Annotated in this window: 53 protein-coding genes (1 of these 53 cut by a window edge); 24 read left to right on the forward strand and 29 right to left on the reverse strand. The window is 57.8% G+C overall.

Going from position 1 to position 57,271, the window contains the following annotated elements:
• Window positions 1-19: 19 nt before the first annotated feature.
• From astE to KVG95_RS11345, 7 genes are all read right to left on the reverse strand, one after another.
• Entirely contained in the window at window positions 20-1,030 is a 1,011-nt protein-coding gene (gene astE, locus KVG95_RS11315; protein ID WP_217856519.1) for a succinylglutamate desuccinylase, read from the reverse strand.
• 12 nt (window positions 1,031-1,042) lie between these two features.
• Entirely contained in the window at window positions 1,043-1,333 is a 291-nt protein-coding gene (locus KVG95_RS11320) for a hypothetical protein (RefSeq protein WP_007904718.1), read from the reverse strand.
• 20 nt (window positions 1,334-1,353) lie between these two features.
• The gene (gene astB, locus KVG95_RS11325; protein ID WP_217856520.1) at window positions 1,354-2,700 is read right to left on the reverse strand and encodes an N-succinylarginine dihydrolase; all 1,347 of its coding nucleotides are present in this window, start codon (window positions 2,698-2,700) and stop codon (window positions 1,354-1,356) included.
• Between the two features lie 165 nt (window positions 2,701-2,865).
• Window positions 2,866-4,335, reverse strand: a complete 1,470-nt coding sequence (gene astD / locus KVG95_RS11330) for a succinylglutamate-semialdehyde dehydrogenase (RefSeq protein WP_217856797.1) — start codon at window positions 4,333-4,335, stop codon at window positions 2,866-2,868.
• Window positions 4,332-5,357 (reverse strand): arginine N-succinyltransferase, encoded by a 1,026-nt coding sequence (gene astA / locus KVG95_RS11335; RefSeq protein ID WP_095051595.1) that lies wholly within the window; start codon window positions 5,355-5,357, stop codon window positions 4,332-4,334. The genes astD and astA overlap by 4 nt, the downstream gene beginning before the upstream one ends.
• Before the next feature lie 87 nt (window positions 5,358-5,444).
• Entirely contained in the window at window positions 5,445-6,464 is a 1,020-nt protein-coding gene (aruF, locus tag KVG95_RS11340) for an arginine/ornithine succinyltransferase subunit alpha (protein WP_007904685.1), read from the reverse strand.
• Window positions 6,465-6,689: 225 nt separating this feature from the next.
• Window positions 6,690-7,910 carry an aspartate aminotransferase family protein gene (locus KVG95_RS11345; protein ID WP_217856521.1) on the reverse strand — a complete coding sequence of 407 codons (1,221 nt, stop codon included), beginning with the start codon at window positions 7,908-7,910 and terminating at the stop codon, window positions 6,690-6,692.
• 304 nt (window positions 7,911-8,214) lie between these two features.
• Here KVG95_RS11345 and KVG95_RS11350 point away from each other — a divergent pair, with 304 nt between their 5' ends.
• A complete protein-coding gene (locus KVG95_RS11350; RefSeq protein ID WP_367616745.1) occupies window positions 8,215-13,260 on the forward strand; it encodes a dermonecrotic toxin domain-containing protein in 5,046 nt (1,681 codons plus the stop codon).
• A gap of 23 nt (window positions 13,261-13,283) precedes the next feature.
• Here KVG95_RS11350 and argR read toward each other — a convergent pair whose 3' ends face one another.
• The 6 genes from argR to KVG95_RS11380 all read right to left on the reverse strand — a co-directional run bounded on the left by argR (window position 13,284) and on the right by KVG95_RS11380 (window position 18,665).
• Window positions 13,284-14,264, reverse strand: a complete 981-nt coding sequence (argR, locus tag KVG95_RS11355) for a transcriptional regulator ArgR (RefSeq protein ID WP_217856523.1) — start codon at window positions 14,262-14,264, stop codon at window positions 13,284-13,286.
• 246 nt (window positions 14,265-14,510) lie between these two features.
• Window positions 14,511-15,275, reverse strand: coding sequence for an ABC transporter ATP-binding protein (locus tag KVG95_RS11360; protein WP_007904680.1), 765 nt, complete (start codon window positions 15,273-15,275; stop codon window positions 14,511-14,513).
• Window positions 15,276-15,302: 27 nt separating this feature from the next.
• Entirely contained in the window at window positions 15,303-16,415 is a 1,113-nt protein-coding gene (locus KVG95_RS11365; RefSeq protein WP_217856524.1) for a M14 family metallopeptidase, read from the reverse strand.
• Between the two features lies 1 nt (window position 16,416).
• On the reverse strand, window positions 16,417-17,115 hold the full coding sequence (locus KVG95_RS11370) for an ABC transporter permease (RefSeq protein ID WP_123495817.1): 699 nt from the start codon (window positions 17,113-17,115) through the stop codon (window positions 16,417-16,419).
• A complete protein-coding gene (locus KVG95_RS11375) occupies window positions 17,112-17,801 on the reverse strand; it encodes an ABC transporter permease (protein ID WP_007951063.1) in 690 nt (229 codons plus the stop codon). The genes KVG95_RS11370 and KVG95_RS11375 overlap by 4 nt, the downstream gene beginning before the upstream one ends.
• A 90-nt stretch (window positions 17,802-17,891) precedes the next feature.
• Window positions 17,892-18,665: an ABC transporter substrate-binding protein gene (locus tag KVG95_RS11380; RefSeq protein ID WP_217856525.1), complete on the reverse strand. Its 774-nt coding sequence runs from the start codon at window positions 18,663-18,665 to the stop codon at window positions 17,892-17,894.
• Between the two features lie 36 nt (window positions 18,666-18,701).
• Between KVG95_RS11380 and KVG95_RS11385 the strand changes: the two genes are divergently transcribed.
• Complete coding sequence (locus KVG95_RS11385) at window positions 18,702-18,989, forward strand: hypothetical protein (RefSeq protein ID WP_217856526.1); 288 nt, start codon at window positions 18,702-18,704, stop codon at window positions 18,987-18,989.
• Between the two features lie 397 nt (window positions 18,990-19,386).
• On the opposite strand, the gene acs is transcribed toward KVG95_RS11385, so the two are convergent.
• Entirely contained in the window at window positions 19,387-21,342 is a 1,956-nt protein-coding gene (gene acs, locus KVG95_RS11390) for an acetate--CoA ligase (RefSeq protein WP_217856527.1), read from the reverse strand.
• A gap of 369 nt (window positions 21,343-21,711) precedes the next feature.
• On the opposite strand from acs, the gene KVG95_RS11395 reads away from it, so the two are divergent.
• The 6 genes from KVG95_RS11395 to KVG95_RS11415 all read left to right on the forward strand — a co-directional run bounded on the left by KVG95_RS11395 (window position 21,712) and on the right by KVG95_RS11415 (window position 27,313).
• A complete protein-coding gene (locus KVG95_RS11395) occupies window positions 21,712-21,975 on the forward strand; it encodes a DUF2790 domain-containing protein (RefSeq protein WP_217856528.1) in 264 nt (87 codons plus the stop codon).
• 182 nt (window positions 21,976-22,157) lie between these two features.
• Window positions 22,158-22,469 (forward strand): hypothetical protein, encoded by a 312-nt coding sequence (locus tag KVG95_RS11400; RefSeq protein ID WP_217856529.1) that lies wholly within the window; start codon window positions 22,158-22,160, stop codon window positions 22,467-22,469.
• 671 nt (window positions 22,470-23,140) lie between these two features.
• Window positions 23,141-24,391: a ribonucleotide-diphosphate reductase subunit beta gene (locus KVG95_RS11405; RefSeq protein WP_007934889.1), complete on the forward strand. Its 1,251-nt coding sequence runs from the start codon at window positions 23,141-23,143 to the stop codon at window positions 24,389-24,391.
• 92 nt (window positions 24,392-24,483) lie between these two features.
• Entirely contained in the window at window positions 24,484-25,881 is a 1,398-nt protein-coding gene (dgt, locus tag KVG95_RS11410) for a dGTPase (RefSeq protein WP_217856530.1), read from the forward strand.
• Window positions 25,878-26,453, forward strand: a complete 576-nt coding sequence (locus KVG95_RS30390; RefSeq protein WP_437180793.1) for a primase 1D-like protein — start codon at window positions 25,878-25,880, stop codon at window positions 26,451-26,453. Before dgt ends, KVG95_RS30390 begins: the two co-directional genes overlap by 4 nt.
• 326 nt (window positions 26,454-26,779) lie before the next feature.
• Entirely contained in the window at window positions 26,780-27,313 is a 534-nt protein-coding gene (locus tag KVG95_RS11415; protein WP_217856531.1) for a BRO-N domain-containing protein, read from the forward strand.
• Between the two features lie 136 nt (window positions 27,314-27,449).
• Here KVG95_RS11415 and KVG95_RS11420 read toward each other — a convergent pair whose 3' ends face one another.
• Window positions 27,450-28,547 (reverse strand): HNH endonuclease, encoded by a 1,098-nt coding sequence (locus KVG95_RS11420; RefSeq protein WP_217856532.1) that lies wholly within the window; start codon window positions 28,545-28,547, stop codon window positions 27,450-27,452.
• A gap of 185 nt (window positions 28,548-28,732) precedes the next feature.
• Between KVG95_RS11420 and KVG95_RS11425 the strand changes: the two genes are divergently transcribed.
• Entirely contained in the window at window positions 28,733-29,722 is a 990-nt protein-coding gene (locus KVG95_RS11425) for a hypothetical protein (protein ID WP_217856533.1), read from the forward strand.
• A gap of 3 nt (window positions 29,723-29,725) precedes the next feature.
• Here the strand turns inward: KVG95_RS11425 and KVG95_RS11430 are convergent, their stop codons facing one another.
• Together KVG95_RS11430 and KVG95_RS11435 are read right to left on the reverse strand one after the other, a co-directional pair.
• A complete protein-coding gene (locus KVG95_RS11430; RefSeq protein WP_217856534.1) occupies window positions 29,726-30,916 on the reverse strand; it encodes a hypothetical protein in 1,191 nt (396 codons plus the stop codon).
• Window positions 30,917-31,029: 113 nt separating this feature from the next.
• Complete coding sequence (locus KVG95_RS11435; protein WP_217856535.1) at window positions 31,030-31,848, reverse strand: sulfite exporter TauE/SafE family protein; 819 nt, start codon at window positions 31,846-31,848, stop codon at window positions 31,030-31,032.
• 224 nt (window positions 31,849-32,072) lie between these two features.
• Here KVG95_RS11435 and KVG95_RS11440 point away from each other — a divergent pair, with 224 nt between their 5' ends.
• Entirely contained in the window at window positions 32,073-32,840 is a 768-nt protein-coding gene (locus KVG95_RS11440) for an AraC family transcriptional regulator (RefSeq protein WP_217856536.1), read from the forward strand.
• Window positions 32,841-33,012: 172 nt separating this feature from the next.
• Here KVG95_RS11440 and bglX read toward each other — a convergent pair whose 3' ends face one another.
• Window positions 33,013-35,241 carry a beta-glucosidase BglX gene (gene bglX / locus KVG95_RS11445; protein WP_437180794.1) on the reverse strand — a complete coding sequence of 743 codons (2,229 nt, stop codon included), beginning with the start codon at window positions 35,239-35,241 and terminating at the stop codon, window positions 33,013-33,015.
• Window positions 35,242-35,578: 337 nt separating this feature from the next.
• Here bglX and KVG95_RS11450 point away from each other — a divergent pair, with 337 nt between their 5' ends.
• On the forward strand, window positions 35,579-35,896 hold the full coding sequence (locus tag KVG95_RS11450; protein WP_038979406.1) for a helix-turn-helix domain-containing protein: 318 nt from the start codon (window positions 35,579-35,581) through the stop codon (window positions 35,894-35,896).
• 109 nt (window positions 35,897-36,005) lie between these two features.
• Here the strand turns inward: KVG95_RS11450 and KVG95_RS11455 are convergent, their stop codons facing one another.
• Both KVG95_RS11455 and KVG95_RS11460 read right to left on the reverse strand, forming a co-directional pair.
• Window positions 36,006-37,538: an amidase family protein gene (locus tag KVG95_RS11455; protein WP_217856538.1), complete on the reverse strand. Its 1,533-nt coding sequence runs from the start codon at window positions 37,536-37,538 to the stop codon at window positions 36,006-36,008.
• Window positions 37,539-37,651: 113 nt separating this feature from the next.
• On the reverse strand, window positions 37,652-38,728 hold the full coding sequence (locus KVG95_RS11460; RefSeq protein ID WP_217856539.1) for an MBL fold metallo-hydrolase: 1,077 nt from the start codon (window positions 38,726-38,728) through the stop codon (window positions 37,652-37,654).
• A gap of 215 nt (window positions 38,729-38,943) precedes the next feature.
• Between KVG95_RS11460 and KVG95_RS11465 the strand changes: the two genes are divergently transcribed.
• The gene (locus KVG95_RS11465) at window positions 38,944-39,552 is read left to right on the forward strand and encodes a TetR/AcrR family transcriptional regulator (RefSeq protein WP_217856540.1); all 609 of its coding nucleotides are present in this window, start codon (window positions 38,944-38,946) and stop codon (window positions 39,550-39,552) included.
• Between the two features lie 141 nt (window positions 39,553-39,693).
• Window positions 39,694-40,239: a DUF1003 domain-containing protein gene (locus tag KVG95_RS11470; RefSeq protein ID WP_217856541.1), complete on the forward strand. Its 546-nt coding sequence runs from the start codon at window positions 39,694-39,696 to the stop codon at window positions 40,237-40,239.
• A gap of 6 nt (window positions 40,240-40,245) precedes the next feature.
• Here KVG95_RS11470 and KVG95_RS11475 read toward each other — a convergent pair whose 3' ends face one another.
• Window positions 40,246-41,187, reverse strand: a complete 942-nt coding sequence (locus KVG95_RS11475) for a LysR family transcriptional regulator (protein WP_217856542.1) — start codon at window positions 41,185-41,187, stop codon at window positions 40,246-40,248.
• Between the two features lie 15 nt (window positions 41,188-41,202).
• Between KVG95_RS11475 and KVG95_RS11480 the strand changes: the two genes are divergently transcribed.
• Window positions 41,203-41,910 carry a CTP synthase C-terminal region-related (seleno)protein gene (locus tag KVG95_RS11480; protein WP_217856543.1) on the forward strand — a complete coding sequence of 236 codons (708 nt, stop codon included), beginning with the start codon at window positions 41,203-41,205 and terminating at the stop codon, window positions 41,908-41,910.
• The gene (locus KVG95_RS11485) at window positions 41,907-42,230 is read left to right on the forward strand and encodes an antibiotic biosynthesis monooxygenase family protein (protein WP_217856544.1); all 324 of its coding nucleotides are present in this window, start codon (window positions 41,907-41,909) and stop codon (window positions 42,228-42,230) included. Before KVG95_RS11480 ends, KVG95_RS11485 begins: the two co-directional genes overlap by 4 nt.
• 145 nt (window positions 42,231-42,375) lie before the next feature.
• Here KVG95_RS11485 and KVG95_RS11490 read toward each other — a convergent pair whose 3' ends face one another.
• Window positions 42,376-42,702, reverse strand: a complete 327-nt coding sequence (locus tag KVG95_RS11490; RefSeq protein ID WP_217856545.1) for a DUF2025 family protein — start codon at window positions 42,700-42,702, stop codon at window positions 42,376-42,378.
• Between the two features lie 236 nt (window positions 42,703-42,938).
• On the opposite strand from KVG95_RS11490, the gene KVG95_RS11495 reads away from it, so the two are divergent.
• From KVG95_RS11495 to KVG95_RS11505, 3 genes are all read left to right on the forward strand, one after another.
• Window positions 42,939-44,066 carry a glycerophosphodiester phosphodiesterase gene (locus KVG95_RS11495; protein ID WP_217856546.1) on the forward strand — a complete coding sequence of 376 codons (1,128 nt, stop codon included), beginning with the start codon at window positions 42,939-42,941 and terminating at the stop codon, window positions 44,064-44,066.
• Between the two features lie 179 nt (window positions 44,067-44,245).
• A complete protein-coding gene (locus KVG95_RS11500) occupies window positions 44,246-44,551 on the forward strand; it encodes a PepSY domain-containing protein (RefSeq protein WP_217856547.1) in 306 nt (101 codons plus the stop codon).
• Between the two features lie 158 nt (window positions 44,552-44,709).
• The gene (locus KVG95_RS11505; RefSeq protein ID WP_217856548.1) at window positions 44,710-45,888 is read left to right on the forward strand and encodes a GAF domain-containing sensor histidine kinase; all 1,179 of its coding nucleotides are present in this window, start codon (window positions 44,710-44,712) and stop codon (window positions 45,886-45,888) included.
• Here KVG95_RS11505 and KVG95_RS11510 read toward each other — a convergent pair.
• Window positions 45,885-46,025, reverse strand: coding sequence for a hypothetical protein (locus tag KVG95_RS11510; protein WP_217856809.1), 141 nt, complete (start codon window positions 46,023-46,025; stop codon window positions 45,885-45,887). The two genes, KVG95_RS11505 and KVG95_RS11510, sit on opposite strands and share 4 nt — an antisense overlap.
• A 36-nt stretch (window positions 46,026-46,061) precedes the next feature.
• Window positions 46,062-47,687 carry a methyl-accepting chemotaxis protein gene (locus KVG95_RS11515; RefSeq protein ID WP_217856549.1) on the reverse strand — a complete coding sequence of 542 codons (1,626 nt, stop codon included), beginning with the start codon at window positions 47,685-47,687 and terminating at the stop codon, window positions 46,062-46,064.
• Between the two features lie 274 nt (window positions 47,688-47,961).
• Between KVG95_RS11515 and KVG95_RS11520 the strand changes: the two genes are divergently transcribed.
• On the forward strand, window positions 47,962-48,984 hold the full coding sequence (locus KVG95_RS11520) for a transporter (RefSeq protein WP_007898751.1): 1,023 nt from the start codon (window positions 47,962-47,964) through the stop codon (window positions 48,982-48,984).
• A gap of 300 nt (window positions 48,985-49,284) precedes the next feature.
• Complete coding sequence (locus KVG95_RS11525; protein ID WP_217856550.1) at window positions 49,285-50,901, forward strand: inorganic phosphate transporter; 1,617 nt, start codon at window positions 49,285-49,287, stop codon at window positions 50,899-50,901.
• A 48-nt stretch (window positions 50,902-50,949) separates the two neighbouring features.
• Here the strand turns inward: KVG95_RS11525 and KVG95_RS11530 are convergent, their stop codons facing one another.
• Entirely contained in the window at window positions 50,950-51,387 is a 438-nt protein-coding gene (locus KVG95_RS11530) for a multidrug/biocide efflux PACE transporter (protein WP_217856551.1), read from the reverse strand.
• 89 nt (window positions 51,388-51,476) lie between these two features.
• On the opposite strand from KVG95_RS11530, the gene KVG95_RS11535 reads away from it, so the two are divergent.
• Window positions 51,477-52,331, forward strand: coding sequence for a LysR family transcriptional regulator (locus KVG95_RS11535; protein ID WP_217856552.1), 855 nt, complete (start codon window positions 51,477-51,479; stop codon window positions 52,329-52,331).
• 134 nt (window positions 52,332-52,465) lie between these two features.
• Here the strand turns inward: KVG95_RS11535 and KVG95_RS11540 are convergent, their stop codons facing one another.
• The 4 genes from KVG95_RS11540 to KVG95_RS11555 form a co-directional block, all read right to left on the reverse strand.
• On the reverse strand, window positions 52,466-53,701 hold the full coding sequence (locus KVG95_RS11540) for an RNA polymerase sigma factor (protein ID WP_217856553.1): 1,236 nt from the start codon (window positions 53,699-53,701) through the stop codon (window positions 52,466-52,468).
• Complete coding sequence (locus KVG95_RS11545) at window positions 53,701-54,192, reverse strand: SRPBCC family protein (protein WP_217856554.1); 492 nt, start codon at window positions 54,190-54,192, stop codon at window positions 53,701-53,703. Before KVG95_RS11545 ends, KVG95_RS11540 begins: the two co-directional genes overlap by 1 nt.
• Window positions 54,193-54,218: 26 nt before the next feature.
• Window positions 54,219-54,563 carry a YciI family protein gene (locus KVG95_RS11550; protein WP_052966488.1) on the reverse strand — a complete coding sequence of 115 codons (345 nt, stop codon included), beginning with the start codon at window positions 54,561-54,563 and terminating at the stop codon, window positions 54,219-54,221.
• A 129-nt stretch (window positions 54,564-54,692) separates the two neighbouring features.
• Window positions 54,693-55,118 carry a YybH family protein gene (locus tag KVG95_RS11555; protein ID WP_217856555.1) on the reverse strand — a complete coding sequence of 142 codons (426 nt, stop codon included), beginning with the start codon at window positions 55,116-55,118 and terminating at the stop codon, window positions 54,693-54,695.
• Between the two features lie 140 nt (window positions 55,119-55,258).
• On the opposite strand from KVG95_RS11555, the gene KVG95_RS11560 reads away from it, so the two are divergent.
• From KVG95_RS11560 to aqpZ, 3 genes are all read left to right on the forward strand, one after another.
• Window positions 55,259-55,744: a GNAT family N-acetyltransferase gene (locus KVG95_RS11560; RefSeq protein WP_217856556.1), complete on the forward strand. Its 486-nt coding sequence runs from the start codon at window positions 55,259-55,261 to the stop codon at window positions 55,742-55,744.
• Between the two features lie 18 nt (window positions 55,745-55,762).
• Window positions 55,763-56,368, forward strand: coding sequence for a pyridoxamine 5'-phosphate oxidase family protein (locus KVG95_RS11565; RefSeq protein ID WP_217856557.1), 606 nt, complete (start codon window positions 55,763-55,765; stop codon window positions 56,366-56,368).
• A gap of 279 nt (window positions 56,369-56,647) precedes the next feature.
• Window positions 56,648-57,271: the 5' portion of an aquaporin Z gene (aqpZ, locus tag KVG95_RS11570; RefSeq protein WP_217856558.1), read on the forward strand. 75 nt of this gene lie beyond the right edge of the window; the window shows 624 of its 699 coding nt (coding positions 1-624); the start codon lies at window positions 56,648-56,650; its stop codon lies off the right edge, out of view.

Consider the following 57,271-nt stretch of genomic DNA (forward strand, 5'->3'; position numbering starts at 1 on the left):
CATTTGTTATATGTTGTGCTTAAGCGAGGTTTTCGTCGGTAGTCGGCACGATCAGGATGCCGGCGCGCAGGCCGTTCTTGACCCTGGGGTTCGGGAAGATGATCCGGGCGCCCTTCTCTTCGATGATCCAGCGGGTATTGGCGATATCCTCGGCCAGCACATACCCCACTTTCAACTCCGAAAAGTTTTCGATATCCGCCGGCAGGTTCAGACGGAAGCTATCGCTGTGCTTGATGATTTCCCGTGCGACGCTGAACAACTGCAAGCCATCCAGCCCTTCGTCGGTCATTGGCGGCTCGGTGCCTTCGATGATCTGCTTCAGGCGGGTTTCAAGAAGGTCGACGTTGACCCCGTCGTTCTGCCCGAACGGCCGGGCCTTGCCCAGCTCCAGGGTGAAGGACTCGGCATCGAGCTTGTCGTAGGTGTAGGAGCTGAAGACGATGGAGGGTTTGTTCTGCAGCAGCACCGCTTCCATGCCGGCGGCGCGCAAGCGAGCCAGTTCCTGGCGTGAATGCTGACGACCTTCTTTCCAGGGATACAGGGCGAACTGCTCGATTTTCGAGCCACGGATCGCTGTGTGCAGGTCGTAGTGCAGGCGATTGCGGTCCGGCAGGCTGAAGAAAGTCGCCGCCAGCCGCTCTAGCTCACAAGCGCGTAACGCCTCGGAACCGCTGGTTTGTTCGTGACGGCCGTTGAACAGCCGATTGACGTCCTGCTCGATAAAACGCTCACCGCGGCGGATAGCCTCGGGGTTGCCGAACAGAAACAGAATACGTGCGCGCGGCTTCAAGTCACCGCGGGCGATGTCATGCAACAGACGATCGAGCAGCTCGATCGGCGCTGTTTCGTTGCCATGGATGCCAGCCGAGAGCAGCAGGTCCAGGCCATTGTCGCGGGCTTCAGGTGGCCGGACTTCCAGCGCACCTTCGCTCAACCAGCGCATCCGCACGCCTTCGACAGTCAGTTGAGTCTTCTCCGCCGGTTCGCGGCCGGCGAGGGTCAGTTCAAGCAGTTTGCCGAGGGCGAGCATAGAGCGGTTTCCTTAGTGGTCGTGATTGCAATCCGGGCCGTGTACATGGTCCTCATCATCACCGACGTCGGCCGGTTCCATCTCCAGTTGCAGACTTACCAGATTAGTCGCCAATGGGCGCAGCAGCAGGTTTGCGTATTCAGCGTCACCTTCTTCGACGTCCACGCCGATCAGCAACTGGCCACGGCCGTCCTGCTGGATCCACAGCTCTTTGCCTTGCCACATGACCGCGACGCGGGTGCAGGAAGTTTCCAGTTGCGTGCCGTCGGTGTCTTCAAGGATCAGCTGCAGGGTATCGCTCATGTGTTTTACGCTCTCGACGTTCAATTGATCTGGAATGGATAAACCGCGCCCAGTTTAAGGATTTGCGTCAGTTCATCCAGTGCCGTCCGGCACTCAAGCAGCAATTGCGGGTCCGCGAGATCGTTTTCGGTCATGCGGTCGCGGTAGTGCTTGTCGACCCATTCGGTCAATGTGCCGTACAACGGTGCCGTCATGATAACCCCTTGGTTGACGGCCGCCAGTTCGGTTTCGTTAAGTGCGACACGTAACCGCAGGCAAGCCGGGCCACCGCCGTTCTGCATGCTCTGTTTGAGATCGAAAACTTTTACTTCGCGGATCAGGCTGCCAGAACTGGTCAGGCCTTGCAGGTACTGCCAGACACGCTCGTTGCCACGGCATTCTTCCGGCACGATCAATAGCATGGAGCCGTCAGGACGCGACAGCAGCTGGCTATTGAACAGGTAGGAACGAACGGCGTCTTCCACGGTGACCGCGGAACGCGGTACGCAGATCGACTGAAATTTCCCACCGACTTTTGCGAGTTTGCCGTGCAGTTCAGCGAGCATCTGTTCGGTGTCGAGGAAGGCGTCCTCGTGATAGAACAGCACTTCGCCGTTACCCACTGCGATCACGTCGTTGTGGAACACACCTTGATCGATCACCGAAGGGTTCTGCTGCGCATAGACCACGCCCTCATCGCTCAGACCGTGCAGACGCGCGACGGCCTGGGACGCTTCGAGCGTCTGGCGTGCCGGGTACTTCTGCGGATTCGGGTAACGAGTGTCGAACGCACTGCGACCGAACACGAAAAACTCGACGCCAGCTTCACCGTAGTCACGGCAGAAACGGGTGTGGTTGGCCGCGCCTTCGTCACCGAACTGCGCCACGGCGGGCAAAGCAGCGTGGTGAGCAAAGTGCTTCTGATCGGCGAACATCGCCCCCAGTACGCGGCTGGTGGTCGGGTGTTCGATGCTGCGGTGGTATTTGCAGTTCAGGTTGGCGGCGGTGAAGTGCACGCAACCATCCGCGGTGTCGGCACTCGGGCTGACCGTGGCGGCGTTGGCCACCCACATGCTCGACGCCGAGCAACTGGCAACCAGCAGCGGCATGGCATCTCTAGCGGCGCGCTCGATTACCTGAGCATCGGTACCGCTGAAACCCAGGCGGCGCAGTGCGGCTACGTCCGGACGTTCTTGTGGCGCCAAAACGCCTTGCTGAAAGCCCATCTCCATCAGCGCTTTCATCTTCGCCAAGCCTTGCAGCGCGGCTTCCTTCGGGTTCGAAGACTGCTGGCTGTTGCTCTGGGACGCGACGTTGCCGTAAGACAGGCCGCCGTAGTTATGGGTCGGCCCCACTAGACCGTCAAAATTGACTTCATAGGATTTCATCAGCGAGGCTCCACGAGAATCTGTTGTTATAGGCATCAGTAACTAACTGTTCAGTGCGACCAAGTCGCGACCATCGCGGGCAAGCCCGCTTCCACAGGTTCGGAGGTGTTCACAAATTTTGTGTTCCTCTCAATCACTGTGGAGCGGGCTTGCCCGCGATTGGCGTTAAGCCATCTTCACGCCAGGCGTCAAAGCAGCAGGCAACACCAAGTTCGGGGTTTCCAGCGAGGCTACCGGGTACGCGCAGTAATCTGCGGCGTAGTAGGCACTGGCGCGATGGTTACCCGATGCGCCGACACCGCCGAATGGCGCGCTGCTCGCCGCACCGGTCAGCTGCTTGTTCCAGTTGACGATACCGGCGCGGCTTTCCAGCCAGAACTGCTGATAACGCGCTTCGGAATCCGACAGCAGACCGGCCGCCAGGCCGTAGTCGGTGTCGTTGGCTTCAGCGATCGCCGCTTCAAAATCAGCGTAGCGGATCACTTGCAGCAGCGGACCAAACAGTTCTTCGTCCGGGCGATCGGCAACTGCCGTCACGTCCAGAATGCCCGGGGTCAACAAGGCTGCCTGAGCCTGAGGCTGAGTCATTTCCAACAGCGCCACGGCGCCGTTGGCCAGCAGATGTTCTTGCGCATCCATCAGCGCTTTCGCAGCGCCGAGGGAAATCACCGAGCCCATGAACGGCGCCGGTTGCTGATCGAACGCACCGACTTCAATCGTCGAGCTGACCGCCACCAGACGCGCCAGCAGCGTATCGCCCCAGGCGCCTTGCGGCACCAGCAAGCGGCGGGCACAGGTGCAACGCTGACCGGCAGAAATGAATGCCGACTGAATGATGGTGTAAACGGCGGCATCGAGGTCCGCAACCTGATCCACCACCAATGGATTGTTGCCGCCCATTTCCAACGCGAGGATCTTGTCTGGACGACCGGCAAACTGCTGGTGCAAGTGATTGCCGGTACGGCTGGAACCGGTGAAGAACAGACCGTCGATGCCCGGGTTCGCCGCCAGGGCGATACCGGTTTCGCGAGCGCCTTGCAGCAGGTTCAGCACGCCAGCCGGCAGACCGGCTTCGATCCAGCACTTGACCGTAAGCTCGGCAACTTTCGGGGTCAGCTCACTCGGCTTGAACAGCACACTGTTACCGGCCAGCAGCGCTGGCACGATGTGACCGTTCGGCAAATGGCCGGGGAAATTGTAAGGGCCGAACACCGCCACCACACCATGGGGTTTGTGGCGCAACACCGCAGTGGCGTCGCCCAGCGGGCCGCTCTTCTCGCCGGTACGTTCGCGGTAGCTTTGCACCGAGATGGCAATCTTGTTGACCATGCTGGTGACTTCAGTCGCCGCTTCCCACAGGGGTTTGCCGGTTTCTTCACCGATGGTGCGAGCCAGTTCGTCGGCGTGATTCTTCAGCGCAGCGGCAAAGGCTTCCAGCACACTGATGCGCTCTTCCAGGGTACGGCGGGCCCAGCCTGGGAACGCCTGACGCGCAGCTTGCACAGCCGACTCGACCTGACCGGTCGTGGCGCCTTCGCCGGTCCACAGCACTTGCTGGGTCACCGGGTTTACCGATTGAAAGGTTTCACCCTGGCCAGCCAGCCATTCACCGGCGATGTATAGCGAATTCATTATTTCGACTCCCGAGCAGCGGACAACGGAACGGCGCGCACTTGATCGCCGGCGTTGAGTTGAAGACGTTTGGCGGTCAGCGGATCGACCACCAAAGTGCCGGCGGCGAAGCGTGCTGGTGCGGCAGTGATCCGGCAGTCTTCACGCTTGCGGTTATGAATCAGGAACGGCGTGGCATCGTCACCCGGAGTGCCGATGGCCAGCACCAGCGCCTGGCTGTCGCGTACTGCGCGAATCTTGGTGGTTTCGCATTCCACCGCAGGGCCGGCATCGAAGATGTCGACGTAGCCTTGGTAGCTGAAGCCTTCGCTCTTGAGCATCGACAGCGCCGGCTCGGTGTCCGGGTGAACCTGGCCGATCACGTTGCGCGCATCTGGCGACAGGAAGCAGGTGTACAGCGGGAATTTCGGCATCAGTTCGGCGATGAACGCCTTGTTGCCCACACCGGTGAGGTAATCGGCCTGGCTGAATTCCATCTTGAAGAAATGCCGACCCAGGCTTTCCCAGAACGGCGAACGCCCGGCGTCATCGGACACACCGCGCATTTCGGCGATGATTTTGTTGCCGAACAGTTGCGGGAACTCGGCGATGAACAGCATCCGCGCCTTGGCCAGCATGCGGCCGTTGAGGCCAGTGCGGAAATCGGCGTGCAGGAACAACGAGCACAACTCGGAATTGCCGGTCAGGTCGTTGGCCAGGAACAGCGTCGGAATTTCGCGGTAGATGTTCAGCTCTTGCGAGGCGCTGACGGTCAGGCCGACCCGGAAGTTGTACCAAGGCTCACGCAGGCCGACGGCGCCGGCAATGGCGGAAATACCCACCACGCGGCCGTTGTCGTCTTCGAGCACGAACAGGTAATCCGCATCGCCCCGCCCGGCTTCGCCGCGGAAGGTCTTCTCGGCCCAGCCGACCCGATGGGCCAGACGCTCTTCGTTGGCCGGCAAGGTGGTCAGGCCGGTGCCGGTGCTGCGGGCCAGGTCGATCAGAGCGGGTAAATCGCTGCTGCGTACGGGACGAACGATCATGCTATCTCCTCAAACGGGCCGCTGACGCCACCCGTGAAACTCGCTGCTTTACTAAGCATTCATTCTTTATAGGCATAGCAGCAGGCGTTAAACCGCCACCAGGCGCACGCTGGCACCTTCGCCGACGCCCAAGGCTTCGGCCGCTTCCAGATCCAGGGTCACGGGTTTGCCCGGCGCGTAATCGAGCTCAAGCAAAACAGCGCGGTAATCCTGCAGTTGGGCGTTGGCCACCAGGTACTGACGACCGGCACCTTTGACCGGCTCGCCGATTTTCACCGGGACTACACGGCTCTGGGCGATCGAACGGATCCCCGAGACGCGGGCGTGCAGAGTCGGGCCACCGTCGAAAATGTCGATGTAGTGGTCGGTCTCGAAGCCTTCGCGCATCAGGATGTCGAAAGTGATCTGCGCCCGTGGGTGCACCTGGCCCATCGCCTCTTGAGCGGAGTCCGGCAGCAACGGCACGTAGATCGGGTAATGCGGCATCAGCTCGGCCAGGAACGTGCGGCTTTTCAGACCACACAGACGCTCGGCAGCGGCGTAGTTGAGGTCGAAGAAGTTGCGACCGATGGCATCCCAGAACGGCGAGTCGCCATTTTCGTCGCTGTAACCGACGATCTCGGTCACCACCGAATCGGCAAAGCGTTCCGGGTGGCTGGCCACGAACAACAGGCGACCACGGGAATTGAGCTCCGCCCAAGGCGAACCCACCAACTCCGGCTTCACGTAGAAACTGGTCAGCAAGCTGTTGCCAGTCAGGTCGTGGCACTGGGAGAGCACGTGGATCTTGTTGTGAATCTTCAGCTCGCGGGAGGCATGCACGAAAGTTTCGTTACGGAAGCTGTAGAACGGCTCGGAGTAACCGGCCGAGGCAACGATGGCCGAACAGCCGACCAGCTTGCCGGTGGCCGTGTCTTCGAGGACGAAGAAATAGCTCTCTTCACCGTTGAAGCTGACTTCGGCGGCGAACGAAGCTTCGCTTGCGGCGATCTTGTCGCTCAGGCGTTCAACGTCATCCGGCAAGGAAGTGACACCAATCGGGCTGTCCGCAGCCAGACGCTGTACCTCGCCCAGATCAGCCATTTGCGCGGGGCGCATCACCAGCATGGTGTCACTCCTTTCTCATTTAACACTTTTAGGAAAAATAACCGGGCTGTCATTGAAGACACTCGGACTAATGTGGGAGCGGGCTTGCTCGCGAAAGCGGTGGGTTAGTCGACATCATTGCTGTCTGACCCACCGCTTTCGCGAGCAAGCCCGCTCCCACATTGAATCTGGCCCAGCATAAAAATTGGGTTCGACGCCTGAACAGTTCAGGCGTCGAAGGGACTATCAGGCTTGCGTCAGCTTCGCCGCGGCGCGCTCGAAACGGTCCAGACCGGCATCGATATCGGCGTCTTCAACCACCAGGCTTGGCGCGAAACGAATCACGTCCGGGCCGGCTTGCAGAATCATCAGGCCTTCACGCTCGGCGGCGTTGAAGATGTCTTTGGCCTTGCCTTTCCAGGCATCGTTCAGCACGCAACCGAGCAGCAGGCCCAGACCGCGGACTTCAGTGAAGAGGCCGTACTTCTCGCCGATCTGCTCAAGACGGGTCTTGAACTTGTCGTGCTTGGCATTGACGCCGTTCAGCACTTCAGGCGTGTTGATCACATCGATCACCGCTTCAGCGACAGCACACGCCAGCGGGTTGCCGCCGTACGTGGTGCCGTGGGTGCCGACGACCAGGTGTTTGGCCAGGTCTTCGGTGGTCAGCATCGCTGCAATCGGGAAACCGCCGCCCAGGCTCTTGGCGCTGGTCAGGATGTCCGGGGTCACGCCGTAATGCTGATAGGCGAACAGCTTGCCGCTGCGGCCCATGCCGGTCTGAACTTCGTCGAAAACCAGCAGCGCGTTGTGCGCGTCGCACAGTTCACGAGCACCTTGCAGGTAAGACAGCTCGGCCGGCAGTACGCCGCCTTCGCCCTGGATCGGTTCCAGAACCACCGCGCACGTCTTGTCGGAAACAGCGGCTTTCAGCGCGGCCAGGTCGTTGTAAGGCACGTGGGTGATGCCAGTGATCTTCGGACCGAAGCCGTCGGAGTACTTCGACTGGCCACCGACGTTCACGGTGAACAGGGTACGGCCGTGGAAGCTGTTGAGCGCGGCAATGATTTCGTACTTCTCGGTACCGAAACGGTCATGGGCCACGCGACGGGCCAGCTTGAAGGCGGCCTCGTTGGCTTCGGCGCCAGAGTTGCAGAAGAACACACGCTCGGCAAACGTGGCGTCGACCAGCTTGTGGGCCAGGCGCAAGGCCGGCTCATTGGTGAACACGTTGGACACGTGCCATAGCTTGTTCGCCTGCTCGGTCAATGCAGCGACCAGCGCCGGGTGCGCATGGCCCAATACGTTAACGGCAATCCCGCCGGCGAAGTCGATCAGCTCGCGGCCAGACTGGTCCCAAACACGGGAACCGGCACCACGCACAGGAATGAAAGCGGCTGGCGCGTAGTTGGGAACCATTACCTGGTCAAAATCGGCGCGTTCTACCGCAGCGTGCTCAACGGACATCGGAGTCTCCTGAAGAGGAACACTCGCCTGAAACTGGCGAGCGATGAGGGGATTGTAAGGACAGTTTTCAGCCCGGCCTTGCCGCCAAGCGACAACTTCTTATAGCGCAAACACAGGTTTGGCCCGGGTTTATGGCAATGCGACAAATAGCGTCGCAAAGGCGCAGTTTAAACTGCCTGCAGGGTTTGCGGCAGGTTGCGAGGATCTTACTCATCCGGATTTTGCGGTGGCGGTATATATGTACCGCACGTCGCTGGCGCTCATGGTGTTTTCTGAAGCCTTCTTAACGCCAACGGCAACCTTCATGAGCCTTATTAACGAAAATCCGGACGCTATCGATCTCGATCCGATGCCACCCTTCAGCAGGGACACCCATTACCAGCATCTGGTGAGCGTCATCCCCCACTGGCTGACGCAGGCGACTCCGCAAAAGCGTGAAGCCTTGAGCAAGGCCAAGCCTCGCCTGCCGACCGGCCTCAACAACGCGTCCCGCAGCCAGCACGCCGAATTACGCACACTCAATGCCTTGCACTGGCAAACGCAGAATCGCGTCGATCAGTCCCTGGCCAAGGTAAAAAATGCCAACGACTTTGCCGAACCGTTGCTGGTTGCAGCGCTGAAGGAGCGCTTCGGTCTGGAGCTGGACGTCCACCAAACCTTTTTGCGTCTTTATATTCTCGCCCATATCCCGTGGCTTCGACTGAAGTCGGGTGCGGCGCGCATCTGGACGGTGTCGCTGCTGGACGCCGCGCTGCACAATTTCGAAAGCAGCGAAACCGAGGACGACGCCTTCGAGCCCGCCTCGACCTACATCAGCGCCCCTTCCTCTGCAGGGCATTTCAATGAACTGCCGCACGTCCTGCTAAAAATGCCCATCACGGCATTCACACAGCTGTGCCGGGAACTGGATATTGGCGAACACTACAAAACGTACCTCGAAGAAAACCTGGGCATTAGCAACCCGGTGGTCGCGGCGACCCTGCAACCCAGCATCCGCGACAGCCAGAAAACGGCCCTCAACACCGCCCTGCAAATGGCCTACATGCAAAACCAGCTTGGCGGCGATGTCCATCGCCTGATCCTTGGCTTACTCGACGGCCTGCAACATCTACGTCTGCGCGGACAGGCATGGGGCTGTCATGAACTGACTATCATGAACGCACGCCTGACTGGCATCGTGCTGTTTTCCCCGGATCTGGAACGTGCGCCTGAAGTGGCCCGAGTGGTGGCCTATATCCCCGACGACCCCGAACACCCGATCAAGGAATATGCCTCCTCCGGCGCATTCGCCCAGGAGTTGACCCAGCGCTTGCGCAGTCCTGACTATCAACAGTTCTTCAGCCGCTTTATCGATCATGAGGATCGCGGGCACTTCTTCGCTCAGTTAAACGACCGACTTGTCCCCATTACCTGGCAACCGGTTCAACCTGGCGACCCACGCCCCACCTGGAGAGAAAAACCAAGCCAGCGCGCCAACCTGCAAATGACGGCGACGCCGATCAAAGGCGATCTGTGGGTCCATCTCTACCAACGCAAACTCGACAAGATCCTCAACGATGCCCGAGTCATCGCGGTATCCACGGCGACGGTCGATCAGAAAGCTCGCTGGGCATTATGGGACTCCTTCACGGAAATCGCTTCGGCACTGCTAAACATCGCAGCCTTTGTCGCCCTGCCATTCGTGCCATTCCTCGGCGAGCTGATGCTGGCTTACATGGCGTACCAGTTACTCGACGAAACCTTCGAAAGCATTGTCGACTGGGCAGAAGGTCAGACGAGCGAAGCCTTCGAGCATTTCATGGGCGTGGTTGAATCGGCCGTGCAACTGGGCACCTTTGCTGTCGGCGGCGTCGTGGCAGCGGCCGAGTTTCGCGCCGTGTTGCCGCGCGAAATCGTTCAGTTCATCGACCGGTTCCATTCGGTCAAAACGCCCCAAGGCGAAAGCCGCTACTGGAAGCCGGATCTGAGCATTTATGAACAGCCCGGCACCCTTCCTCAGGCTGCCAGCCCCGATGAACTCGGGCTGTACCGCCACGACGGTAAAACCCTGTTGTCACTGGATAACAAACCCTACGCCGTCAGCCAGGACTCCGAGACTGGTGAGCACCGCATCGATCACCCGAGCCGTCCTGAAGCCTATAAGCCCGCACTCAAACACAATGGCGCCGGAGCCTGGCAGACCGAAATCGACCAGCCGTTGAGCTGGGATCAAGCTACCGTGCTGCGCCGCCTCGGCCCTGACATGGAGCGATTCGCACCCTCGATGCGTGAGCGAATGCTGCAGATCAGCGGCTGCCACGAGAATGCCTTGCGCAAGATGCATGTGAATTCCAGTCAGACGCCTGCGCTGCTCGCCGATACACTGAAGCGTTTCATGATCGATCAGGACATCCAGACCTTCATCGAGCTGATCGGCAGCGAGCAACCGACCGACTACCTGAAAGCCGACCTCGTCACGCAACTGGAACTGCTCTGCGACAACAGCTACTGGCCTGCTGACAAAGGACTGCGCCTGGTCGACAGCAAAGCACAAACCCTCTGGGAACGCGGAGCCGATGGCCAACCCATGGTCCAGATCAATCAGGCGCACCTCAGCAACGGCGACCTGATCAAAACGCTATTGCTGAACTTGGGAGAAACCGAAACCAGAACGCTGATGGGCGAACATTTCGGCACGCCCTCCCCCAGCTTGAGCACCCGCGCCCGCACGTTGCGCCGGACCTTGGCAACGCTCGCCGAGAGCAAGCGAGAAACCCTGTTCGACAATCGATACCGCCGACTCGATCGCGCTACCTCTGGGCTCACGCAAAAACTCATCGACGCCGAACACGGTTTGCCGAGCAGCGTGGCAGAAGCACTGCTGCAAACCGCCAGCGATAAAGAGCTGCAACAACTGGGGCGCGGTATCTTGCCCGAACGCCTCGAACAACTCACCCGTGAAGCCCAATTACAAGTCAGGATCACCCGGGCTTACGAAGGCCTGGAGATTCCCTCAAGCGCCAACAACCCCGACACCGATCGACTGGCCCTGCACACCCTGAAACGACTGCCGGGCTGGTCAGGGCAGATACGCCTGGAAATCCGCGAATACGCCCATGGTGGACGCCTGCTCGACAGTGTCGGCAATGCCGATGCGCCAATCCGCAAAGTGCTCGTTCTAAATGCGGATGGCAGTTATCAGGCGTTTGACGATGCCGGTCTTGAGCTCAGCGGCGCGAGCACGTTCTATCTGGATCTATTGCAGGCGCTACCGGACAGCGAGCGCTCGGCACTCGGCATCCACATTGGCGAAGGTGAAAAACTCAAACGGCTGATTCGCACCCATGCCCTGAATCGCGAGGAACTGCACTCAGTCCTGACGCAACACCCAATCCTGAAGCCCACCTACGATCCGACCGTCATGCGTTTGCTCGGTGGCACGGATGGCTATCATCGCGCAAGGTTCGGTACGCCAACTCTACAGGCCTACGCCCATGACCTTTTCCCGCAATTGTCACGCGAGGAACTGCAAACCTTTGTCGAACGCTTGCAACAGCACCCGAACGGCCCACGAGCAGAGCTGACCCGGCTCATCGCCGAACGCGCCCGACTCAGCAATGCCCTGCAACTCTGGCGTAACGAAATCCCACTGTTCATGCCGGATACCCAGATCAGAATCACCCCTGAACAATTCAGCATTCAGCAGCGAAATCGCCGATTACTGGCAGACGAATTACTCGATTGCTGGCGACAACAAGCCACACCGCTCCATGGTGAGGCCCCTCTGGTCGAATTCCGTTTTTCCCAACCAATACTGGGTGAATTTCCGGTACTCGGCGAGGGCTTCAGTCACGTGACAAGCCTGTCGCTGGACGGCCATAGCGCCACACGCGGGATGCATGATTTTTTGCGAGGATACTCAGGCTTGCGTCGCCTCGCCTTGCGCGGCTTCAGGCTGAATCACCTTCCGCAAGCCATTGTGCAATCGCCGAACCTCACCGAACTGATTCTCAGCGACTGCGCCATCACCCTCACACCAGAGAGCCACGCCACCCTGTCAGCGCTGAACAAACTGGTGGTTCTGGATCTGTACAAAAACCCGCTGGGGTTCAACCCCACTGTCGAGAACATGCCGCAGCTAAGCTACATCGACGTATCGGACACCGGCATTTCCGGCCTCCCTCCCGGTTTGCTGACGCGCCCACACCTTCGAACTGCCCTGCTCAATGACAATCACATCCAGGAACTGCCCACCGCGCTTTTCGATCTCCCCACTGCCACCAGCGAGGGCGTCGACCTGGGCGGTAACCCGCTTTCGGCCGCCACTCGCGAACGCATAAAAATCCATTTCGGCCGTACGCGTCAGGACTTCGCCGTGTTTGCCGAACAGGCTGATATCAATCGGGTGCAGGCGCTGTACCCAGGCATGGACCAGGAAGAAGCCAGTGAGTTTATCTATCTGCAGCCTGGGACATTGGCCGACGGCAAAATGGCGATCACACGCCTGGAAACCGAATTCAACACCCTCAACAACGACCTGTCAGCCTGGACAGCAGACGTACCGGCGGTGCACCCGGTGAGCGGAGCCCCTTTCACCGCGCAAGAGTTGCTCAGCGAACATTCGATCAGGGATGAATTCAAACGGATTGTGGAACTTTGCTGGCGCCGGCAAACCGATCTGGACGATTTCAATCAGCAACTTCAACCCACCTACGAGCTGAGCCTGCCCACCATTATTATCGGTAACTTGCCGGCGCTGCGGGCCGACTTCAGTCACGTCTCGCTGCTGTATTTACACAGCGTTGATGGACTGACCTCAGGGGCCGAGCGTTTTCTGGAGAGCTTTCCCCGTCTCAAGGGGCTGACCATTCGTAACTACCGGCAGCAGAATTTCCCCGAGCCGATTTCCAGGATGGGCGATTTGACCGCATTGTCGATGACCGATTGCCAACTCACCCTGACGGCGCAAAGTGCACTGGAACTGGCACAGATGGAGCGGCTTGATTATCTGGACCTGAGCGACAACCCGCTGGGTGCCACGCCAGACGTGAGCCAGATGCCTCGTCTCACGACCCTGTTGCTGAACAACACCGGCATCACTGAATTGCCGCCGGGCCTGTTGCGACTCAAATCCCTGGACACCGTGGATCTGAGTGAAAACGCGATCACCCACATACCCGCCGATATTCTGGAATTGCCGCGGGACGTCAGTGAGAGCATCAATCTGAGGGGCAATCCACTGTCAGAGGAAAGCGTACAAACGCTGATCAATTATTTCAGGCAGACAGGTTTCGATTTCGGAGTCGATGAGGTCATTGATCAAGCGGAAATGGAGGTGTCGTCGTCCGAAGGCTCTGACGTCGATGAGTGATCGACGCCAGACTTAACGACGGATCAACCGCGTTCCGACGGCACCGATGACAACTCGAACGGACTGCTGCTGCGCCGCTGGTTGCGATCTTCCCGCGGCGTGGCGCCGAAGAAGTTGCGGTAGGCGCTGGAAAAATGCGGCCCCGAAGAGAAGCCACACGACAGGCCGATCTGGATGATCGACTTGCTGGTTTGCATCAACATCTGCCGGGCCTTGTTCAGGCGCAATTCCAGGTAGTACTGGCTCGGCACACGGTTGAGGTATTGCTTGAAGATCCGCTCCAGTTGCCGACGCGATACGCACACATGCTGGGCGATTTCGTCGGTGGTCAGCGGCTCTTCGATGTTGGCTTCCATCAGCAACACCGCTTGGGTGAGCTTCGGATGACTGGACCCCAAACGGTTCTGCAACGGAATGCGTTGGCGCTCGCCGCCTTCACGGATGCGTTCGACAACCAGTTCTTCCGACACCGCACCAGCCAGTTCAGCGCCGTGATCACGGGCCAGCACTGCCAGCAGCAAATCGAGTACCGACATGCCTCCGCATGCGGTGAGGCGATCGCGATCCCAGTCAAACAGATGACTGGTAGCAATCACTTTCGGGAAACGCTCGGCGAAATCGTCCTGCCAGCGCCAATGCACGGCAGCGCGGTAACCGTCGAGCAAACCCAACTGCGCCAACGGGTAAACACCAGCAGACAAACCGCCAATCACACACCCGGCTCGCACCAGTTGTTTCAGCCCACTGCTGAGCGCTGGCGCAAGTGAGGTCGGTGGCTCGTCAGCGAGCAGGAACAGTTTCTGGAAGTTTTCGAGCTTGCCGACCCAGGGCTCACCCGGCAATTGCCAGGCACCTTCGGTCGGCGGTTCGGCCTGCAAAAACGACAGTTCGTAAACAACGTCCGGGTGCACACGCTGGGCAACACGCAAGGCCTCCTCAGCCAGCGCAAGCGTCAGAGCTTTAGTGCTGGGCCAAATCAGGAAACCAATTCGATGGGCAGTCATGGCGGGCAATCCGAAACGAAAACAGTGATGAAGGCATGGGCCAATGCTAGCCCGTAAATGAACGCAAATCTCAAAACTAATAGCGATCACCTGTGGGAGCGGGCTTGCTCGCGAAGGCGGTGGTTCAGATAGCAACGATGTTGACTGATACACCGCTTTCGCGAGCAAGCCCGCTCCCACAGGGAATTGGGGCCAGCCTTTAGGTTGCGAAGCATGCACTATACCGGTGCGCAACGGGAGTTCGGTTTACTTCAGGCTGCCCGAGAGGAATTGTTGCAAACGCTCAGACTGCGGATTGACCAGCACTTCGCGCGGGTTGCCGCTTTCTTCGACGACGCCTTTGTGCAGGAACACCAACTGGTTCGACACTTCACGGGCAAAGCCCATTTCGTGCGTCACCACCACCATGGTCCGGCCTTCCTGCGCCAGGGCCTGCATGACTTTCAGCACGTCACCGACCAATTCAGGGTCCAGAGCCGAAGTCGGTTCGTCGAACAGCATCACCTCAGGTTCCATCGCCAGCGCACGGGCAATCGCCACACGCTGCTGCTCACCGCCGGACATGTGGCCAGGGTAAGCGTCTTTGCGATGAGCAACACCGACCTTGTTCAGGTAGTGCTCGGCCTTTTCGCGGGCTTCGGTCTTGGACATGCCGAGCACGTGGACCGGCGCTTCCATGATGTTTTCCATCGCGGTCATGTGCGACCACAGGTTGAAATGCTGGAACACCATCGACAGGCGCGAACGCATGCGTTGCAGCTGTTTCGGGTCGGCGGCTTTCAGCGCGCCGTCCTTGTTGGCGACCAGTTTCAGCTCTTCATTGTTGAGCAGAATCTTGCCCGCGTGCGGCTGCTCGAGCAGGTTGATGCAGCGCAGGAAAGTACTTTTGCCGGAGCCACTGGAGCCGATGATGCTGATCACATCGCCAGCCGCCGCTTTCAGGGACACGCCCTTGAGCACTTCGTGACTGCCATAGCGTTTATGCAGGTCTTGGACTTCAAGTTTGTACATGCGGTCGGTTCTCACAAAAACAGTCAGTCAGTCGTTGAGCAAGCGCCCGTGACGCAGCGCATCGCGCCCCGCCACCTTGGCCAGCCAGAAACCGGGTTGGGCATAACGCAGCCGTTCAATGGCAAACAGCACCCCGGACGTACCAGCACACACCGTGCTGACCCGATCCGATAACGGATCGATCACTTCAAAAATCTCATCGCCCGCTTCAACCCACTCACCGGGTTTACGCAGGAAACTCACCACGCCAGGATGCGGCGCGAACAGCAATTCTGTGCCTTCGAACGGCATGCCTTCGCAAGCCTCTTGCGCAGGCTTTGGCCACTCACCGCTGATCAAGCCCTGTTCAGCGAGGAACGCCAGAATGCCTTCGGCGTAAGCCTGCGCCTCTGGGCGACCGGTATCGGATTGGCCGCCCAACTCGATGGTCGTCGCCAAGCAGGCCAGTGGAATCTGAGCGTCCGGAAATAGACGCGACAGACGCAGCCATGGCAGCGAACACGCTTCATCAAAGGAGCTGCCGCCGGAATCTTCCGCCAGCAGGCCGACCTTGACGTTCAAGTGTGCAGCCAGTGAACGCCAATGCGGCCAGTGTTGCGGCAAGGCATACATGTGCAGCGCCGCTTCGCAATCGCAGTGCAAATCCAGCACCACGTCGGCATTGCAGGCATGGCTGAGCAAAATGCGCTGCATGCCTTGCAACTGACTCGCGGCAGGCGGCAATGCAGCCAGCACATCGCTCATGGTTTCACGGATCAAACGGATATTGGCGTGAGGATCGTCACCCAGGTGCCCTTGGAGCTCAGCGGCAACCGGCTCGCTCAGTTCGACGAAATCCCGGTTGAAGTTCTTGCCGCTGCCGGCTTCGAAACGCCCTTGATGGTTACCCTGAAGCAGTTGACCGAGGCCCAGTGGATTGGCCACCGGTACCAGTTCAATCACACCGTTCAGCAAGCCTTGGGCTTCGAGTTCGGTCAGGCGCTTTTTCAGCTCCCAGGCGGTGCGCATTCCCGGCAGTTCATCGGCGTGCAGGCTGGCCTGAATGTAGGCCTTGCGCTCGCCAGCGCCGAAGCGGAACACCGAAATCCGGCGTTCGCTGCCCAGGTGGCTCCACGGCAAAGCATGATCGATGCGTTCCATATCAGTGCTTCCGCGGGGCCAGATAGCCCAGCCAGCGGTGCTCGGCCATTTTGAACAGGCGCACCAAAATGAACGTCAGGCACAGGTAGAACACGCCGGCGGTGATGTAGGCTTCGAACGGCAAGTAGAACTGAGCGTTGACCGTGCGCGCGGCACCGGTGATGTCGATCAGGGTCACGATGGACGCCAGACTGGTGGTCTGCAGCATCATGATCACTTCGTTGCTGTATTGCGGCAGTGCCCGGCGCAGGGCCGATGGCAGCAGAATCCGCTTGTACATTTTGACCCGCGACATGCCCATAGCCTTGGCCGCTTCGATCTCGCCGTTCGGCGTGGCGCGCAGGCTGCCGGCGATGATTTCAGCGGTGTAAGCGCTGGTGTTGATGGCGAAGGCCAGGCACGCACAGAACGTGGCGCTGGACAGCCATGGCCAAAGGAAGCTTTCACGTACCGCTTCGAATTGCGCCAGACCGTAGTAGATCAAAAACAGCTGCACCAGCATCGGCGTGCCGCGGATCACGTAGGTGAACAGCCAGGCACTCATGTTGACGACCGGCTGCTTGGAGACGCGCATCAGCCCCAGCGGCAATGCCGCCAACAGACCGAAGAACAGCGACAGCGCGAGCAATTTCAAGGTGGTCACCAGGCCGCCGAAGTACAGCGGCAAGGCCTCCCAAATGACGTTGTAGTCGAAGATCATAGATCAGCCGCCCTTACGCCTACCGAGTAGCGCTTCTCAAGGTGACGCAATGCCAGCAACGAGACGCTGGTAATCACCAGGTACATCGCCGCCACTGCGAGGAAGAAGGTGAAAGGCTCGCGGGTAGCGTCTGCCGCCTGCTTGGCCTTGAACATCATGTCTTGCAGACCGACCACCGAAATCAGCGCGGTCGCCTTGGTCAATACCAGCCAGTTGTTGGTGAAACCCGGAATCGCCAGACGAATCATCTGCGGCACCAACACCCGGAAGAACACCTGAAAACTGCTCATGCCGTACGCCATGCCGGCCTCTGCCTGCCCCTTCGGGATTGCCATGAAGGCGCCACGGAAGGTTTCCGACAGGTACGCACCGAAGATGAAGCCCAGGGTGCCAATACCGGCGGCCAACGGGTTCAGGTCGATGTAGTCGTCATAGCCGAGCATCGGCGCGACGCGGTTGAGCAGGTCCTGGCCGCCGTAGAAAATCAGCAGGATCAGCACCAGATCGGGAATACCGCGGATCACCGTGGAATACAGGTCGCCCAGCCAGGCCAGCCAGCGCACCGGCGACAGACGCAGCGCAACGCCGATCAGCCCCAGAACGATGGCCAGGGCCATGGACGACAAGGCGAGCTGAAGCGTCAGCCATGCGCCATCGAGGATGACAGCCCCGTAGCCTTTCAACATGATTCAGGTCCTCGAAAGTTGGGATGAAAAAATGGCGCAAACCTCAGAGATCCTGCTGCTTGCGCCATTTCGGACTTGTTGCGGGGACGATTACTTGCCGTAGATATCGAAGGCGAAGTACTTGTCCTGGATTTGCTTGTATTTGCCGTTCTCGCGAATAGCCGCGATCGCGGTGTTGATCTTCTCTTTCAGCGCGTCGCCCTTGCGAACCGCGATACCTACGCCGTCACCGAAGTATTTGACGTCGGTGAAGGCCGGGCCAACGAAGGCGAAACCCTTGCCAGCGTCGGTTTTCAGGAAACCGTCATCCAGCAAGGTCGCGTCTGCCACGGTGCCGTCGAGGCGACCGGCGGCCACGTCGAGGTAGATTTCGTTCTGCGAACCGTAAGGCTTGATCTCGGCACCCAGTGGGGCCAGGACTTCGCGGGCGAAACGCTCGTGGATCGAACCACGTTGCACGCCGATGTTCTTGCCCTTCAACTCAGCCAGGTTTTCGCTGACCTGAGTGCCGGCCTTCATGACCAGGCGAGCCGGGGTGTTGTAGTACTTGTTGGTGAAGTCCACGGACTTCTTGCGGTCTTCAGTGATCGACATGGACGACAGGATCGCGTCGATCTTGCGCACTTTAAGTGCCGGGATCAGGCCGTCGAACTCTTGCTCGACCCATACGCACTTGACCTTCATCTCTTCGCACAGGGCGTTACCGATGTCGTAGTCGAAACCCACGATGCTGCCGTCCGGCGCCTTGGAGGCGAACGGAGGGTAAGCTGCTTCGATACCGATTTTTACAGGCTTGTCATCGGCGAAGGTCGGCAGGGACAGCACGGACAGTGCCAGGGCGCCAAGCAGCACAAGTTTCTTCATCTTGGGACTCCATCGGTAAAGGGCAAAAACGGCAGAGTGAGCGACAGCCCAATATGCGAATGGGTTAAACAGCTAAGCGGTGCTGCGTCCTGGGATGCATGCGCTGAATTCAACATTGAGTTCAACACCGGCAACGACGAGCGAGTGATCGGCATTCTAACGACAGGCCCGAAGCCGATATTTCTTCAATGCGACAACAAATTACAGATGCACCGAGAAAGCCGCTTGAACGCGTTGACAGCCTTGCAATTTCATGCAAGAGCAAAAGACAGTGAACCGACCTATATTGCAAATTGCGGGCCTATTATTGGCAAACCCTTCTAATCCAGCAAGCGCAGCGTTGTGTCTTATTTTTCATGGCCGATTGAGAGGCCCTGAGACTGGGCTTTGCGTTTCCCAATGCCTCGTATCGGAGCGTGCGGTTACACATTCAGTTACTTGAAGGGTGATGGGTAACAGTGGGACAGCGCCTACAGGCGAACCGATAAATATTGGTTCGGGTTTATTTATGTGGCGCCTGTCAGACCGCCTTCGCGAGCAAGCCCGCTCCCACATTTGATCTCCAGTGAACACAGATTTTGTGCGCAACTCAGGTTCAATGTGGGAGCGGGCTTGCTCGCGAAGAGGCCCGAACAGCCACCACCACCCCCAACCTGATCACCATAAAAAAACCCCACCAAACTCAACGTCTGGCGGGGCTTCGATGACTCAAGAACCGCTGTTAAGCGACGTTCATGGTCTTGTGCGTATCAATCAAATGCTGCACCACACCCGGATCGGCCAAGGTCGAAATATCCCCCAACCCATCGTATTCGGCCGTAGCAATCTTGCGCAGAATCCGGCGCATGATCTTGCCCGAACGGGTTTTCGGCAGCCCCGGCGCCCACTGAATCACATCCGGCGAAGCAATTGGGCCGATCTCTTTACGCACCCAGTTTTTCAGCTCCAGACGCAGTTGCTCGCTCGGCTCTTCGCCAGCGATCAACGTGACATAGACATAGATGCCCTGCCCCTTGATGTCGTGCGGCACACCGACCACCGCCGCTTCGGCGACTTTCGGGTGAGCGACCATCGCGCTTTCGATCTCGGCGGTACCCATGCGGTGACCGGAAACGTTGAGCACGTCATCCACACGCCCGGTGATCCAGTAGTAACCGTCCTCGTCACGACGCGCACCGTCACCGGTGAAGTACATGCCACGGAAGGTCTTGAAGTAAGTGTCGACGAAGCGGTCATGGTCGCCATACAGCGTGCGCGCCTGGCCTGGCCACGAATCGAGAATCACCAGGTTGCCCTCGGCCACGCCTTCGATGATGTTACCGAGGTTGTCCACCAGCGCTGGCACCACCCCGAAGAACGGACGTGACGCCGAACCCGGCTTGAGCGCGTGAGCGCCCGGCAGCGGGCTCATCATGTTGCCGCCGGTCTCAGTCTGCCACCAGGTATCGACGATCGGGCAACGGGATTGACCGACGTTCTTGTAGTACCAATCCCACGCTTCCGGGTTGATCGGCTCACCGACCGAACCCAACAGACGCAGGCTGCTGCCATCGGCGCCTTCTACAGCGGCGGTGCCCGACGCCATCATCGCGCGAATCGCGGTAGGTGCTGTGTAGAGGATGTTGACCTTGTGCTTGTCGACGATCTTCGCCACCCGGGTGATGTCCGGATAGTTCGGCACGCCTTCGAACAGCAGCGTGGTCGCGCCATTGGCCAATGGGCCATAGACGATATAAGTGTGGCCGGTGACCCAACCGACGTCGGCGGTGCACCAGTAGATTTCGCCCGGACGGTAGTCGAACACACGCTCGTGGGTCATCGCCGCATACAGCAGGTAACCGCCGGTGGTGTGCTGTACGCCCTTCGGCTTGCCGGTGGAACCGGAGGTATAAAGGATGAACAGCGCTTCTTCGGCGCCCATCTCTTTCGGCGCGCACACACTGCCCGCCACTTTCATCAGGTCTTCGTACCAGATGTCGCGATGCTGGTTCCACTTGATGTCGCCACCGGTGCGCTTGCACACGATGACTTTCTGAATGCTGCTGGTTTCAGGATTGGTCAGCGCGTCGTCGACGTTGGTCTTCAGCGGAATTTTCTTGCCGGCACGAATGCCTTCGTCAGCGGTGATCACCACTTTGGATTTGCAGTCGATGATCCGGCCAGCCAGGGCTTCCGGCGAGAAACCACCGAACACTACCGAGTGAATCGCGCCGATCCGGGTGCAGGCCAGCATGGCGACCACGGCTTCGGGGATCATCGGCATATAGATTGTCACCACGTCGCCGCGGTGCACATCCTGGCCGCGCAAGGCGTTGGCGAACTTGCAGACTTGTTCGTGCAGCTCGCGATAGGTGATGTTGCGGCTTTCGGCAGGGTCATCCCCTTCCCAAATAATCGCGATTTGATCGCCGCGCTCGGCCAGATGACGGTCGAGGCAGTTGTAGGAAACGTTCAGCGTGCCGTCGGCGAACCATTTGATATCGACATGGTGATCGTCGAAGGACGTCTGCTTCACCGTGGTGAAAGGCTTGATCCAGTCGAGGCGCTTGGCTTGTTCGCGCCAGAAGCCGTCCGGGTTGACGACCGACTGCTGGTACATGGCCTTATAGGTGGCCTCGTCAGTCAGCGTGTTGGCTGCTACCTCGGGACGAACGGGATACAAAGAAGCCGCACTCATCTTTCTTACCTCGGTGGAATAGTTGTTTTTGTATGGCCCCAGTTGTAGCCGGGCCGGGCCTATAGAACCATTCGACGATGGTAGTAACAAGCCCCTACAAAATGTGGCTATACCGCGACAAGGCGCTCAAACCCGGCTGTTTTAGGCTTCTTGGGGGATTGTTACCGAATTTGCCAAAGGTGTTTATCAAAAGCACGGCTATATGCACGCCACCCCCAGGCCTAAAATCAGCCTCGCCAACACGGCAACGCGATTAACCCAGTTGCAGCCCCCACAAAGGCAGTTAATCCAAGACTCTTTATTAAAGCTCCACACGCAATCCCAAAAAGATTGCGTGCCCCCCTTCGACTTCAGAAAGGTAAATTTGAAATGAAAGCTTTATTGGTTCTGGCCCTCAGCAGTCTGTGCGCAACCGCCATGGCGGATGAGGTCTCGACTGATGTCGCACAGCAACAACCCGCCATTGAGGAATACACCTACTCCACCCATCTGGACATCGCCAAAGTTATATCGATGAGCGAAATCCCGAACGTCTGCGAAGTGGTTCCAGCCAAAATGGAATACGACGACTCCAAAGGTCAGCGGCACATTCTGCGCTACAGCGTCATGGGCAACGGCTGCTCTAACGGCTGATCCACCCCCTTCTATCTCCCAAGGCTCGACCCATCCTTTTTAAAGACAGATGAAGCGCCGGGCCCTATATCGACAAACACGATTGTTTTAAGCGTTTATTTGCGCTTTTTAATCAAAATAGTTGGCGTAGGATGAATTCCACACCCAAGGCACAAAACGCCAACGAACCTGGAGCCACTACCATGAAAACCAAACTGATCCTCGCCCTGACCCTTTCCGTCCTGGCCGCTAACACCTTCGCCGCCGATGGCTACGACCGCACTGGCTCGTCTACTTTCACTGAAGCGGCTGTCGCTTCTGATGGTTACGACCACACTGGTTCGGCTTCTTTCGCTTCTGATGGTTTTGATCGCACTGGCGCTGCCAAGGTGGCTGCTGATGGTTTTGATCACACTGGCGCCGCCAAAGTCGCCGCTGATGGCTTCGATCACACTGGCGCTGCCAAGCTCGCTGCCGATGGTGCTGACCACGTAGGTGCAGCTCGTTTCAGCTGAAAACTGAATGCGACCTCACAGCCCGACTTCGGTCGGGCTTAGTTGTGTCTTAAGTGGTCAAAAATCGACCAAAACCACTACATGTAGTAAAAAGTGCCGTTTCTGGTTGTTTTTTGAGCAACCTATTTCAAGAACATTTTCAACCAAAAACTGCAAACAATCCCGCCCACAAAAACCTTCCCCTCTCCTGAAAGCCCCGTCCCACCTGGGTTGCAACACAACAGCAGACCCTAACGGCGCCAACACCCAGCCCTCACCGTCAAAAACCAGCCAAAACAGACGAAAAAAAAACTTCCTCCGCCAAAGCCCTGTAAACCCTCGCTCCAACCTGAAAACGCCCCTCGCCGACCGCTCCGAGTGCCATTTCGCCGCACCACGGGGCTGAAAATTTCCTTATAATGCGCACTTAAACGGGCCTGCAATATTCCCTTACAGGGGTGAAAAGCCAGTCTGAAGCCCACGCAGAAGCGACTCATGTTTTTTGCGCCCATCAGCGGCTTCGGAACACCCGTACAAAATTCTGTTTGTTGCCTGCTTACCGCCGCAAAAAACGGTACTGCTGCAAAAAACGATTTCCTTTAGATCCAACGCGGCCAGAAACGGCTGTGTGAAAAACCAACCTATCAGTTTTCACACGGGCAATCTGGCCCTCACGCAGGAGACGACACGTCATGCTGAGCTGGGACGAATTCGACAAAGAAGATGACGGCGAAGTCGCTGTAAAAGGCGCCAACGCCGGCCACGCTTCTGAAGCCAACATGGACCGCCTCGACAGCGCCGGTGGTGCCGCCGCTCAAGAGGCCCGCGCCGTGACCGCGACGGACTCCGCCGCAATCGCCCGCGCCAAGGCTGCCTTGGACTCCCTCGACGTAGCCGAAGGCCTCGCCGAACTGGAAGGCGCCTCTGCCCGTGTAGCTGTCGATGAAAAGCGCATGATCAACTGCCGCGCCGACCTCAACCAGCTCGTCCCATTCAAATACGACTGGGCATGGCAGAAGTACCTGGACGGCTGCGCAAACCACTGGATGCCGCAAGAAGTCAACATGACCGCCGACATCGCCCTCTGGAAAAACCCGGAAGGCCTGACCGACGACGAGCGCCGCATCGTGATGCGCAACCTCGGCTTCTTCTCCACCGCCGACTCCCTGGTTGCCAACAATCTGGTCCTGGCCGTGTACCGCCTGATCACCAACCCGGAATGCCGCCAGTACATCCTGCGCCAGGCGTTCGAAGAGGCGATCCACACCCACGCCTACCAGTACTGCATCGAATCGTTGGCCATGGATGAAGGCGAGATCTTCAACATGTACCACGAGATCCCATCGGTCGCGAAAAAAGCCACCTGGGGCCTGAAATACACCCGTTCGATCTCCGATCCGAAGTTCGAAACCGGCACCGTCGAAACCGACAAAGAATTGCTGCGCAACCTGATCGCCTACTACTGCGTTCTGGAAGGCATCTTCTTCTACTGCGGCTTCACCCAAATCCTCTCCATGGGCCGCCGCAACAAAATGACCGGCGTCGCCGAGCAGTTCCAATACATCCTGCGCGACGAATCCATGCACCTGAACTTCGGCATCGACGTGATCAACCAGATCAAAATCGAAAACCCGCATTTGTGGGATGCTGAAATGAAGGAAGAGGCTTCGCAGATGATTCTGCAGGGCACTCAGTTGGAGATCGAATACGCTCGTGACACCATGCCTCGTGGGGTGTTGGGCATGAATGCGGCGATGATGGAGGATTACCTGAAGTTTATTGCTAACCGTCGGTTGTCACAGATTGGTTTGAAGGAAGAGTATCCAGGGACTACGAACCCGTTCCCTTGGATGAGCGAGATTATGGACTTGAAGAAAGAGAAGAATTTTTTTGAGACGCGGGTTATTGAGTATCAGACTGGTGGGGCGTTGAGCTGGGATTGATTTTTTCAGCGAAACTCTAAAACGCTTTACCTAGGCATGGATGTTGGGTAATGAAAACCCCGCACTGCGGGGTTTTTTATAAGGAGATACACATGAAGTACGGAACAATAATTAGTACAGAACGACTTCGCCCAACCACAACGATCAGAGAGCACGACCTAACAACAGAAACGGAAAGCGACAAAGCACGAGTTTTATTTTCAGCTCCATTTAGACGTCTTCAGAAAAAAGCTCAGGTATTCCCTTTAGAGTCAAACGCAGCAGTTCGAAGCCGCCTGACTCACTCTTTGGAAGTAGCAGCAGTTGGCCGACAGATAGCACAAAAAATCGCGAAAGAACTAGTTCACAGAACTGAAATAGCTGACTCGGATCCACTTGTAAATATAGTCGAGTGTGCTTGCCTTTTACACGACATTGGCAATCCACCTTTTGGGCACTTTGGTGAAGCCGCTATTTCTAGCTGGTTCAAAAATAATGGGGCAGAGTCGAAGTCGTTTGAGCTACACAGAAAAAATTTTACTCCGTACTATTTAGACTTTGAGAATTTTGATGGCAACGCCCAAGGACTTAGAATCATTACTAAGCTCCAAGGAGAGGATCAATACGGGCTAAACCTCACATGCTCGACCATTGCCGCCTATTTGAAATATCCCCACTCTGAAAGCACTCGCGAAGCAGGCAAGAACAATTTTCACAAAAAACCTGGTTACTTCCTTACCGAAGACGATTCTATAAAAGCAACATGGGACAAGCTAGAAATCCCACATCACGTAAGAAGCCCATTGACCTTCATAATGGAGGCAGCGGATGATATTGCTTACTGCTTAAGTGACATTGAAGATGGAATTGAAAAAAACATAATAACCTTGGACCAGGTATTAATAGAAATAGGTAACGCGCTGGATAGCGACGCCCAAATTCATTGGCAAGAAATGGTTTTGAAAGCAGAACAGTACAAAAACATAATTAACAAATTTATCTACATCAGAACCAATCTAATCAACAGAGCTACAACCATCGCAAAAGAATCATTTATTGAGAACTCCGCTGCTATTTTCTCAGGCAACTTCCACGAAACGCTCATTACAAAAAGCTCACTCGAATATAAAATACTCAAGGCCGCTAGAGGCTTCGTAGCGCTAAAGGTATATACATCGAGAGAAGCAGAAGTAATAGAACTCTCAGGAAACAGCATAATAACAGGCTTATTAGACAAGCTTTCACCATTATTAGAGCTAGACACTGAAAGCTTCCAAATAGTGTTGAATAAAGATACTGACGGAATCAAAGAGAACGGACTTCAAATTCATTCCCGACTAATAAACCTGCTACCTTCTCAATGCAAAAAGTCATACAAGCACGAAGCCAGCATCAAACCAGATATGGAATGGATATACAGAGTTCATCTGATAATCGACTACTTGTCAGGAATGACTGATGACTTTGCGTTAGAAATGTATCAAAAACTCATGGGCATTCGGACAACATGACAATAGAGGCATCCCACCCATTCATCCTAATAAGGGACTTGGCATCAACTCTGAATGACGATGCCGAGTTCGAGTTCAGCATTTATGAATATGAACCCCAGTCTATTCTGGACCATCGTGAAACAATCCGCATCACAGCTTGCTATTTAACCGAAGACATCATCAATAGAATTATAAATAAACTCCCCGAAAACAAAGAACTTGCAATACACTCATCAGTTCGCATTAATAAAAAACTATTTCACATACCAATGATAGACTTCGCGACGTCCGAGCGCGAAATATCAGAAAAACTGGACGTTATTAGACAGATACTGCCGCGAGAAATATTCAACGAATTATCTTTCTTTAACTCCGGAAGATCATGCCACGCTTACAGCTTGAAGCTTATTAAGCATAGCGATTGGGTGAGCTTTATGGGACGCCTCCTACTCATCTCAAAACCAAATGAAAATCAAATAATTGACACGCGATGGATTGGTCATCGACTACTTGCCGGGTATAGCAGCTTACGATGGAGCAACAATAGCGCCCAGTATCTAGCGCTTCCAAAAAAAATCAAGCTCGTTTAACACACTGAATTTCCGTTTAATTGAAGGTCGCTACTCATAGAATTCTCCGACAAAAATTTGAGAAGGTATCACCTGTAAAAAATAAAAATTTAAGACTAGTTTATTTGCAGGTGCCTAAGAAACGCCCAACGTAGAATCTAACTTCCTCACATAAAACGCGTGCTGATATCAGCGATATATGCGCAAGCCTGTGAGAAAGAAACGGTTTGTTGGGATTTCTTACGTCCTCTACGTCGGGCTCCGGCTCTCTTCAAATTCATACGTAGAGGTAATAGGTATGCTCACAGAAACTACACCCCGCTGCCCCCCCGCTGTGGAGATCGGCCATGTCTGAGCCCTTCATCCCAACAATCTTCACCCGCCAACACCTCCCCCTCCATGCCCTACTCTTGGAAAATCAACCATGGTTCTGCGCCCGCGATCTGGGTCGCTTAATGGGCGTCCATCTGAATGATCGCGTGGTCAGCAAACTGGATGAGGATCAACGGCATACATTGCTGATTGACTACCACGGCCAACCAGAGAAGCGGTTGATGCTCAGCGAATCCGGTGTATATGCGTTGCTGGTGTATCACTATGCGCCGGGGAATCGGTTGTTACGTGAGTGGTTGACTCATCAGGTAGTACCGGCCTTGCGCGATGCTAAGCAGTCGAAAAACGTGGATCGGCCAATGTTGAGTTTGTTGGATTGGCCGGAGATGTCGTTGAGTCTGTTGCATTGGCAGGATGAAGGTTGGATTCGGCTGCGGGACATGCCTTATCTGTTGCTCAATCGCACACGTCGGCGGGTCCCGGTGGTTAAGCCTTGGTGGCGGAAGGTTGTGGAGGTTTTTCAGTCTTCGAAGCATTCGGTGGGTTAGAACGTATTTGTAGAATCGCTTTAGCGATGCCCGGTCTTTTCTGTAGGAGTTTTCGTAGGCAATCGTAATGGCCACTCAGTATCGCCGAGGGTTTTCACCCCTCGGCGATGTTATGAGCGTAAAGAAGAAAGCTCAATCAACCTTCAATTGCTTCCAACCGTAGCTTCAGACTCTCATTCACCAACGCTCCGTGCACTCCAGAATGAATTTCCCGATGGCAACTTGGGCACACAGCCCCCACATAGCGTGGGTGATCTAACCCACCATCTGAGAGCCGGTTTACGTGATGTGGCTCTAAGTAGGGTGTGCCATCCTTTTTCATAAAAGGAGCCGGCATCTTACAGCTCTCGCATTCCCCCTGAGCACGCATCAGTACATAGTGGGCAACCTTTCGGCTGCGCTGATAGATCTTACGCGGAGCGGATTGCCCTAACTCATCACTGCAAGGCTTACATGCAGCCAGCGCAGCCAATCTCGCAGCAGCCAGAGAGTCGGGAAGGTCATCCTTATCCTCATCCTCTTCTTCAGCCTCAATCATTCCACGAGGAATACCCACAGGAACTAACCGAAAAACAATCGCCGTCCGCGCCTGACCACTCACATCCGGCTGGGTCCGGTTAAACATATCGGCGCACGAAAACTCGCCCTCGTAAGCGTAGCCATTACCTTTGCCGAGGGACTTAAACAAGTGCAGCGCTCGGCCAACCTCGGCATGCTCAGCAATGGCTCGGTTGCCTCGGATCAAAGTCATCGGCCCGCGTTGCCCTTCACCGGTATAGAAGTAGGCGCCGTCTTCCCAATGGTCGGCGTACCCGTATTGCTCACCGCTATCGCCCGTGAACAAAAAAATCACAGGGTAGGTAGCGGACGCTGCAATGCCGCTTTGCAGGCTCCCACCGAACGGTCCATTGATCTCAGTTTTTCGGTCGTAAACAGCCCCCGGCGTGAACTGCAACACCGGCTCGCCGTCCCCACGCGGTAACTCCACAATAGTGAAGCCTCGCTTCTCTAGGTAACTGTTGGTCGGGTGCCCACCGGAGAATTCGCCTACGGCAATGCCGGTAGCCAGAGAGACGATTTTCTTCGCCGGATACAGTTCACCACCCGCGTGAACGGCGTAACGGTGAGCTAAGTTATTTTCCCAGCCCTGCCACTCGCGCTTACTCCGAAATTTACGATCAAACTCCAGCATTGCTTTGTCTATTCGTTCCTTCGAAACCGATTTGATCGCCACGAGTGCTGCCCTTTATCGACAATTGCTGTAGGAAAATTCCTACCACCGCCAAAGTACCAAAGGGTTTCAATACGTAACAGGGCGAAGAGCCATTATTTCTAAGCGCTATTGCTCAATAGCGCGTGCGCCATAACTCACTACCCGCTATTAATACCTTCCTCACCTCTCACGGACCCGAGCCCGCCATGAAATTCGACCTCGCCTACTGCCTCAGCCTCGACGACAAACTGTCGATCTATGACGTGCGCGATTTGAATTTCGACGAGACGATGGAGTTCGATTCCGCCAAGGAGCACTTCCAGTGCCCCTACGATGCTTGCCGTTCGGCGTTTGATACGACCAATGTGTTGGGGACGTTCAACGCCAAGAATGTGAATTACGTGCGCACGCCGCACTTCAAGAACATTCCCAGCACGCGGCATGTCGAGGGTTGTCCTTATGTCAGTCTGAAAACGCCGGCGTCGGGCCTGGAGGCGGACGGTGCGGAATCGGATGACAGTCGGGAGGAGCATTTTCCGTCGGAGTTGTTGCTGACTCGGCGTGAGTATGTGCGTAAGCCCTCCAGCCCGGCGGTGGCGGCGGATGTTATGCGCGATGAGCCGCGAGTGCCTTCAGCGACCAGTAACGTCGAGCATCCGAGCCGGGAGTCGGCGCCGGACAAGACCAGTGTCTTCGCCCATCCGGTGGAGTGTTTTGTGTCGAACTTCGAGGACAAGGAGTTGCTCAAGCGCATGCCGCTGAAGATTGGCGAGCACACGGCGCCTTATGGGTCGTTCTTCAAGAAGATCGAATACCTGCAGGACAACAAGGGGTTGATTTACTGGGGAAAAATCAAGGAGATCAAGGATTACACCCAGAGCTTTCGCATCGATTTCGAACAGAAGGTCTGGTTCAAGCAACCGGACGAGGCGAAGAAGAAGCCTTACTCGGTGAATGTTTACCTGAGCAAGAAGCTGATCGACAACTACCGCAAGCGCAAAGCGTTTCTGGAAGAGATCAAGCATGCCGTCGACAGTGAGGCGCAGTTGTATTGCTTCTTTTATGGGGTAACGCCGGAGTTGAAGCAGGTGCCGAGCAAGAAAAACCCCGAACAGACGTTCGGGGTGTTTAGCGCGAATATTGAGAATCTGGATCACTTCATTATTCGTGAAGCGCCGGGGTTGGCGGCGGGCTAGGAATTAGTTCTGAGGCAGTTGGAGTTTGACCGCGCCGGGATGTTGCTTGACCACGGCGTACGGCAGCACTGACCAACCCGGATCATCGCAATTGCGTTGCACGCGGGCGAAGTACGGTCCCAGGTACAGGCCTTTGGCGGTGAAGTGCCAGTTGGAATAACCCCAAACACTTTCGTCGGTGTAGTCGCAGTCATTCTCGTCCGTCGGTTTCTGCATTTCGCCGGGGTACAGTGTGGTGAATTGTTTGATCAGCCACGGCACGAACACTTCGCGCTGATAGGTGAATCGCGCGTTGCTCTCTTCCTCGGTCAAGGATGTGTCGCCCGCGCTGTCGCGATCGGCGTGCAGCAGTGGCTTGCCTTTGCCAACCCACAGCACGTCGTCCAGCGACAGGCTATGACCGGTGTGAACGTCGAGGTTGATCGGTGAATCGCCAAAATCCGGGTGAGCGCCGCCGCAGCTGTAGCTGGTGGCGATGCTCAGGCTGACCACATCGGGCGATAGGAATTGGGGGCTGACACCTTGGTCGAACTCGGCATATTGCCCACCTTGCAGCAAACAGCCGTGATAGCTGATGACTTCGCTCCAGAGCCGCTCCAACAATTGCTGATTGACCCGCTGCTGGTCGGCTTTCGGGTAGCCGGACTCGATGCTGAACATGGAGAGAGTGGACTCGGGCTGCGTCCACCATTGCAGGTCGTAGCCCATGAAGGACTCTTTCTTGCCCGGTTTGAGCTTCAAGCCTTGCAGGCGAAGATATTCATAAGGATCGCTTTTCGGGAGCGCGGCGATGAAGGGCAAGGCGTCCGCCGCCGGTGCCGGCAGCTTGGCCTCGGTCAACTGCATTTGCAGGATTTTACCCTTGGGGCTTTTCCATTCGCCCTGCCAGCCGTTGGCCGTTTCTTGCAGCTTCAGGGTCGGCAGGGGTTTGTCGTCGCCGTAGCGGTTGTTGCCTTCGGTTAGCGTCAGGGTCTCTTCTTGCAGCGAACCGCTCAGCTCCAGGTCGCGATGGTACTTTTCATAGAAGTAGCGGCCGGTCACTTCGTCAGGCTGAAAGAGGTTCATTTCCAGCACGATTGGCATCTTGCCCAGCGTGCCGGTGAACACTCGTCTCCCATCCTCGGCATGAGCAGTGGAACACAGCATGAGTAACAACGCGGCGACTGGCGCCAGACGTAACAATCCTTTGAGCATTAATCGATCCCTGAATGAGTCGGAAGCAGCGCCGGCAGGTTGAAGGCGGCGCAGGTTGAACGAGGACGGATTATGGCGAGGTTGCAGGAGGGAATCGAGCTTCATTGCGCACTTCACTTCATCGCCATACTGAGCATCACCACCACCAGCAAACCAATATAAACCCGCGCATGCACCCGATCCGGTATCCGCCCGATCCACGGCGTGGCCAGCCGAATCCCTACCAGCGACCCAGCCGTCAGCACCAAAAACGCCAGCACATCCACATAACCGATAAACCACGGCCCCAGATCAAACTCGGTAAACCCCGCCATCGCCATGTAAGTCAGCGTCCCGGCCACCGCAACCGGCAGACTCAACGGATTGGCCATGGACGTTGCCCGAGACATGCTCAGCCCACAACGCCGCAATAACGGCACGGTCATGACGCTGCCGCCCACGCCGAGAAACGTGGCGATGGTGCCGATGCCTACACCGCCGCCAGACACTTCTGCCCTGCCCAATCGCCGTGGGATTACGGCGTCGGACTGTGTAAGAAAACCGCGTCGGAACAAGCAGTCCAGTATCGTCACGCCGAGGTAGGCGATGAAGGCAAAACGGATCAGCTCGCCACTCGCCCACATTGCAGCAACGGCTCCGACGATCGCGCCCAGGCCGATGAACCCGCCCAACGGCCACACGTAACGGCGAATGAGATTACCGGCGCGTTGATGTTTTGCGGTGGCGATCAGGGCGTTGACGATCATCACGCAGGTCGAGGTGGCCACGGCGATGTGCATCGCCGATTGGCTGACGGGATCGTCGGCGCCGTGACTGGCCGTGAGCATGCGGTACAGCAAGGGCACGACGACGAATCCGCCGCCGAAGCCGAACAGCACGGCGGTGACGCCGGTCATGCAGCCGAAGAGTGCCAGCAAGAGGTAGAAGAACATCGCGCATCGTCCGTTGGTTGAGAGTGAAAGAACAATCCATGTGGGAGCGGGCTTGCTCGCGAAGACGGCGGCACAGTCAACATTGATTTCGCCTGACACACCGCTTTCGCGAGCAAGCCCGCTCCCACATGGATTGCTCTTAACTTACTGGTATTAGGGCTTGGCCTGCTTCAGCAAGTAAGCCAATAATGTTTGCGTTTACGCCAACTGCTGGATGCCGCTCGATGCGCAATGTTTCGATTGATCTGCTGGACGATACGCCACGGGCGGTGGTGGCTATCGGTACGGATTACCCCGACGGTCGTCTATTGCCGCGCCATACCCACCGGCGGGCGCAGTTGTTGTACGGTGCCACCGGGGTGATGCAGGTGAGCACGCATGACGGCAATTGGGTGGTGCCGCCGCAGCGGGCGGTGTGGATTCCGCCGGGGGTGGCGCACGAGGTGTTGATGCTGGGGGTGAGCACGCGCAGTTTGTACATCGAACCGGGGGCGGTTGATTTGGGCAACCGCTGCCAGGTGATCAGTGTTTCGCCGTTGATGCGGCATTTGTTGATGGAGGCGGTGGAGGTTGCGCTGGAGTACGACGAGGCTGGGCGCGATGGTGCGCTGATCGACTTGCTGCTGCATGAATTGGCCCGTAGCGCTCACCTGCCGTTGCACATTCCGTTGCCCATGGATTCGCGGCTGCTTGGGTTGTGTCAGACGTTTCTCCAGCATCCGAACACTCATCAATCGCCGCAGCAATGGGCCGATCAGTTGCATATCAGTTTGCGTACTTTCAATCGTTTGTTCCGCCAGCAGACTGGCCTGAGTTTCAGCCAATGGCGGCAGCGGGCCTGTGTGGTGCTGGCCTTGGCGCGGCTGGCGGTGGGCACGCCGGTGACGCGGATTGCGCTGGATTTTGGTTATGACAGCCCGGCGGCGTTCTCGACGATGTTTCGTCGTGTGCTGGGGCAGGCACCGTCCGTTTGGTTGGAAGGGGTGAAATAGAGAGGGCACAGTCGCCAATGTCAGCCGGTCAAGCGCAATTCATGTGGGAGCGGGCTTGCTCGCGAAGACGGCGGCACAGTCAACATTGATGTTGCCTGATACACCGCTTTCGCGAGCAAGCCCGCTCCCACAGGTTCTGCGCTTGGCACTTCATTTTCTTTACTGATCGGTCTTAGCCACTGCCTTGTTCTGACAGCAACTCAAAACTCTGCTCCTTCACATCCTGGGAATCCAGACCGATCTGCACCCGGAACTCGCCCGGCTCGGCGGCGTATTCCAACTGGCTGTTGAAGAACTTCAAGTCGTTCTCATTGATGCTGAAATGGACCGCTTTCTCCTCTCCGGCCTTGAGCATGATTTTTTGAAAGTTCTTCAGTTCTTTGACCGGACGGCTGACGGAGCCAACGACATCGCGGATGTACAGTTGAACCACCGTTTCGCCATCGCGCTGGCCGATGTTCTTCACCATGATGCTGGCGACGAGATTGTCGGTCTTGCTCAGCGTGGTCGAAGACAGGGCCATGTCGGTCAGGCTGAAATCGGTATAACTCAGCCCATAGCCGAAGGGATAAAGCGGACCGTGGGATTGATCGAAATATTGAGACGTGTAGTTGCGAAGCGCACCTGCTATGTAGGGGCGACCGGTGTTCAAGTGACTGTAGTAATTCGGGATCTGCCCCACGGAGCGCGGAAAGGTGATGGGTAATTTGCCAGACGGGTTGTAGTCCCCGAACAACACATCGGCAACGGCGTTGCCTCCTTCGGAGCCGCTGTACCAGGTTTCCAGAATCGCATCGGCCTGCTTCTGCTCCTTGCCGATGGACAGCGGTCGGCCATTCATCAATACCAGTACCAGCGGCTTGCCGGTGGCTTTAAGCGCGGTGATCAATTCACTCTGGCGCCCAGGCAGATCAAGGCTGGTTCGACTGGCCGCTTCATGAGACATACTGCGGGGCTCGCCCACCACCGCAATCACAACATCGGCCTGCTGTGCAGCCTTCACCGCTTCGTCAATCATTTCAGCTGCCGGACGAGGGTCGTTCGCGATTTCGGACACTCCCTGGTATTCCAGGTATTTAACGACCTCCTGATCCTCCTCGAGATTGGCGCCTCGGGCATAGATCAGTGAGCCTTGGCTCATCGCGTTTTTCAGCCCGTCGTAGATCGTCACCGATTGCGCGGGCACGCCGCTTGCGGACCAACTGCCCATGATGTCGACGGTACTTTTTGCCAACGGGCCTATGAGTGCGATCACGCCCTCTTTTTTTAACGGCAAGAGCGAATTTTCATTCTTCAGCAGCACCAATGTCTTGCGCGCGACCTCACGGGCCTGCGTTCTGTGCAGACGGTATTCGGCGTTGTTATCAGCGGGGTCTTCACTGGCAACGCCGATGCGCCGGTAAGGGTCTTCGAACAGCCCCATGTCGTACTTGGCCCCCAGCACTTCCCGCACCGCGTTATCAATATTGCTCTGGGAAATAGCGCCTGACTCAAGCAGCCCCGATAGCTCCGGCCCATAGGAGAAATCGTTCATGCTCATATCAACGCCAGCCCTGATCGCGAGCCTGGCCGCTTCGCGGTGATTCTTCGCAACACCATGCTGAACCAGATCGTTTATCCCGTTATGGTCGCTGATGACCAGTCCCTTGAAGCCCCATGCTTTGCGCAACAGGTCTTGCATCAACCAGGCATTGGAAGCGGCTGGCACGCCATTTATCGAGTTAAGCGCCACCATCATCGCCCCCGCGCCACCCTCAATTGCCGAACGATAAGGTGGCAGGTAATCCTGGTGCATTCTGGCCAGGCCCATGTCGACGCTGTTGTAGTCGCGCCCACCCTCTACAGCCCCATACAACGCAAAGTGTTTGGCGCTGGCCATGATGCTGTCGGGTGCATTCGGGCTTGTGCCCTGGTAGGCCTGAACCATCGCTTTGGCAATGCGCGAAACCAGGTAGGTGTCTTCGCCAAAGCCTTCGGAGGTGCGTCCCCAACGAGGATCCCGGGCGATATCTATCATCGGGGCGAAGGTCATATCGATACCGTCCGCACTGGCTTCTTTTGCCGCTATGCGACCGCTTAACTCGATAGCGCCAATATCCCAGCTGGAGGCCAATGCCAGGCCAATGGGGAAAATGGTTCGATGGCCGTGTATCACGTCCCAGCCAAAAAACATCGGTATTTTCAGGCGACTTTGTTGAGCCGCGTCCTGCATGGGTCGGTTTACGTAACGGCTTACAGAGCCGTAGGTAGCACCGATTCGCCCGGCGGCGATCTCTTCGCGTATTTTTTCGGGCGTCATCTTTTCATCAATAGCGATCAGCCGCAGTTGGCCGATTTTTTCCTCCAGTGTCATCTGATTTATCAGGTTGCTGACAAAGGCCTCTTTACTTAACGATGCCATATCAGCCACGACAGGCAGGCTTGTAAAACCGATCAGGGCACAAAGCAGACGTAGTCTTTTCATGATTCCCTTCCCTGCATAACGCTGTGACGCACTGCGTCATAAACGCCACCTTTCCCTGTATTGAAAATCAGAAAGCTGACGTTCAATCATTGCTGCTACGGGGTTGAAAGCCTTGAGCTTTCAGGGTCCCGCATAGAAACAGCGTAGTCGCTCCCAAGCTCCTGCCTGACTGAAAAGTGTAATCAATCAAAAAAATGAGTTTGATCCTGGATCAAAACAACTGTACAAAAACACAGTACATTTTGAATCAGCACTCTCGAGCCCGGAGAACACCATGGCCACTCTTGCGATGAAAATCACCCTGGAACGTATCGCCCTCTTCCAGTTCACCCCCGCCCACTGTGCCCAGGCCCGAGCGATGCTGGGCTGGAGTGTTGAAGAATTGTCCGAGGAGTCCGGGGTTTCCGTTGACGCCATTCAGCGTTTCGAGGCTGAACGCGATGTGCTGGACGTCACCCGGCTGGCGTTGGCGTATCGGTTTGAGTCGCAAGGTCTGGTGTTCTTCCCGGGGTTTGCACCTGGCAGAGGGATGAACGTGAGAGGGTCGACACCGGATCCGGTGGGGCGGGCGGATTATGCGATGGTTGAGTGAGTGAAGTTATCGATTGAAGGGTTTGCGCAGGATCACGCAAAAGGAATCATCCTGAGCATGACATACCGGACCAGTGACACCGCAAACTCACTGGCCCGGTTACATCCCTTTACTGCTGTTTAAACGCCGGATCCTGGCGTTCTAACGAAGCCTGTTCATAGCTGTAAGCCAGCGCCAACAATTTAGGTTCACTCCAGCGCGGGCCGTAAAAGAACACAGAGGTGGGCAGGTCGCCATTCATGCCCGACGGGAGTGTGATCGCTGGGTAGCCAGCTGCTGCGGCACTGAATTGCGAGTATCCGTCGGCATCGGCGATCAAGGCGTCCAGATTGTGCTCGGACAGTTGCTCATCGATGGCGCCCTTGAAGTCGGCCGTGAACGCCGCGAACAGTTCAGTCGCCTGTTCGTGGGTCATGTCCAGTTCGTTGATTTCTTTGAGCATCTGCTGACCGTAACCTTCGGGGCCAGGATTGAGTTCGTTGAAGTCGATCAATGCTTGAAGCGTTTGGATCGGCAGCCCGGAGCGGCTGGTCAGGTACTCGGGCAGTTCATGTTTCATGCCCGCCATGAGCGCGTTGAAGTAACCGTCAATGTTCGGCAACCGGACTTTTAATGGCACTAAGGTAGCGCCTTGCTCTTCCAGTGTGGCCAGAGCCATCAGGAACTGAAAATCAGGACGAAGCACGGTGCCGTTCGGCCCTGTGTACTCGACCGGATAACCGATTCGCTTGCCGCTCAATGCGTCTGTGGCGAGCAATGCGGTGTAATCGATACCCACCGGTGCGTCGCCGGTTACGGCGTCCGAGGCATCGACACCTTGCAGGGCGTTGAACATGAGCGCGGCGTCACGAACGGTGCGCGTCATGGTGCCGGGAGTGTCTTGCAGGCGTGTGATCGGAATGATGCCGGAACGGCTGAACAGCCCCAGCGTCGGCTTGACACCCACCACGCCGTTGGCCGAGGCCGGACAGGTGATCGAGCCATTGGTTTCGGTGGCAATGGCCAGTGGTGCGAACCCGGCGGCTACGCCTGCGGCCGAACCGGAACTGGAACCGCACATTTCGGCGCCCAGTACGTGGGGATTTTTCCCTTGGCCGCCTCGACCACTCCAGCCATGGGGCAAGCCCATTTGCCGAACGTAAGCCCATTCGCTCATGTTGGTTTTGCCGAGAATAACCGCGCCTGCGTCGCGAAGCTGTTTGACGACAAACGCATCGTTTGCCGCTGGTTGGCCGATCATGGCCAATGAACCCGCGCTCGTTTGCATTGTGTCTGCGGTATCGACGTTGTCTTTAAGCAGAACCGGAATCCCGTGAAGCGGACCGCGAATTTTTCCATCCTCACGTTCTTTGTCCAATGCCGTCGCAATCTCGATGGCCTGGGGATTGAGTTCCATGATCGCGTTGATCGCCGGCCCTTGCTTGTCCAGTGCCTCGATACGCGCCTGCAAGTGCTTCACCAATGCTACAGAGGTGAGTTCGTTACGCTCCATCTGTGCAGTGAGTTCGCTGACACTCGCGTATTCGAGCGCGTTGACCGCGGTTGATGTTGCAGCGCTGCCATCCGCATAAGCGGAACCCGCGACCGAAAGCAGAATGGCCTGCGCCAGCGCTGTCATGCGTTTTTTGAAACAGTCCTTCATGTAAAGCGTCCTTGTTATGGCTAACCACGAGTGAGTCATTTCACTCGCCGCACAGCCTACCGAAGCCGTAGGAAACGACTGTCAGCAACAAGGATCGGGCGCTGTACGAAAGTTCATCCAGACTTGTAGCCGCTACAAGCCAAGTGCCCTTTTTCCTTCATCGTACTTTCCAGATCCAGCCACCAGGTGCGCCCACGCTGCGGATGCATCACATTGAACGCCTCGCCCATCTGCGGCGTGGTGATCGACACGCTCCGCTCCCAGGCCAACGCCAAAATACGATCGAAGGGTTCGTACCAGGCGTGCATCGACAGGTCGAAGGTGCCGTTGTGGATTGGCAGCAACCAGCGCCCCTTAAGGTCTATGTGCGCTTGCAGGGTTTGCTCCGGCTGCATGTGAACGTGCGGCCATTCGACGTTGTAGGCGCCGGTTTCCATGAGCGTGAGGTCGAACGGACCGTACTGTTCACCGATGCGTTTGAAGCCGTCGAAGTAGCCGCTGTCGCCACTGAAGAAGATCCGCGTGTCGCCGTCGATCATCACCCACGACGCCCAAAGCGTGCTGTTGGCGTCGAACAGCCCGCGACCGGAAAAGTGCTGCGAAGGGGTGGCGACGAATCGAAGGCCATCGACCTCGGTACCCTGCCACCAATCCAGTTGCCGTACTTTGCTGGCATCGACACCCCACTTGATCAGGGTGTCGCCCACACCCAGCGGTGTAAGGAAGTATCGGGCTTTGTCCGCCAGTTTGAGGACGGCCTGATAATCGAGGTGGTCGTAGTGATCGTGGGACAGGATCACCGCTTCAATCGGCGGCAGTTCTTCGAGGCCGATCGGCGGCTGGTGGAAACGCTTCGGGCCGGCCCATTGCACCGGAGAAGCGCGTTCGGCGAAAACCGGGTCGGTGATCCAGAATTTGTCCCGCAGCTTCAGCAATACGGTGGAATGACCAAGGCGATAGACGCTGTGGTTGGGTGCAGCGATCAACGCAGCCTGGGTCAGGGTTTGCACCGGGACCGGGGCGGACGGACGGCTGTCGCCTGGTTTATGGAAGATCATGTTCCATATGATGCGCAAGGTTTTGCGAACACCTTGGCGCTGCACCGGCACATGGTTTCGGTACTGCCCTTGAGCCTGTCGTGAAGCTTCAGGCGTTGAGGCGTTATCCGCTGGAGAAGTTGAAGTGGCCATGACTGAGTGACTCCAGAAAAACCGCACGATTGACGATTTTCCGTTTGGGACGATAAATGGCCAAGGCACGCACGCATCAGCCGCAGATTCTATTTTTTACTGGGCAGGATTAACAAAACATTACACTGCACAGTGTAGTTCCAAGGTTGCATCAAAGCTGATCACAAGTAAACTACCAAGTGTAGTTACCCACTTCTTCCTGCCTAAGCGTATTTATGACAGCTCCACAGCGCCTCACTGACCGTAAACGCGAAGCCATCATCCAGGCGGCGATTGCCGAATTTCGTGCCAACGGTTTCGACATCACCAGCATGGACAAAATCGCCGCCACCGCTGGCGTGTCGAAGCGCACCGTGTACAACCACTTCCCGAGCAAGGAAGAGTTGTTCGCCGAAATCCTCAATCAATTGTGGGCGCGGGTAACGGCTGAACAGGAAGCGGCCTATCGCCCTGACTTGCCCCTGCGCGATCAGTTGCGCTTGATGTTGCAGGCAAAACTGCAGATGCTGGCCGATGACAATTTTCTCGACCTGGCGCGGGTGGCGATCGCCGCCACCATCCATTCTCCCGAGCGTGCGCAGAACATGGTCACCCGAATGAGTGAACGCGAAGAAGGCCTGACCGTGTGGATTCGCGCTGCCCAGGCCGATGGCCTATTGAAACCGGTCGCACCCGAGTTCGCCGCGCAACAGGTCCAGGGATTGCTCAAGTCCTTTGCCTTCTGGCCGCAGATATCCATGGGCCAGCCAGGCTTGTCGCCCGAGATGCAGCACACCGTTGTGGAGTCGGCGCTAGACATGTTCCTGGCCTGTTATGAGCTCTGAGTCGAGCTGCAAAAAATGACACTGTCCGCGGCTTTATCGCTGACCGATCGCTCTGAGTAGAAACACCGAGATGTGTTTCAGAATGAAACTGGTGCTGGAGCTATAGTGAGCCTCAGTCCCAGCGGCCATGCAGAGAGCACCATGAGCACCCCGACCCGCGAAACCCAAACCGAAACCACCGGCCCCGTCGATCACCTGCGCTTCCATCGCCCTCACGCTCATCTGGCACCTACTTTCGGCACTGACCGTTTTGCCTTGCGCGCCGAGGCCTTTGCGCGGTTCTTCGGCACGCCGACGTTTCTCGGCGCCCAGACCTTGATTGTGGTGGTCTGGATATGCCTGAACCTGTCCGGCGTGACTGATTTCGATATGTACCCGTTCATCCTGCTCAACCTGGCGTTCAGCCTGCAAGCGGCCTATGCCGCACCGCTGATTCTGCTGGCCCAGACGCGTCAGGCGGCGCGGGACAAAGCCCAGTCAGACGCCGATGCGCGCCATCGTGAAGCCTTGGCCGTGGCCAACAGCGATCGTCAGGCCCAGGCCGCGCGACACACCGCGCAACTGTTGGAACTGCTGGAGCAAAACACCCGGCTCACCGAAATCACCAAGACCCTGACCGAACGCATCGAAAGCCTGACGTCGGAAATGCATCAACACTTCGTAGGCAAAGAGCCGCCGAAGGCGTGATCCGACTCAAGGCAACTTCAGCGCCCGCCCCAACTCATCGAACAACGTCACCACCGAGCGCAATGCGCGGCAGTCTGGTCGAGTGAGCAACCACAGCGCCGTGTCGTAACCGTGCAAGGACTCGGTCAACGGTTGCAGTCCATCACCGATGAGGAAGTCCGGCAATGCCGCGACACCCAGCCCGGCCCGTACCAACTCGGTCACCGATAACATGCTGTTGCAGCGATAGCTCGGTATCACGCCAGGCAATTGTTGACGTCGCCAGGCGACGGTGGGGTGATCGGCTAGGAATTCGTCGGGAGCGATCCAGGTCAATGCAGCCAGGTCGTGGGAATCAACCGATTGCAGATAGGCCGCGCTGGCACAGACCCGGTAGGAAATATCCGCCAGTCGCCGGCCAACCAAATGCTCGGGTGGTGTGCGGGTCAGCCGCAAGGCAATGTCGGCGTCGCGACGGCTGAGGTTGGCGAAGTCATTTGAGGTGCAGAGTTCAATGGTCAGCGCCGGGTAAGACGGCATGAACCGCGCCAGCGCCGGCAACAATAAACTTTGCAGGACCGAATCGGTGCAGGTCAGGCGCACGGTGCCGCTGATGACTTCACCGCCCTGCTCCACGCCAATGCGCGCCGCCTCCAGCGCTTGTTCGGCGCGTTCAGCCTGCTCGGCCAGGGTCTGCGCCAGCGTGGTCGGCAGGTAACCGGCGCGGCTCTTTTCGAACAGTTGCTGGCCCAACGCGGCTTCCAGACGGCGGACGGCGCGAAACACCGTCGAGACGTCGACTTTCAACAACGCCGAGGCCCGGGCCAGAGAGCCGCCGCGCACCAGGGCGAGGATCAGGGACAGGTCCGGGTAGTCGAGTCGATAGTGCGTCGGTGCATTGATCACTTGGAATAACGCCAATATTGATTGCGTGAACGCCAATCTATAGTGGGTGCCAGGAATCAACAAGCGTCGAGATCACTCATGGAAACCAGCGCCATCCGCATCGCCCTGATCGGCGATTACGACCCACAGGTCATCGCCCACCAAGCCATTCCCGTTGCCCTCGGCATGGCCGCCGAGCACTCAGGCAAGGACATACAGTTTCAATGGTTGGCCACCGACACCATCAACGCCGATACGCCACTGAATGATTTCGATGGTTTCTGGTGCGTGCCCGCCAGCCCTTATCGCGACATGAACGGTGCGTTACGGGCGATCGGTTTTGCCCGCGAGCAGCAGCGACCTTTCCTCGGCACTTGCGGCGGTTTTCAGCACGCGGTACTCGAATTCGCCCGCAATGTTCTAGGCTGGGAGGATGCCGAACACGGCGAGACATCGCCCGAGGCGACGCGAGCATTACTCACGCCGCTGACCTGTTCGCTGGTGGAAGCCGTCGACAGCATTCATTTGGTTGAAGGCTCGTTGATCGCCAAGGCGTACGAAAACGCTGAAATTCGCGAGGGATATCGCTGCCGTTATGGTGTGAATCCTGAGTTTGAACGGGAGTTACTGAAACAACAGTTGCACGCGGTTGGCCACGATTCGGCGGGGGATCTGCGGGCGGTGGAGCTAAACGATCATCCGTTCTTCGTCGCCACGTTGTTCCAACCGGAACGCGCCGCGCTCAAGGGTATTCTGCCGCCGTTGGTCCGTGCGTTGATCGAGGCTTGTGCGAGGCAACAATCATGATCGCCCAGACACCGGCAACGCCTTACTACGCAGTGATTTTCACCTCACTGCGCACCGACGGCGATCACGGTTACGAGCAGGCCGCCGAACGCATGGTGGAACTGGCCCGGGAGCAACCCGGCTTCCTTGGCGTGGAATCGGCCCGGGGTGCGGATGGGCTTGGGATTACGGTGTCCTACTGGGATAGCGAGGCGGCGATCCTGGCCTGGAAACACCATCCCGAGCACAGCGCGATTCGCGAGCGCGGGCGATCGACCTGGTATTCGGCGTGTCATACGCGGGTATGTAAGGTTGAGCGGGCGTATTTGTTTGAGCAGTGATTGCTGCGGTGTTTTTTAAATCGCCTTCGCGAGCAAGCCCGCTCCCACATTTGATCTCGGTCGTTCACAGATTTTGTGTACGCATAAGATCCACTGTGGGAGCGGGCTTGTTCGCGAAGAGGCCCGACTGGACACCGCAAAAACATCAACCCAGCACCAAACTCCTCACCGCCGTAATCTGCGGCACTTCCCGCCGGTTCATGTACACCCGCAACGGTTCGGTGATGTTGATCCGGTCGTCGATGTTCTGGTCCAGCAGCAACTGGATCAGCTCGCGCTTAAGCGTCATGGTCTGCTCGGGGCCTGGTGCCCAGACGAATTCACTGGTGGGGATGATGCCGTCATCAGCCACGTCCATGCCGAACGAGTCTTCGCTGAAACGAACGATGTATTGGCCGGTCTTGCGATTGAGGCCGACGAAGCCTTTGAGTTGGTCGGCGGCCTGGCAAATGAGCTGGGAAGTGATGCGCATGATAAACCTCACAAAAGGTCGTAAAGGACCGGTGATCGATGGTTTACACGCAGGGCAAGCGAACGGGTTTCCCTCTGCCGGGGAAATTGCCGGGGCCAAGAGTACTGCAAAGAGCCGCACAAAAGCGCTGAAAAAAAATGCTTTAAATACGTTTATGTCGGTCTGGCGATAGCGCAAGCGGCGCTCAGTTGTTAAAAGATAGGTCTTTGAAAATCCATCGCAAAAGGACTTCGACCATGCCTGTCACCTTCACCAAGAGCGCCCTGCTGCTGAGCTTGATGCTCGGACTCGGCCAGGCACAGGCCGCCAACGAGCCAAGCCCCACCGCAGTGGCGACCCGTCTGGGCATTCCGCACCCGGCGGTGATCGCCCACCGTGGTGCGTCTTTCGATGCACCGGAATCCACCGCCGCGGCCTACAAACTGGCCCGCGATCTGGGCGCCGACTACCTGGAGATGGACCTGCAACGCAGCAAGGACGGCGTGTTGTTCGCCCTGCACGACAACAACCTGCAACGCACCACCGACGTCGCTACCAAGTTCCCTGAACGCAAGGACAGCCTGGCCAACGAATTCACTATCGCCGAGCTCAAAACCCTGGATGCCGGCAGCTGGTTCAACAGCGCTTACCCGGATCGCGCGCGTCCGTCTTATACAGGTCTGAAGATCCTGACCCTGGACGAAATCATCGACATCGCCCAGGGCAACCCGCTGCACAAGCCTGGTCTGTACATCGAAACCAAAGAGCCAAAGCAGTTTCCCGGCATCGAGCGTGACCTCAAGGATAAATTGCAGGACCGCGGCTGGCTGAGCCCGACCGGCTCAAAACTGGCGAAGAGCAATCTGGCGGTCGGCCAGGGCAAAGGCAAAGTAGTGCTGCAAACCTTTGAGAAGAGCAGCCTCGAATTGCTTGAGAAAGAAATGCCGCAAGTGCCGAAAATCCTGCTGCTGTGGGTGGGCGAAGGCAGCATCGAGCCGAAATCCAAAGTGACGTTCGCCGAGTCCGGTGACAAGGACAAAGCGACCTACTACGCCAGGCAGGAGCCAAAAGACAAAGCCGAATTCCAGCAATGGGTCGAGTACGCCAAGGCCCAGGGCGCTATCGGTACCGGCCCTTCAGCCGCACTGACCAAGGGTGGCGATCAGAGCTATTCGGACCTGGTGAAACCGTGGATGAACCAGTACACCCACGATCAGGGCCTGCTGGTGCACGTCTACACCATCGACGATGCGGTGGACTATCAGAAAGTGGCGGAGGCCGGTGTCGATGGCATCTTCACCAACCGCGCCAGCGAACTGCTGAATTTCTATAAGCGTCCGGCGGCGGCGAGCGTTGCGCAGTTGTTGCAGAACAACGGTTACTGATTCGAGACCGTGGCGCCTGTTTCGCGGGCAAGCCACGCTCCCACAAGGTCTGCGCAAAACCTGTGGGAGCGCGGCTTGCCCGCGAAGCTTTAGTTTGGCGCCACGGGCAATTAAGGGTGAATTAAGTTGCACGAGCTAACCTGATCCCACTTAAACAGCTCATCCAAGGAAAGAACTTCATGAAAACCTTAACTGCCCTGTTCACCGCTGCTGCCCTGACCCTCACTGCTGGCCTGGCCCAGGCTGACGTTCGCGTCGACCAGATCCCTGAGTTGGTCAAGAGCGGCAAGATCAAACCACTGGAAGAACTGAACCAGGCGGCCTTGAAGTTGCACCCGGGTGCCACGATTACCGACACCGACCTGGATAACCACTTCAACGGCTACGAATATGAAGTTGAACTGCGTATGGCTGACGGCACCGAGTGGGACGTGGACTTCGATGCCACTACCGGCAAGGTTCTGAGCGACAAACAAGACACGTGATTCAACAGCAAAAAGCCGCACGACTTTCGGGTCGTGCGGCTTTTTTGCGTTCGGCGTCAGGCAGTTTGCTGAAGTGACGAACGAAGCCGCGACAATTCGCGCAAGCCCGCTAGAATCCCTCAAAACCATTTGGCATGTTGAAGCAGAGAACCAAGGATATGGGGCAAACAGCGGCAGCAGACATCACCACAATCAGCCGGATCAGTGCGGTGCCGGCGATTCTTCAGGTGATCAGTGAGCTGACCGGCTTGCGGTTCGCGGCGGTGACCCGTGTTACCGAAGAGGCTTGGACTGCCTGCGCGGTGCTCGATCGACTGGATTTCGGTTTGCAGGTGGGCGATGAATTGGACCTGGTCTCCACCCTGTGCAACGAAATCCGCCAGGGCCACCATTCGGTGGTGATCGACAAGGCCAGTGAAGATCCACTCTATCGCGACCATCAAACGCCCCACACCTATCAATTCGAAAGCTACATTGCCGTCCCGATATTGCGCACCGACGGGCGCTTTTTCGGCACTATTTGTGCCCTTGATCCCAATCCGGCACCGCTCAAATCCAGCACGATCCAGAGCACCATGGAGTCGTTCGCCCGGATGCTCGCGCTACAGATCGAAGCTGACGAAAACCTGCAACGGACCGAAGCGGCGCGGATCAAGGAACGCCAAACCGCCGAACTGCGCGAACAGTTCATCGCCGTGCTCGGCCATGACCTGCGCAACCCCCTGTTCGCCATCAGCGCCGGCGCCGAAATGCTCCTGCGCAAAGTCTCTGACCCGGCGAATGAACAACGGGCCAGACACATCCTCACCAGCGCCCGGCGTGCGACCAAACTGGTGGACGATGTGCTGGACTTCGCGCGGGGGTCACTGGGCCGAGGCATTCCGGTGAATATCGAGCCTTGCCCGGATCTGGGGGATGCGTTGCGGCACGTGATTTCCGAGATCCAGAGCATTCACCCAAAACGCATCATTCAGTCGTCGATTGGCGACCTGAGCAATGTTCATTGCGATCGCGAACGGGTCGCGCAATTGCTATCCAATCTGGTGGCGAACGCCGTTGTCCACGGAGACCCCAACGGCCCGATCGAGGTCAGTGCGCAGATCAAGGAAGGACACTTTGTATTGAGCGTAAGAAACCAAGGGCTGATTGCCGAAGATGCGCTGCCGCATCTGTTCCAGCCCTACTCGAAACCAGCCAGCGCAACACCGCAGGCCGGCCTCGGGTTGGGGTTGTACATTGCCAGTCAGATTGCGCAGTCCCATGGCGGGAAGCTGGAGGTGGTATCGACCGAGCAACAGGGCACGACATTTACCTTCAACTTGCCCTCACGGACTTAAGCGGCGGTGCTGACCACCGAACCCGACGTACTGCCACCCTCATCCTGCAACGCCTGTAACAACGCCGCCGTCACCGTCTGCAACGAAGCCGACGTGGCATCGACGGGCGCGGCACGGACTTGAGAGTGACTGTGCACCGATTCGGTATCTGAACCGATACACAGCCCATTTCACTAAGCGCTCAATCGCGCCGTCACTTCATTCAACTGCCCCGACAAGCCATGCAGATTGTGGCTGGCCGCTTCGGTGCGCTGTACGTTGTCCAGGTTAGTACTGGCGATGCTGGTGATTTCGGTGAGGTTGCGCGAGATGTCTTCAGCCACTGAAGTCTGCTCTTCAGCGGCAGTGGCGATCTGGCGGTTCATGTCGCGAATGGCCTCCACGGCATGGGTGATGCGCTCGAGCATGGCGCCGGCCTGAGTCACTTGCTCGACACTTTCTTCGCTGCGCGATTGACCGCTTTCGATTGCCTGGGCCGCGTCCACCGCACCGGTTTGCACGGTTTGAATGATCTGGTTGATCTCTATGATCGACGCTGCCGTGCGCTGGGCCAGGCTGCGCACCTCATCGGCGACCACCGCAAAACCACGCCCGGCTTCTCCGGCACGGGCCGCTTCGATTGCGGCGTTGAGCGCCAGCAGGTTGGTCTGTTCGGCGATGCCGCGAATCACTTCCAGCACTTTACCGATGCGTCCACTGTCAGCTTCCAGACGACGGATGACCGTGGCGGTGTTGGCGATTTCGCCGCGCATTTGGGTAATGGTGTGAATGGTGCCCTGCATGACTTTTTCGCCCTGCTGAGCGGACTGGTCGGCATCGTCGGCCGCACGTGCCGCGTCGGCTGCGTGACGCGCGACTTCTTGCGCGGTGGCGGACATTTCGTTCATCGCCGTGGCCACCTGATCGGTGCGGTTGAATTGCTCGTTGGTGCCGCTGGCCATGAGGCCGGCAATCGAGTTCAGCTCGCCGCTGGCGCTGTCCAGGTCCGTCGCGCTGCGCTGCAAACGGCTGAAGGTTTCGGCGAGGAAATCGCGCAAGGTGTTGGCGGCCTTGGCCAGGTTGCCCAACTCGTCCTGACGGCTGCTGGCCACGCGCTCGGCGAAGCGCCCCTGGCTGAGTTGTGCCACATAGTCGATCAGTTTACGGATCGGCTCCACCAGGTTGCGGTTGACCAGCCACAGACTCAACAGGCCAATCAGCAGACCCGACACTAACATCACGATGATCCCCAACAACACCGTCTGATCGGCGCTGGCACTGATCAATGCCGACTGCTCGGTGCCCTGCTTGCGCAGTTCGCTGACCAGTTCACTCATCTGCTCGCTGGCAGCACGGTCCACGCCTTTGACCGCGTTGTCGCCAGCCGTTGGATCAGCACCGGCTGCCACGTAGGCATCACGGCCCTTTTGATAGGCCGTACCTAATACACGATGCTCTTCACGCAAGCGTTCGATGCGGGTCTTGAGTTGCGGCTCGATGCCCTTCTGCCCGGCCAGTTCACCGAGGATGCCCTGCACGTCGCGTTGGCGGTCCTCGAACTGCTTCCAGTATTTGTCCAGGTCCGCTGGTTGCTTACCGCGCAGCAGGACGTTTTTCCATTCCTGGACCTGCACCTTGAATTGCAAGTTGGCTTCATCGATCAATTGCGACGCGTGCAATGGACCTTCGATCAGGTTCGCGTAGCTCTGAACGCCACTGGACAGAAAGTGAAAGCAGGCCAAAGCGATCAGCAACATCGCCAACAGGCTGCCGCTCAACAGGGCGAGGATTTGCGCTCTCAGGGATTTTTGCAAAAACATCGAGTGATATCTCATGACAGGGATAAGGCACGCCCAAGTGGCGTGCAAGATGTCCGGACATCCCTGTCAGCGACGCTGGTTCACCACCAGAATCGGAAGATCAACATTAGCGTCATCGGCGGGGCAGAGCCTTTCTTGAGCCCTTCCGACCACCGGTAGGAGGCGAATTTTCAGCACCATTCAACTGTCACAAAACCTTCAAGTTGCGTTGCGATGATGGGGCTTAAGTGAACCTGTGAAACCTGCGACAGGCGCCTCCTCACAGCGAGACCTCATGAACCACAGCATTGACCAGCGCCATCGCGATTCCGATCTGTTCGGCCTGCTTTACGGTTTCAGTTTTCGCCCCGGCGAGCGTGGCCGAGAGATCGATTCGGCCAAGGCGTTGCACTGCCTGCAACAACCGGACGACAGTGATGAATTCCTCTGGCTGCACCTGAACCTGGCCCATGCCGCGTGCGAGCGCTGGATGAAAAGCCATCTGGCATTGCCCGACGAGTTTTTTGAAGCGCTACACGAAGGTTCTCGCTCGACGCGCATCGAGCATGTCGATTCAGCGTTGCTGGCGGTGGTCAACGACGTGGTGTTCAACCTCAGCAGCATGGTCTCCTCGGATGTCTCGACGCTGTGGGTTTGCGCCCGCAGTCGGCTGATCATCAGCGCACGCCTGCAACCGCTGCACTCGGTGGACAAGTTGCGTTCTTCGGTGAAGGCCGGTGAATGCTTTCGCTCACCGCTGGAATTACTGGTGCATTTGCTGCGCGATCAGGGCGAAGTTCTGACGCAGATCGTGCGCAAGACCAGCCTCAGTGTCGATCAGATCGAAGATGAGTTGCTGTCTTCGCGCCTGTCGACCAACCGGGCTGAGCTGGGTGCCAACCGCCGGGTGCTGGTACGCCTGCAACGGTTGCTGGCGCTGGAGCCGGGGTCGTTACTGCGCCTGCTCAATCGCCCGCCGCAATGGTTGCAGAAGGAGGACGTCAAGGAGCTGCGCAAGTCCACCGAGGAGTTTGCGCTGATCATCAACGACCTCACGGCCCTCGGTGAACGGATCAAGCTGTTGCAAGAAGAGATCGCCGCCAACCTCAATGAACAGAGCAACCGCACGCTGTTCACCCTGACCGTGGTCACGGTGCTGGCGCTGCCGATCAACATCATTGCCGGTTTCTTCGGCATGAACGTCGGCGGCGTGCCGCTATCCGGCGATCCGGAAGGGTTCTGGATTCTGGTGGCGCTGGTCGCGACGTTTACCCTGATTGCCGGACGCTGGGCGTTTCGCAAGCGCCAGGATTATTGAATCCTTCGGCCCCACCGATTCTTTGTGGCGAGGGGGCTTACCCCCGTTGGGCTGCGCAGCGGCCCCTATCCGGTTTCTTCAGTCAGACCGCATTCTCTGGTTTACGACTGCTTCGCAGCCGAACGGGGCGGTGCGGCGTTCCGACAAGCCCCCTCGCCACAGGTATTGTGAAACCCCAATATCGGTGTGGAGTCAGATCAACAGACCACAAAAAAACCAAACACTGACCCAGCGCAGCCTCTCTGTAATATTTAGCAACGATCATGACCGATACTCCTTCTCTGCTCAGGATTATCCGGCATGGCTACGCCTTCCTTCACCGCTGCTGCCCAGGCTCCCGCCAGCAGCGCCAAGCCGCAGCTCGATAAAAAACCCGGCCTGCTCACTATCGTGATGTTCTTTGCAGTGCTGGGCTGCGGGCTGTTATTCACCGCTTACAGCCTGATGCACGACATGAGCGAACTCGGCACGGTGGTCACGACCTGGACGCCGTTTCTGCTGTTGGGCGTCGCGCTGCTGATTGCCTTGGGCTTTGAGTTCGTCAACGGTTTTCACGACACCGCCAACGCCGTGGCGACGGTGATTTATACCAATTCCTTGCCGCCGAATTTCGCCGTGGCCTGGTCCGGGTTCTTCAACTTTCTGGGGGTGTTGCTTTCAAGCGGCGCGGTGGCGTTCGGCATCATCGCGCTGTTACCGGTGGAGCTGATTCTGCAAGTCGGTTCCTCCGCCGGTTTCGCGATGATTTTTGCGCTGTTGATCGCCGCGATCCTGTGGAACCTCGGCACCTGGTGGTTGGGTTTGCCGGCGTCTTCGTCGCACACCCTGATCGGCTCGATCATCGGTGTCGGCGTGGCCAACGCCCTGATGCATGGCCGCGACGGCACCAGTGGCGTGGATTGGGCCCAGGCGACCAAGGTCGGTTACGCGTTGCTGCTGTCGCCGCTGATCGGCTTCGCCTTTGCTGCGCTGTTGCTGCTGGCGTTGCGCGCCTTCGTCAAAAATCGCGCGTTGTACAAGGCGCCGAAGGGCGACACCCCGCCACCGTGGTGGATTCGCGGCATGTTGATTCTGACCTGCACTGGAGTGTCCTTCGCTCATGGTTCCAACGATGGCCAGAAAGGCATGGGCCTGATCATGCTGATTCTGGTCGGTACCCTGCCGATGGCGTATGCGCTGAACCGGACCATGCCGGCGGATCAGGCCTTGCAGTTCGCTGCGGTGGCTGAAGTTACTCAGCAAGCGCTGATGAAAAACTCGCCGCTACCGGCACCCGCCGATCCACGCCCGGTGCTGACCGATTACATGCGCAGCAAGGAAGCCACGCCGCAATTGATACCCGCCCTCGCCGCACTGGCGGGCCACATCGGTAACGAAGTGAAGGGGTATGGCTCGCTGTCGAAAGTCCCGGCCGAAGCGATGGGCAACGTGCGTAATGACATGTACCTGACCAGCGAAACCATTCGCCTGATGGACAAGAACAAGGTCGGCAACTTCGACGCCGATACCACCGGCAAGCTGCAATTGTTCAAGCAACAGATCGACAACGCCACACGGTTTATTCCGCTGTGGGTGAAGATCGCGGTGGCCATAGCCTTAGGGCTGGGCACCATGGTTGGCTGGAAACGCATTGTGGTGACGGTCGGCGAAAAAATCGGCAAGACGCACCTGACCTACGCCCAGGGTGCCTCGGCGGAAACCGTGGCGATGTTGACCATCGGCGCTGCCGACATGTTCGGCCTGCCGGTGTCGACCACCCACGTATTGTCTTCAGGCGTGGCCGGAACCATGGTCGCCAACGGTGGTGGCTTGCAGATGAAGACCATCCGCAACCTGCTGATGGCCTGGGTGCTGACCTTGCCGGCGGCGATTCTGTTGTCGGGCAGTTTGTACTGGTTGTTCACCCAGCTGTTCTGAAGCACCGCACTACCCTGTGGGAGCTGCCGCGGGCTGCGATCTTTGCTTTTAAACCTCGCAAGCCCTGCGCACCAACAGCCGATCACGCACCACGTCGTAACCCCAGTGGTATACGTAGGTGTATGGCAGGAAAAACAGCAGCACGCCAATGTCCAGCAAGAACGCCTGCCACAGGCTGATCTTCAACCACCAGGCAATCAACGGCACGCCGAACGCGACCAGACCGCCTTCGAACAACAGCGCATGCACCACGCGGACCCACGCGTTACGCACAATGGCAAAGCGCTTGAGCAACCGGTCGAACAGGCCGTTGAAGACCACGTTCCAGGCCAGGGCAAGTGCTGCAATGGCCATGGTTACCGCGCCCATTTCCAGCATGGGTTTGTCCATGACCCAGGCCAATAGCGGGGTACAGATCAATATCGCCAGCAGTTCGAAACCGATGGCCTGGAAAATTCGTTCAGTGATGGATTTGTTGGCGTTCATGGCCAGACTCCCTGAGTGACTACGGTTGCCATGATCTGTCATCACACCGATACTTCATAACCAATAACCATCGATCAAGGCGATAGTTCATGGCTTCCCACGAAGTGTTGCTGGCGTTTGTCCAGGCGGCGACTCAAGGCTCATTTTCTGCTGCAGCGCGCAAGCTCGGTCGTAGTCAGTCGACCATCAGCGCCGCAGTGGCCAGCCTGGAAATCGACCTGAACCTTGCCCTCTTCGACCGCAGCAGCCGCAAGCCGAGCCTGACCCCGGCCGGGCACGTTATGTTGCAGCGGGCCGAAGAGATTCTGGCCGCCACCAGCCGTCTGGAAATGACCGCCAGTCAACTGTCCCAAGGCGTCGAGCCGAAGCTGACCGTGGCGATTTCCGACACTTATCAGTCCGACCGTTTTGAAGCGGCGCTCAGTGCTTTTGAGCAGCGTTATCCAGATCTGGAACTTGAATGCCTGATCGCCGAATGCGATGACCTGGTGGCGCTGGTGCAACGCGGCCGAGCGCATGTCGCCTTCGCCGAGATGCAGGACAGCTACCCACCAGACCTGGTCAGTTCGACGGTGGACGAGCGCACGGAAATCGCCCTGTTCGTGTCCCACGCTCACCCGTTGGCGAAGCTGAAGGGAATCGATCAGGACGTGCTGCAACAGCACCGCGAGCTGCGTCTGGCGACGATCGTCAATCCGTATGAAAGCCGCGCGAAGGGACGCGTCTGGTCGGCGCCGAGTTACCTGATGCTGCTGGAAATGGCCCAGGGCGGGTTCGGCTGGGCGCCGTTGCCTCGGTGGCTGGTGGGGCGGTTTGGGGCAGGTTCGTTGGTGGAGCTGAAGGTGCGCGGCTGGCCGAAACCCGTATGCGTCGATGCGCTCTGGTCGCGGCTGCACCCACCGGGGCCGGCGGGCAGTTGGTTGCTTGGCAAGATGCTGGAATAGCGGTGCTGCCATTCGCGAGCAAGCCCGCTCCCACATTTGATCGTCGGTGTACGCAGAATATGTATCCGACACAAAACCACTGTGGGAGCGGGCTTGCTCGCGAAGAGGTCAGCCGCCGCGCCACACATCCATGATCACTCCAACGCCTTGAGCCGCCCCTCGATAAACCGCCGCTCGGGCACTTGCTGTGTCAATTCCAGCGCCCGTTCATACGCCGCTCGCGCCTCATCCACCCTCCCCAACTGCCGGTAAAACTCTGCCCGCGCCGAGTGCGCCAAGTGGTAATCCAGCAACTCGCCCCGCGCCAGAATCCCTTCGATCAACGTCAACCCGGCCAACGGGCCATCTCGCTTGGCCAGCGCCGCTGCACGGTTCAGTTCAATCACCGGTGACGGCACGGCCCGCAGCAGCACATCATACAAACCGACAATCTGCGGCCAGTCCGTTTCCGCCGCCGTGGGCGCTTCGGCATGCACCGCCGCAATCGCCGCTTGCAGGCAATAAGGCCCGAAACGCCGCGTCGTCAGCGCCTGCTCCACCAGTGCACAGCCTTCGGCAATCAGCTCGGCGTCCCACAACGAGCGATCCTGCTCGTCCAGCACAATCAGCTCGCCGTCGGGAGAAGTCCTGGCTGGGCGCCGGGATTCGTGCAACAGCATCAGCGCCAGCAGCCCCATCACTTCCGGTTCGGGCAGCAATTCCATCAACAACCGACCGAGACGAATCGCTTCACGCGTCAGGTCTTCGCGGGTCAATTCGTTGCCGATAGATGCCGAGTAGCCTTCGTTGAACACCAGGTAAATCACCCGTAGCACACTGTCGAGACGCTCGGGCAGTTCCGTCAGGGTGGGCACCTGATAAGGGATTTTCGCGTCTCGAATCTTGGCCTTGGCCCGCACGATACGCTGGGCGATGGTGGCCGGTGCCGCGAGAAAGGCCCGGGCGATTTCTTCAGTGGTCAGGTCGCAGACTTCACGCAGGGTCAGCGGCACTTGGGCGTCCGCCGCCAATGCCGGGTGACAACAGGTGAAAATCAGCCGCAAGCGATCGTCTTCCACATCTTCATCACTCCAGTCAGCCTGCTCCAGCGCTTCCAGTTGAGCGATCAACATCGGCCGGGATGCGTTAAAACGCGCACGCCGACGTAACACATCGATGGCCTTGAAGCGCCCGGTAGACACCAGCCAGGTGCGCGGATTGTCCGGCACACCGTCACGCTGCCAGCGTTCGACCGCGACGAAGAACGCCTCGTGCAGCGCTTCTTCGGCGAGGTCGAAATCGCCGAGCAGACGGATCAGGGTCGCCAGAATCCGCCGCGAGTCTTCGCGGTAGACCTGCTCGACTCGCGCCCGTACCGACTCGCCAGGCATCAGTCCGGTATGCCTTCAGTCACCAGCGTCTCCAGCCGATCGAGGCTTTGCCCCCAACCGTCATGAAACCCCATGGCCTCGTGCGCCTGACGATCCTCTTCGCTCCAATGCATGGCGCGAGCGGTGTAGAGGGTTTTGCCGTTCCGGTCTTCGAGCGTCACTTCGGCGGTCATGAACGGCTTGCCGGAGGGAATCCAACCGGGAAGGAAAGCGTCGGTGAACACCAGACGCTCCGGGGCGACGATCTCCAGAAACACGCCCATGGTCGGGTACTCGGAGCCATCCGGCGCCCGCATCAGGGTGCGAAACTGACCGCCCACCCACAGGTCCATTTCGCACTCGGGCGTGGTCATGCCGTGAGGCCCCCACCATTGGGCGAGCAACGCGGGCTCGGTCCAGGCGCGGAAGATTTTGCTGCGCGGCGCATCGATCAGGCGGCTGATGGACAGCTCGAATTTGGCCGGCTTTCGCTGGACGGATTGCGGACTCATGAAAGAACTCCTGTTGTGATTGTTATTCAGGGATTCAACTGGCGAACGGGCCGCACCTCAACACAGCCGACCCGGGCCGCCGGGATGTTGCCGGCGACCTGGATGGCTTCATTGAGGTCCTTGGCATCGATCAGGTAGAAGCCGGCCAACTGCTCCTTGGTTTCAGCGAACGGGCCATCGGTGACCGCCATTTTGCCGTTGCGCATGCGCACGGTGGTCGCAGTCTGCACCGACTCCAGCGCTTCGGCGGCGATCATCCGGCCGCTGCCCTGGATCGACTCGGCGTAAGCCATGCACTCGGCGTCATTGGGGCTTTCGGGCAGCGAGTGCAACTCGTGCTCGTTACTGTAGACCAGGCATAAATACTTCATGGGGACTCTCCATTCTTTGGGGCTCTCCATCTCTTGGAGCTCTGCCCTGATCGAACTGATCAACTATGGCTGCAGATGGGTGCTTTGGCGTTGCTTTCCGATAAACAGCCTGACGAATCAGACCGACCATCAGGGTTCCAGATTGAACATCGCCGCGCCGCTCGTCATGTCGAACGGTGCCGACCAGTGTTCGTGGACGATCTGCCATAGGCCCGCTTCCTGGCGGTAACACGCGGTGACACGCATCCAGCAGGCCTGGGTTTCACCCTTTTCATTGGTGCCGCCGCAATGCGCCAGCCAGTGAGCGAAAGCGATCTCCTGCGACGGCACGATGTCGATCTCGTGGAACTCGAAAATGTGCGGGCCGGGGCACATCTCCATGCATTCCTGCCAATGCGCACGGTAGGCCGCCTTGCCCTTGAATTGCAGCGCTTTGACGGCATCGAAGGAGACGATGTCGTCGGCGTACAGGGCCATGACCTTTTCCACGTCCTTGGCGATGACCGCCTGGCGATAGTTCTCGATCAGGTTATGGATTTGTGTCTGAGCATTCATGATGGTTCTCCGTGTTTTTTTGTTGAAGACACCCTTAGTCGTCTGGCGAAAAGCCAAATCGACAACCGAAATAAAAATAATCCATGGGTGCAAATTCGCTAGAATCCGAGGCTCATTTCCGTTGGAAAAAGGACACTCCAGTGACTGCCCGACTCGTGCCTTACGAAAGCCTGAACGCTCTGCAGCGCCAACAGGTCGAGGCGATCGAAATCCACGCCGAACAAATCAGATTCTCCGGCGACATTCATGGTGCGTTGCACACCTTGCTGTCCAAGCCTGGCCCTGGCGTCAAAGGCTTTGCCCTACTGGTGGAGGATGTTCCGGTGACCTTCCTGCTGCTCAAGCGCCCGCCGGTGCTGCCGGCCTGGGCCGATGAACACAGCGCCACTCTGCACGCCCTGCAAGTCGATCGCCGCGCACAGGGCAAAGGCTATGGCAAAGCCTGCCTGCAAGCCCTGCCCGAGGTTGCGCGCCAGGCCTGGCCGGAAATCAAAGGGCTGGAGTTGTCGGTGGATGCGGACAATGAGTCGGCCATCGCGCTGTATGCCAAATATGGCTTTGTCGACAGCGGCGAAGCGTACAAAGGCCGGATCGGTTACGAGCGGCGGATGGGGCTGGTTTTCTGATTCGTAGAGGGATGAACGATGTTGAATTCAATCGAAGCGCTGGAAGCGATCTACGGCCTGCCCCATGACCGCGCCGTGCGCAAGCAGATCCCGTTTCTGAACGAGGACTATCAGGCGATGGTCCGCGCCTCGCCACTGGTGATTATCAGCTCGGTCGGCCCCGACGGCATGGACGGCTCGCCGCGTGGCGATACGCCGGGTTTCGTGCGGATTGTCGATGAACGCACGCTGGCGATTCCGGATCGACCGGGCAACAACCGCATCGACACGCTGCGCAATGTCGTGCTCGATTCGCGAGTATCGCTGCTGTTCATCATTCCAGGGATAGGCGAGACATTGCGGGTCAATGGCACGGCGCAGATCAGCGCTGATCCCGGGTTGCTGGAGAGTTTTGCAGTCAACGGCAAACCGGCGCGCACGGTGATGCTGGTGACGGTGGAAGCGGCGTATTTCCACTGTTCGAAAGCGATTGTGCGTTCGGATTTGTGGAACCCGCAGAAACACCTCGAACGCTCTGCCCTGCCGACCGCCGGGGCGTTTCATAAGCGCCTGAACGATGGACAGTTCGATGCCGAGGCGTATGACCGGGAAGCACCGGTGAGAGTGCGCGATAGCCTCTACTGATCACCTGACACCACCATTCAATGTGGGAGCGGGCTTGCTCGCGAAAGGGCCATTACATTCAACATCAATGTTGGATGACAGACCGCCTTCGCGAGCAAGCCCGCTCCCACATTGGATCTGCGAACCGCCACAACCCTTTGAGCACGGGCTCTGGCGGTTTTTTATGGTCACTGGAATTTCATTAAAACCCTGCTGTACTCAGGCAAGGTTCTGGAGATGGTTCTGTAGTCCATCTGCTGGATGCACAACGACAGTGTTATCTCGACAGGGAAATTCGCTATGTCTTTGTTCAAACGCTCGGCTACAGAATTGGTGGGGACGTTCTGGTTGGTGTTAGGGGGGTGCGGCAGTGCGGTCCTGGCGGCGGCGTTTCCAGAGGTGGGGATCGGTTTGCTGGGGGTGTCCCTGGCATTCGGTTTGACCGTGCTGACGATGGCCTTCGCTATTGGCCACATTTCGGGCTGTCATCTCAACCCTGCGGTTTCGGTCGGGCTGGTGGTCGGCGGACGATTCCCCGCCAAAGAACTGCCCGCCTACATCATCGCCCAAGTGATTGGCGGGATCATCGCAGCGGCTCTGCTGTACTTCATCGCCAGCGGCAAACCTGGCTTCGAACTGGCCAGCGGCCTTGCATCCAATGGCTACGGCGAACACTCGCCCGGCGGCTACTCGATGGCGGCGGGCTTTGTCAGTGAACTGGTGATGACCGCCATGTTCATCCTGATCATTCTCGGCTCCACCGACAAACGCGCCCCGGCCGGACTGGCGCCCATCGCCATCGGCCTGGCGCTGACCCTGATCCACCTGATTTCGATTCCGGTCACCAACACCTCGGTCAACCCGGCTCGCAGTACGGGTCCGGCGTTGATTGTCGGCGGTTGGGCAATTCAACAACTGTGGCTG

The sequence above is a fragment of the Pseudomonas farris genome (assembly GCF_019145235.1).
GTDB lineage: Bacteria > Pseudomonadota > Gammaproteobacteria > Pseudomonadales > Pseudomonadaceae > Aquipseudomonas > Aquipseudomonas farris.

Coding starts and splice junctions, on each gene's coding strand:
- astE (WP_217856519.1), bottom strand. CDS start 1,030: ATGCTCGCCCTCGGCAAACTGCTTGAACTGACCCTCGCCGGCCGCGAA.
- KVG95_RS11320 (WP_007904718.1), bottom strand. CDS start 1,333: ATGAGCGATACCCTGCAGCTGATCCTTGAAGACACCGACGGCACGCAA.
- astB (WP_217856520.1), bottom strand. CDS start 2,700: ATGAAATCCTATGAAGTCAATTTTGACGGTCTAGTGGGGCCGACCCAT.
- astA (WP_095051595.1), bottom strand. CDS start 5,357: ATGATCGTTCGTCCCGTACGCAGCAGCGATTTACCCGCTCTGATCGAC.
- aruF (WP_007904685.1), bottom strand. CDS start 6,464: ATGCTGGTGATGCGCCCCGCGCAAATGGCTGATCTGGGCGAGGTACAG.
- KVG95_RS11345 (WP_217856521.1), bottom strand. CDS start 7,910: ATGTCCGTTGAGCACGCTGCGGTAGAACGCGCCGATTTTGACCAGGTA.
- KVG95_RS11350 (WP_367616745.1), top strand. CDS start 8,215: ATGAGCCTTATTAACGAAAATCCGGACGCTATCGATCTCGATCCGATG.
- argR (WP_217856523.1), bottom strand. CDS start 14,264: ATGACTGCCCATCGAATTGGTTTCCTGATTTGGCCCAGCACTAAAGCT.
- KVG95_RS11360 (WP_007904680.1), bottom strand. CDS start 15,275: ATGTACAAACTTGAAGTCCAAGACCTGCATAAACGCTATGGCAGTCAC.
- KVG95_RS11365 (WP_217856524.1), bottom strand. CDS start 16,415: ATGGAACGCATCGATCATGCTTTGCCGTGGAGCCACCTGGGCAGCGAA.
- KVG95_RS11370 (WP_123495817.1), bottom strand. CDS start 17,115: ATGATCTTCGACTACAACGTCATTTGGGAGGCCTTGCCGCTGTACTTC.
- KVG95_RS11375 (WP_007951063.1), bottom strand. CDS start 17,801: ATGTTGAAAGGCTACGGGGCTGTCATCCTCGATGGCGCATGGCTGACG.
- KVG95_RS11380 (WP_217856525.1), bottom strand. CDS start 18,665: ATGAAGAAACTTGTGCTGCTTGGCGCCCTGGCACTGTCCGTGCTGTCC.
- acs (WP_217856527.1), bottom strand. CDS start 21,342: ATGAGTGCGGCTTCTTTGTATCCCGTTCGTCCCGAGGTAGCAGCCAAC.
- KVG95_RS11395 (WP_217856528.1), top strand. CDS start 21,712: ATGAAAGCTTTATTGGTTCTGGCCCTCAGCAGTCTGTGCGCAACCGCC.
- KVG95_RS11400 (WP_217856529.1), top strand. CDS start 22,158: ATGAAAACCAAACTGATCCTCGCCCTGACCCTTTCCGTCCTGGCCGCT.
- KVG95_RS11405 (WP_007934889.1), top strand. CDS start 23,141: ATGCTGAGCTGGGACGAATTCGACAAAGAAGATGACGGCGAAGTCGCT.
- dgt (WP_217856530.1), top strand. CDS start 24,484: ATGAAGTACGGAACAATAATTAGTACAGAACGACTTCGCCCAACCACA.
- KVG95_RS30390 (WP_437180793.1), top strand. CDS start 25,878: ATGACAATAGAGGCATCCCACCCATTCATCCTAATAAGGGACTTGGCA.
- KVG95_RS11415 (WP_217856531.1), top strand. CDS start 26,780: ATGTCTGAGCCCTTCATCCCAACAATCTTCACCCGCCAACACCTCCCC.
- KVG95_RS11425 (WP_217856533.1), top strand. CDS start 28,733: ATGAAATTCGACCTCGCCTACTGCCTCAGCCTCGACGACAAACTGTCG.
- KVG95_RS11430 (WP_217856534.1), bottom strand. CDS start 30,916: ATGCTCAAAGGATTGTTACGTCTGGCGCCAGTCGCCGCGTTGTTACTC.
- KVG95_RS11435 (WP_217856535.1), bottom strand. CDS start 31,848: ATGTTCTTCTACCTCTTGCTGGCACTCTTCGGCTGCATGACCGGCGTC.
- KVG95_RS11440 (WP_217856536.1), top strand. CDS start 32,073: ATGCGCAATGTTTCGATTGATCTGCTGGACGATACGCCACGGGCGGTG.
- bglX (WP_437180794.1), bottom strand. CDS start 35,241: ATGGCATCGTTAAGTAAAGAGGCCTTTGTCAGCAACCTGATAAATCAG.
- KVG95_RS11450 (WP_038979406.1), top strand. CDS start 35,579: ATGGCCACTCTTGCGATGAAAATCACCCTGGAACGTATCGCCCTCTTC.
- KVG95_RS11455 (WP_217856538.1), bottom strand. CDS start 37,538: ATGAAGGACTGTTTCAAAAAACGCATGACAGCGCTGGCGCAGGCCATT.
- KVG95_RS11460 (WP_217856539.1), bottom strand. CDS start 38,728: ATGGCCACTTCAACTTCTCCAGCGGATAACGCCTCAACGCCTGAAGCT.
- KVG95_RS11465 (WP_217856540.1), top strand. CDS start 38,944: ATGACAGCTCCACAGCGCCTCACTGACCGTAAACGCGAAGCCATCATC.
- KVG95_RS11470 (WP_217856541.1), top strand. CDS start 39,694: ATGAGCACCCCGACCCGCGAAACCCAAACCGAAACCACCGGCCCCGTC.
- KVG95_RS11480 (WP_217856543.1), top strand. CDS start 41,203: ATGGAAACCAGCGCCATCCGCATCGCCCTGATCGGCGATTACGACCCA.
- KVG95_RS11485 (WP_217856544.1), top strand. CDS start 41,907: ATGATCGCCCAGACACCGGCAACGCCTTACTACGCAGTGATTTTCACC.
- KVG95_RS11490 (WP_217856545.1), bottom strand. CDS start 42,702: ATGCGCATCACTTCCCAGCTCATTTGCCAGGCCGCCGACCAACTCAAA.
- KVG95_RS11495 (WP_217856546.1), top strand. CDS start 42,939: ATGCCTGTCACCTTCACCAAGAGCGCCCTGCTGCTGAGCTTGATGCTC.
- KVG95_RS11500 (WP_217856547.1), top strand. CDS start 44,246: ATGAAAACCTTAACTGCCCTGTTCACCGCTGCTGCCCTGACCCTCACT.
- KVG95_RS11505 (WP_217856548.1), top strand. CDS start 44,710: ATGGGGCAAACAGCGGCAGCAGACATCACCACAATCAGCCGGATCAGT.
- KVG95_RS11515 (WP_217856549.1), bottom strand. CDS start 47,687: ATGTTTTTGCAAAAATCCCTGAGAGCGCAAATCCTCGCCCTGTTGAGC.
- KVG95_RS11520 (WP_007898751.1), top strand. CDS start 47,962: ATGAACCACAGCATTGACCAGCGCCATCGCGATTCCGATCTGTTCGGC.
- KVG95_RS11525 (WP_217856550.1), top strand. CDS start 49,285: ATGGCTACGCCTTCCTTCACCGCTGCTGCCCAGGCTCCCGCCAGCAGC.
- KVG95_RS11530 (WP_217856551.1), bottom strand. CDS start 51,387: ATGAACGCCAACAAATCCATCACTGAACGAATTTTCCAGGCCATCGGT.
- KVG95_RS11535 (WP_217856552.1), top strand. CDS start 51,477: ATGGCTTCCCACGAAGTGTTGCTGGCGTTTGTCCAGGCGGCGACTCAA.
- KVG95_RS11540 (WP_217856553.1), bottom strand. CDS start 53,701: ATGCCTGGCGAGTCGGTACGGGCGCGAGTCGAGCAGGTCTACCGCGAA.
- KVG95_RS11545 (WP_217856554.1), bottom strand. CDS start 54,192: ATGAGTCCGCAATCCGTCCAGCGAAAGCCGGCCAAATTCGAGCTGTCC.
- KVG95_RS11550 (WP_052966488.1), bottom strand. CDS start 54,563: ATGAAGTATTTATGCCTGGTCTACAGTAACGAGCACGAGTTGCACTCG.
- KVG95_RS11555 (WP_217856555.1), bottom strand. CDS start 55,118: ATGAATGCTCAGACACAAATCCATAACCTGATCGAGAACTATCGCCAG.
- KVG95_RS11565 (WP_217856557.1), top strand. CDS start 55,763: ATGTTGAATTCAATCGAAGCGCTGGAAGCGATCTACGGCCTGCCCCAT.